50 protein-coding genes and 1 pseudogene (1 of these 51 only partly in view) are annotated in these 57,671 nt (G+C 64.8%); 14 read left to right on the top strand and 37 right to left on the bottom strand.

Annotation, left to right across the window (positions count from 1 at the left end; all coding sequences use genetic code 11):
• Positions 1-317: 317 nt before the first annotated feature.
• From M622_RS40720 to M622_RS0120325, 6 genes and pseudogenes are all read left to right on the top strand, one after another.
• A pseudogene (locus M622_RS40720) lies at positions 318-467 on the top strand (outer membrane porin, OprD family); the annotation flags it as partial.
• Between the two features lie 49 nt (positions 468-516).
• Positions 517-1,581 (top strand): OprD family outer membrane porin, encoded by a 1,065-nt coding sequence (locus M622_RS31595; protein ID WP_021249666.1) that lies wholly within the window; start codon positions 517-519, stop codon positions 1,579-1,581.
• 164 nt (positions 1,582-1,745) lie between these two features.
• Positions 1,746-1,994: a type II toxin-antitoxin system Phd/YefM family antitoxin gene (locus M622_RS31600; protein WP_021249667.1), complete on the top strand. Its 249-nt coding sequence runs from the start codon at positions 1,746-1,748 to the stop codon at positions 1,992-1,994.
• Positions 1,987-2,427, top strand: coding sequence for a putative toxin-antitoxin system toxin component, PIN family (locus M622_RS31605; protein ID WP_021249668.1), 441 nt, complete (start codon positions 1,987-1,989; stop codon positions 2,425-2,427). Before M622_RS31600 ends, M622_RS31605 begins: the two co-directional genes overlap by 8 nt.
• A 51-nt stretch (positions 2,428-2,478) precedes the next feature.
• A complete protein-coding gene (gene rpoH / locus M622_RS31610; RefSeq protein ID WP_021249669.1) occupies positions 2,479-3,330 on the top strand; it encodes an RNA polymerase sigma factor RpoH in 852 nt (283 codons plus the stop codon).
• Positions 3,331-3,414: 84 nt separating this feature from the next.
• The gene (locus M622_RS0120325) at positions 3,415-3,651 is read left to right on the top strand and encodes a DUF433 domain-containing protein (RefSeq protein WP_031346968.1); all 237 of its coding nucleotides are present in this window, start codon (positions 3,415-3,417) and stop codon (positions 3,649-3,651) included.
• 33 nt (positions 3,652-3,684) lie between these two features.
• Here M622_RS0120325 and M622_RS31615 read toward each other — a convergent pair whose 3' ends face one another.
• The 5 genes from M622_RS31615 to M622_RS31635 form a co-directional block, all read right to left on the bottom strand.
• Positions 3,685-4,305, bottom strand: a complete 621-nt coding sequence (locus M622_RS31615) for an SCO family protein (protein WP_084520740.1) — start codon at positions 4,303-4,305, stop codon at positions 3,685-3,687.
• A gap of 95 nt (positions 4,306-4,400) precedes the next feature.
• Positions 4,401-5,297, bottom strand: a complete 897-nt coding sequence (gene cyoE, locus M622_RS31620; protein WP_021249672.1) for a heme o synthase — start codon at positions 5,295-5,297, stop codon at positions 4,401-4,403.
• Positions 5,294-6,433 (bottom strand): COX15/CtaA family protein, encoded by a 1,140-nt coding sequence (locus M622_RS31625; RefSeq protein WP_021249673.1) that lies wholly within the window; start codon positions 6,431-6,433, stop codon positions 5,294-5,296. Before M622_RS31625 ends, cyoE begins: the two co-directional genes overlap by 4 nt.
• Complete coding sequence (locus M622_RS31630) at positions 6,430-7,089, bottom strand: redox-active disulfide-containing membrane protein (protein ID WP_052028716.1); 660 nt, start codon at positions 7,087-7,089, stop codon at positions 6,430-6,432. The genes M622_RS31625 and M622_RS31630 overlap by 4 nt, the downstream gene beginning before the upstream one ends.
• Positions 7,055-7,903: an SURF1 family protein gene (locus tag M622_RS31635; RefSeq protein WP_021249675.1), complete on the bottom strand. Its 849-nt coding sequence runs from the start codon at positions 7,901-7,903 to the stop codon at positions 7,055-7,057. Before M622_RS31635 ends, M622_RS31630 begins: the two co-directional genes overlap by 35 nt.
• Before the next feature lie 72 nt (positions 7,904-7,975).
• On the opposite strand from M622_RS31635, the gene M622_RS31640 reads away from it, so the two are divergent.
• On the top strand, positions 7,976-8,179 hold the full coding sequence (locus tag M622_RS31640) for a DUF2909 domain-containing protein (protein ID WP_021249676.1): 204 nt from the start codon (positions 7,976-7,978) through the stop codon (positions 8,177-8,179).
• Positions 8,180-8,250: 71 nt separating this feature from the next.
• Here the strand turns inward: M622_RS31640 and M622_RS31645 are convergent, their stop codons facing one another.
• The 13 genes from M622_RS31645 to M622_RS31700 all read right to left on the bottom strand — a co-directional run bounded on the left by M622_RS31645 (position 8,251) and on the right by M622_RS31700 (position 18,862).
• Positions 8,251-9,126, bottom strand: coding sequence for a cytochrome c oxidase subunit 3 (locus M622_RS31645; RefSeq protein WP_021249677.1), 876 nt, complete (start codon positions 9,124-9,126; stop codon positions 8,251-8,253).
• A gap of 34 nt (positions 9,127-9,160) precedes the next feature.
• A complete protein-coding gene (locus M622_RS31650; protein ID WP_031346973.1) occupies positions 9,161-9,373 on the bottom strand; it encodes a DUF2970 domain-containing protein in 213 nt (70 codons plus the stop codon).
• On the bottom strand, positions 9,370-10,002 hold the full coding sequence (locus tag M622_RS31655; protein ID WP_021249679.1) for a cytochrome c oxidase assembly protein: 633 nt from the start codon (positions 10,000-10,002) through the stop codon (positions 9,370-9,372). The genes M622_RS31650 and M622_RS31655 overlap by 4 nt, the downstream gene beginning before the upstream one ends.
• On the bottom strand, positions 9,999-10,115 hold the full coding sequence (locus M622_RS40425; RefSeq protein WP_021249680.1) for a cytochrome oxidase small assembly protein: 117 nt from the start codon (positions 10,113-10,115) through the stop codon (positions 9,999-10,001). The genes M622_RS31655 and M622_RS40425 overlap by 4 nt, the downstream gene beginning before the upstream one ends.
• A gap of 74 nt (positions 10,116-10,189) precedes the next feature.
• Positions 10,190-11,767 carry a cytochrome c oxidase subunit I gene (ctaD, locus tag M622_RS31660; RefSeq protein ID WP_021249681.1) on the bottom strand — a complete coding sequence of 526 codons (1,578 nt, stop codon included), beginning with the start codon at positions 11,765-11,767 and terminating at the stop codon, positions 10,190-10,192.
• A gap of 148 nt (positions 11,768-11,915) precedes the next feature.
• Positions 11,916-12,827 carry a cytochrome c oxidase subunit II gene (gene coxB / locus M622_RS31665; RefSeq protein WP_084520743.1) on the bottom strand — a complete coding sequence of 304 codons (912 nt, stop codon included), beginning with the start codon at positions 12,825-12,827 and terminating at the stop codon, positions 11,916-11,918.
• 260 nt (positions 12,828-13,087) lie between these two features.
• Positions 13,088-13,534 (bottom strand): nuclear transport factor 2 family protein, encoded by a 447-nt coding sequence (locus M622_RS31670; RefSeq protein WP_021249683.1) that lies wholly within the window; start codon positions 13,532-13,534, stop codon positions 13,088-13,090.
• A gap of 8 nt (positions 13,535-13,542) precedes the next feature.
• Positions 13,543-14,379, bottom strand: a complete 837-nt coding sequence (locus tag M622_RS31675; protein ID WP_021249684.1) for an SDR family NAD(P)-dependent oxidoreductase — start codon at positions 14,377-14,379, stop codon at positions 13,543-13,545.
• 63 nt (positions 14,380-14,442) lie between these two features.
• Positions 14,443-15,675, bottom strand: coding sequence for an SAM-dependent methyltransferase (locus M622_RS31680; protein WP_021249685.1), 1,233 nt, complete (start codon positions 15,673-15,675; stop codon positions 14,443-14,445).
• Positions 15,672-16,487 carry a DUF1365 domain-containing protein gene (locus M622_RS31685; RefSeq protein WP_021249686.1) on the bottom strand — a complete coding sequence of 272 codons (816 nt, stop codon included), beginning with the start codon at positions 16,485-16,487 and terminating at the stop codon, positions 15,672-15,674. The genes M622_RS31680 and M622_RS31685 overlap by 4 nt, the downstream gene beginning before the upstream one ends.
• Positions 16,484-17,824 (bottom strand): NAD(P)/FAD-dependent oxidoreductase, encoded by a 1,341-nt coding sequence (locus M622_RS31690; RefSeq protein ID WP_021249687.1) that lies wholly within the window; start codon positions 17,822-17,824, stop codon positions 16,484-16,486. The genes M622_RS31685 and M622_RS31690 overlap by 4 nt, the downstream gene beginning before the upstream one ends.
• A gap of 4 nt (positions 17,825-17,828) precedes the next feature.
• Complete coding sequence (folE2, locus tag M622_RS31695) at positions 17,829-18,635, bottom strand: GTP cyclohydrolase FolE2 (protein WP_021249688.1); 807 nt, start codon at positions 18,633-18,635, stop codon at positions 17,829-17,831.
• Complete coding sequence (locus M622_RS31700; RefSeq protein ID WP_021249689.1) at positions 18,632-18,862, bottom strand: hypothetical protein; 231 nt, start codon at positions 18,860-18,862, stop codon at positions 18,632-18,634. Before M622_RS31700 ends, folE2 begins: the two co-directional genes overlap by 4 nt.
• 225 nt (positions 18,863-19,087) lie before the next feature.
• Here M622_RS31700 and M622_RS31705 point away from each other — a divergent pair, with 225 nt between their 5' ends.
• Positions 19,088-20,716 (top strand): Na/Pi cotransporter family protein, encoded by a 1,629-nt coding sequence (locus M622_RS31705; protein ID WP_021249691.1) that lies wholly within the window; start codon positions 19,088-19,090, stop codon positions 20,714-20,716.
• A gap of 77 nt (positions 20,717-20,793) precedes the next feature.
• Here the strand turns inward: M622_RS31705 and M622_RS31710 are convergent, their stop codons facing one another.
• Both M622_RS31710 and M622_RS31715 read right to left on the bottom strand, forming a co-directional pair.
• The gene (locus M622_RS31710) at positions 20,794-21,723 is read right to left on the bottom strand and encodes a MerR family transcriptional regulator (protein WP_021249692.1); all 930 of its coding nucleotides are present in this window, start codon (positions 21,721-21,723) and stop codon (positions 20,794-20,796) included.
• A gap of 283 nt (positions 21,724-22,006) precedes the next feature.
• Positions 22,007-23,806, bottom strand: coding sequence for a monovalent cation:proton antiporter-2 (CPA2) family protein (locus tag M622_RS31715; RefSeq protein WP_021249694.1), 1,800 nt, complete (start codon positions 23,804-23,806; stop codon positions 22,007-22,009).
• A gap of 342 nt (positions 23,807-24,148) precedes the next feature.
• On the opposite strand from M622_RS31715, the gene recQ reads away from it, so the two are divergent.
• The 5 genes from recQ (at position 24,149) to M622_RS31740 (ending at position 33,286) form a co-directional block, all read left to right on the top strand.
• Positions 24,149-25,981 carry a DNA helicase RecQ gene (gene recQ, locus M622_RS31720; protein ID WP_021249696.1) on the top strand — a complete coding sequence of 611 codons (1,833 nt, stop codon included), beginning with the start codon at positions 24,149-24,151 and terminating at the stop codon, positions 25,979-25,981.
• 171 nt (positions 25,982-26,152) lie between these two features.
• On the top strand, positions 26,153-28,219 hold the full coding sequence (locus tag M622_RS31725; RefSeq protein ID WP_084520741.1) for a TonB-dependent receptor plug domain-containing protein: 2,067 nt from the start codon (positions 26,153-26,155) through the stop codon (positions 28,217-28,219).
• A gap of 6 nt (positions 28,220-28,225) precedes the next feature.
• Entirely contained in the window at positions 28,226-28,792 is a 567-nt protein-coding gene (locus M622_RS31730) for a YfiR family protein (RefSeq protein WP_021249698.1), read from the top strand.
• Positions 28,789-31,188 (top strand): ATP-binding protein, encoded by a 2,400-nt coding sequence (locus tag M622_RS31735; protein WP_021249699.1) that lies wholly within the window; start codon positions 28,789-28,791, stop codon positions 31,186-31,188. The genes M622_RS31730 and M622_RS31735 overlap by 4 nt, the downstream gene beginning before the upstream one ends.
• A complete protein-coding gene (locus M622_RS31740) occupies positions 31,181-33,286 on the top strand; it encodes a putative bifunctional diguanylate cyclase/phosphodiesterase (RefSeq protein WP_021249700.1) in 2,106 nt (701 codons plus the stop codon). Before M622_RS31735 ends, M622_RS31740 begins: the two co-directional genes overlap by 8 nt.
• 37 nt (positions 33,287-33,323) lie before the next feature.
• Here the strand turns inward: M622_RS31740 and M622_RS31745 are convergent, their stop codons facing one another.
• Entirely contained in the window at positions 33,324-34,373 is a 1,050-nt protein-coding gene (locus tag M622_RS31745) for a Glu/Leu/Phe/Val dehydrogenase dimerization domain-containing protein (RefSeq protein ID WP_021249701.1), read from the bottom strand.
• A 115-nt stretch (positions 34,374-34,488) separates the two neighbouring features.
• Positions 34,489-38,106 carry an indolepyruvate ferredoxin oxidoreductase family protein gene (locus M622_RS31750; RefSeq protein ID WP_021249702.1) on the bottom strand — a complete coding sequence of 1,206 codons (3,618 nt, stop codon included), beginning with the start codon at positions 38,104-38,106 and terminating at the stop codon, positions 34,489-34,491.
• Between the two features lie 457 nt (positions 38,107-38,563).
• Here M622_RS31750 and M622_RS31755 point away from each other — a divergent pair, with 457 nt between their 5' ends.
• Entirely contained in the window at positions 38,564-39,904 is a 1,341-nt protein-coding gene (locus M622_RS31755) for a sodium-dependent transporter (protein ID WP_031346986.1), read from the top strand.
• Between the two features lie 48 nt (positions 39,905-39,952).
• On the opposite strand, the gene M622_RS31760 is transcribed toward M622_RS31755, so the two are convergent.
• The 15 genes from M622_RS31760 to sucC form a co-directional block, all read right to left on the bottom strand.
• The gene (locus M622_RS31760; protein ID WP_021249704.1) at positions 39,953-40,411 is read right to left on the bottom strand and encodes an Lrp/AsnC family transcriptional regulator; all 459 of its coding nucleotides are present in this window, start codon (positions 40,409-40,411) and stop codon (positions 39,953-39,955) included.
• A 126-nt stretch (positions 40,412-40,537) separates the two neighbouring features.
• Complete coding sequence (locus M622_RS31765; RefSeq protein WP_021249705.1) at positions 40,538-40,882, bottom strand: FKBP-type peptidyl-prolyl cis-trans isomerase; 345 nt, start codon at positions 40,880-40,882, stop codon at positions 40,538-40,540.
• 50 nt (positions 40,883-40,932) lie between these two features.
• On the bottom strand, positions 40,933-41,499 hold the full coding sequence (gene msrA / locus M622_RS31770) for a peptide-methionine (S)-S-oxide reductase MsrA (protein ID WP_021249706.1): 567 nt from the start codon (positions 41,497-41,499) through the stop codon (positions 40,933-40,935).
• Positions 41,500-41,574: 75 nt separating this feature from the next.
• Positions 41,575-45,771 (bottom strand): translocation/assembly module TamB domain-containing protein, encoded by a 4,197-nt coding sequence (locus M622_RS31775; protein WP_245543070.1) that lies wholly within the window; start codon positions 45,769-45,771, stop codon positions 41,575-41,577.
• 162 nt (positions 45,772-45,933) lie between these two features.
• Complete coding sequence (gene trpC / locus M622_RS31780; RefSeq protein ID WP_021249708.1) at positions 45,934-46,731, bottom strand: indole-3-glycerol phosphate synthase TrpC; 798 nt, start codon at positions 46,729-46,731, stop codon at positions 45,934-45,936.
• Positions 46,728-47,774, bottom strand: a complete 1,047-nt coding sequence (gene trpD, locus M622_RS31785) for an anthranilate phosphoribosyltransferase (RefSeq protein ID WP_021249709.1) — start codon at positions 47,772-47,774, stop codon at positions 46,728-46,730. The genes trpC and trpD overlap by 4 nt, the downstream gene beginning before the upstream one ends.
• 14 nt (positions 47,775-47,788) lie before the next feature.
• The gene (locus M622_RS31790) at positions 47,789-48,376 is read right to left on the bottom strand and encodes an aminodeoxychorismate/anthranilate synthase component II (protein ID WP_021249710.1); all 588 of its coding nucleotides are present in this window, start codon (positions 48,374-48,376) and stop codon (positions 47,789-47,791) included.
• A gap of 10 nt (positions 48,377-48,386) precedes the next feature.
• Positions 48,387-49,862, bottom strand: coding sequence for an anthranilate synthase component I (gene trpE / locus M622_RS31795; protein WP_021249711.1), 1,476 nt, complete (start codon positions 49,860-49,862; stop codon positions 48,387-48,389).
• Between the two features lie 258 nt (positions 49,863-50,120).
• Positions 50,121-50,807 (bottom strand): phosphoglycolate phosphatase, encoded by a 687-nt coding sequence (locus tag M622_RS31800; protein ID WP_031346989.1) that lies wholly within the window; start codon positions 50,805-50,807, stop codon positions 50,121-50,123.
• A complete protein-coding gene (gene rpe, locus M622_RS31805) occupies positions 50,804-51,499 on the bottom strand; it encodes a ribulose-phosphate 3-epimerase (protein ID WP_021249713.1) in 696 nt (231 codons plus the stop codon). The genes M622_RS31800 and rpe overlap by 4 nt, the downstream gene beginning before the upstream one ends.
• Before the next feature lie 80 nt (positions 51,500-51,579).
• Positions 51,580-53,949, bottom strand: coding sequence for a GspE/PulE family protein (locus M622_RS31810; RefSeq protein WP_021249714.1), 2,370 nt, complete (start codon positions 53,947-53,949; stop codon positions 51,580-51,582).
• Positions 53,950-54,028: 79 nt separating this feature from the next.
• Positions 54,029-54,796 (bottom strand): 3',5'-cyclic-nucleotide phosphodiesterase, encoded by a 768-nt coding sequence (locus M622_RS31815; protein WP_021249715.1) that lies wholly within the window; start codon positions 54,794-54,796, stop codon positions 54,029-54,031.
• Positions 54,797-54,931: 135 nt separating this feature from the next.
• The gene (locus M622_RS31820) at positions 54,932-55,660 is read right to left on the bottom strand and encodes an FHA domain-containing protein (protein ID WP_031346992.1); all 729 of its coding nucleotides are present in this window, start codon (positions 55,658-55,660) and stop codon (positions 54,932-54,934) included.
• Positions 55,661-55,803: 143 nt separating this feature from the next.
• A complete protein-coding gene (gene sucD / locus M622_RS31825) occupies positions 55,804-56,697 on the bottom strand; it encodes a succinate--CoA ligase subunit alpha (protein WP_021249717.1) in 894 nt (297 codons plus the stop codon).
• Positions 56,698-56,708: 11 nt separating this feature from the next.
• Positions 56,709-57,671: the 3' portion of an ADP-forming succinate--CoA ligase subunit beta gene (gene sucC / locus M622_RS31830; protein ID WP_021249718.1), read on the bottom strand. The gene runs 198 nt beyond the window's last position; 963 of the gene's 1,161 nt are visible here — the last part of the coding sequence; the start codon falls outside the window, past its right edge; it ends in the stop codon at positions 56,709-56,711.

Raw genomic sequence — 57,671 nt, forward strand, 5'->3', positions numbered from 1 at the left:
CTGCAAACCTGGCGCCTTCCTTGCAAGCCTGGGGGCGCGAAAACACCACATTACGGGGATTGTTGTTGCGGACATGCAACAGATGCGAGCCCGAAGGCCTGGATAGGCCCGTTCCGCGGCAAGCCACAGGACGCGCCCGCGCCCTGCTGGAGTGACGCTCCACGCAGCCTGAGTGGCGGCGGTGCAAGGCAACGCAAAAACGCCGTCCAGTGGCTGCATTTGCCCGCGCGCAATGCGAGAATCCACGCCGACCGCCGTGGCCAATCCACGCGTCGCAATTGCAAACAGCTTATCAAGCACTTCAAGGACTACACACCATGTCAAAGCAATGGGCAAGTTTGATCGTTTTGGGACTGGTGAGCGCAACGCCAGCGCTGGCGGCGGGACAGGCCGACGCCAGGGGCTTCGTCGAGGACAGCACACTGGACCTGTTCTTGCGCAACGCCTATATCAGCCGTGACTACAAGCAGGGCAGGCAGGACAAGGCCGAGTGGGGCCAGGCAGGGGTGCTGAACTTTGCCCTGGGGCTTCACCCAGGGCACGGTGGGCGTCGGCGTCGATGCGTTCGGCATGTACGCCCTGCGCCTGGACAGCGGCAGGGGCCGCAGTGGCGCCGCTGGCATCGACTTCTTCCGCCAGGACAGCAGCGGCCGCCCGGAACGCGACGTGGCGAAGGCGGGCGCGGCGCTGAAGCTGCGTTTTTCCAACACGGTGATCGCCCATGGCGACCTGCGCCCGACGCTGCCGGTGCTGAACCATGACAACTCGCGCCTGCTGCCGGAGAGCTTCACCGGCACAATGCTGAGCTCGAACGAGATCGAAGGCCTGCAGGTGCATATGGGCCGCTTCCATGCCGAGTCGCGCAAGAGTGACGAAGGGCGCGACAGTGGCGGCCTGAAGGGCATCGACGTGATTGGCGGCAGCTACGCCTTCAGCCCCACCCTGAGTGCAGCGCTCTACGCCTCGGATGTCGAAGACGTGCTCAAGCGCCAGTACCTGAACCTGAACTACACCCTGCCGCTGGCCAGCGATGCGCTGAACTTCGACCTCAACGCCTATCGCACCCGCCAGGACAAGAAATTTGATCCGAACGAGGGCCGCAACAAGATCTGGAGTCTGGCCGCGACCTATTCCACCGGCCCGCACGCCTTCACCCTCGCGCATCAGCGCAGCAGCGGTGACGTGGGCTACAACTATGGCTTCTATCAGAGCGAAGGCTGGATTGGCGACGGCGGCAGCACGATCTTTCTCGCCAACTCCTACTGGTCAGACTTCAACGCCAAGGATGAGCACTCGTGGCAGCTGAGCTACGCGGTGGACTTCGCCGAATACGGCGTGCCCGGTCTGAGCTATCGCATCGCCTATGTGCGCGGCGACAACATCGACGCCGGCGCAGCCAACCGCGGTAAAGAGCAGGAGTGGTTCAACCAGCTCTCGTACACGGTGCAGAGCGGCGCGGCGAAGGATCTCAGCGTGCGCCTGCGCGCCTCGGCGCTGCGCGTGTCGGAAGATGCGCGTGCTTACAACAGTGAAGGCAACGAAGTGCGCGTGTTCATCGATTACCCGCTGAACCTGTTCTGAGCCTGCGCGGCCAGGCGTTCGCCTGGCTAGCACGCACGTCGCCGGGCTCCGCGATTCGCGTCCTCGCTTGCGGAGCCCGGCACCCGTTCATCGTCGAAGACAAGCATATTTTCAGTACAAAATGTACAATTCGTACTATTAATTGACTTAAGGAGGCCTTCACCATGCGCACCCTGTCTGCGACCGAAGCCAAGCAAGGCTTGGCGGGACTGCTCGACATGGCAGCACGCGAGCCTGTGATCATCCGCCGCCAGAAGCGCAACGTGGCGGTCGTGTTGTCGATGCAGGAGTACGAACGTCTCACCCGCCTCAATGTCAGCGAATTTCAACGCTTCTGCGACGCCATCGGCGACAAGGCGACCCAGGCGGGACTGACCGAGGACAAACTGGCCGAGTTGCTTGCCGATGACTGAAGCCGCGCATTGCGTGGTCGACACCAACGTGCTTGTCAGTCGCCTGCTAGCGCCACGCAGCACAGCCGCCCGAGCCGTCGATCTCGCACTTGCCGGAGGCAATCTGTTGGGCTCGGATGAGACCCTGACCGAACTCACCGCAGTGCTCACCCGACCCAAGTTCGACCCTTACGTTTCGCGCGCAGATCGCCGTGAATTCATCCGCTTGCTGGGGGGCGTCATGCGGATCGTGCCTATCACCCGTAAGGTTGTAGCCTGCCGTGACCCGCGCGACGACAAGTTCCTTGAACTCGCGCTCGCAGGCGAGGCAGCAGCCATCATCACCGGTGACAAGGATCTGCTCGTGCTGCATCCCTGGTGCGACATTCCCATCGTGACGCCGGCTGAGTTCATCGCAATGCAAGCATCAGCAAGGAACCCCGCCGCCCCTTAGCACTCTCACTCCGAGAGTGCTAATATTTGGGCAAAAGGAGGACACCAGCCTATGTCTTACGCCCTGTCATTTCCCGTTCCCGCCACCGGCAGCCTGGATCAGTACATCCACAGCGTCAATCGCATGCCGATGCTCAGCGAGCAGCAGGAAGTCGAACTGGCCACCCGTCTGCGCGACGAAGGCGATGTTGACGCCGCGCGCCAGATGGTCATGTCTCATCTGCGCGTGGTCGTGTCGATTGCACGCGGCTACTTGGGCTACGGCCTGCCGCATGCCGACCTGATCCAGGAAGGCAACATCGGCCTGATGAAAGCAGTGAAGCGCTTCGACCCCACACGCGGTGTGCGCCTGGTGTCGTTTGCGATGCACTGGATCAAGGCCGAAATCCACGAATACGTGCTCAAGAACTGGCGTCTGGTGAAGGTCGCCACCACCAAGGCGCAGCGCAAGCTGTTCTTCAACCTGCGCAGCATGAAGCTGGACAGCAGCACGCTGAACCCGACCGAAGTCGACGAGATCGCCGCCAAACTCGGGGTGAAACCCGAAGAAGTGGTGGAGATGGAAACCCGTCTCGGTGGTCGCGATGTGCCGCTCGAAGGCGGTAGCGACGATGACGACGAGCGCTTCGCGCCGATCGCCTATCTGCCCGACCCGCACGCCGAACCATCGACCGTGCTCGAACAGACCCAGCTTGCCCAATTGCAGGACAGCGGCCTGCGCGACGCGCTCGCCAACCTGGACGAGCGCAGCCGCATGATCGTCCAGCGCCGCTGGCTGAACGAAGGCGACAGCGCCACCCTGCACGAACTGGCGGCCGAATATGGCGTGTCGGCCGAGCGCATCCGCCAGATCGAGGCCAAGGCAATGCAGAAGATGCGCACCATGCTGGCTGAGGTGGCGTGATCGTCAGTTCCAGGCTCAGCTCGCCTCACTGCGGCAGACAAGTGGCTATACTCGACGAGCAAGGCAGATGACGGAGGTAAGACCATGCCCCATCACACCGAACTTCTGGATCGAATTACCGTTTCAGCGGGCCACTGTGGCGGTCGTCCCTGCATCCGCGGTCTACGCATTCGAGTGTCTGATGTGCTCGCCCTGTTGAGCGCGGGAGCCGACCTCGAAGAAATTCTTGAGGATTACCCCTATCTCGAGGAGGCGGATGTTCGCGCCTGCCTCAAGTACGCTTCACTCCAGGCCGATCACGCAATACTTGTTGCCGCGTGAAACTGCTGGTCGATAGCCAGCTGCCCGCAGCGCTCACTTGCCTGCCAGCAGCGCCTTGATGTCTGCCGCCATCAGCGCCGGGTCCTCGGCGTGCCTCATGTACAGGCGCAAGCGCCCCTCGGGGTCGAACACATAGGTGCCGGCCGAGTGGTCGATGGTGTAGTGGCCGGCGAGGTCGCCACTCTTGCGGTAGAACACGCGAAAATCCTTGGCGATCTCAGCGATCTTGTCGGGCGTCCCGTACAGGCCGAGGAAACGCTTGTCGAACACCGGCACATATTCGGCCAGCAACTCGGGCGTGTCGCGCTCGGGGTCGACGGTGACGAACAGGACCTGAAGCCTGTCGCCATCCGCGCCGAGCTGTTGCATGACCTCGCTCATGCCGGATAGCGCGGTGGGGCAGACATCCGGGCACTGGGTGTAGCCGAAGAAGATGGTGATGACCTTGCCCTTGAAGTCGGCCAGGGTGCGCGTCTGACCATGATGGTCGGTGAGCTGCAAGGTCTTGCCGTATTCGGCGCCAGTGATGTCGGTGCTACGAAACACGGGCTCAGAGGGCGCACACGCGGTGAGCAGGGCAAGGGCGAAAGCGGCGGCCGCCATGCGGGTGAAGGAAGACAGGCGGGCGGAAAAATGAGGAAGACGAGAGGACATCAGGCACCTTATGCAGCTTGATCAATCAGTGCCCGATGATAACGCCTGTACCGCTATTCGCCACCACCGGCGCTCAAACGCGCTCAAGCGCACCTTCACCACGGCAGGTAATGGTCGACCAGCAAGGCGGCGAACAGCGCGAACAAATACACGATGGAGAAGCGGAAGGTACGCCGCGCCAGCGCATCGCTGTACTCACGATAAAGCCGCCAGGCGTAACGAATGAACTGCAGCCCCAGCGCCACCGCTACCGCCAGGTAGAGCGCCCCGCTCATGCGCGTGGCAAAGGGCAGGAGCGTGACGCCAAAGAGGATGAAGGTGTACAGCAACACCGACAGGCGGGTGAACTCCGAGCCGTGGGTGACGGGCAACATGGGCAGGCCCGCACGCGCGTAATCTGCCGTGCGATACAAGGCCAGCGCCCAGAAGTGCGGTGGCGTCCACGCAAAGATGATGAGGAACAGCAGCAGCGCATCGCTGCTCACCTCACCCGACACCGCCGCCCAGCCCAGCACCGGTGGCATCGCCCCGGAGGCGCCGCCGATGACGATGTTTTGCGGCGTGCGCGGCTTGAGAAGCACGGTGTAGATCACCGCGTAGCCGACAAAGGTGGCGAACGTGAGCCACATCGTGAGCGGATTCACTGCCTGATGCAGCACCAGCAGGCCACAGCCGCCGAGGACGGTGGCAAACACCAGCGCCTCACCCGTGGACAGCGCCCCGCGAGGCAGAGGCCGGGCACGGGTACGCGTCATGCGGGCATCGATGTGCTGTTCGATGAGGCAGTTCATCGCCGCCGCCGCACCGGCTACGCAGGCAATGCCGACGGTCGCCGCGAACACCGTGAACGCATTGGGCAAGCCCTCGGGCACGGCGAGGAACATGCCGATCACCGCGCAGAACACGATCAAGGTGTTCACCCGCGGCTTGGTGAGCACGTAGAAGGCGCGCAGGCGGTTGCCGCGGGTGAGGTCGAAGGCGAAGGTTTTCATGATCGTAGCTCCTCAATTCCCATCCTCAGCGCCACCGCTGAGCGACCCACAGCCTGGGTAGGGTGGCGCACAGCGGCAGATTGCGACACTGGCGCAGCGCTCAGCCTGTAGTTGGCCCACACCATTACCCCCACCAGCAGCGCTGCACCGGCGTTGTGCGCCGCTGCCAGGGGCAGGGGCAGCGACAACAACACGTTGGCGATGCCCAGCCCCAGTTGCAGCATCAGCACGACCAGCACGGTGGCACCGATGGCAAAGCAGGCACGCTGTCGGCACAGCCTCCAGCCCAGCAGGAACAAAGCCACCGCCGTCACCAGCGCGCCGACACGATGCGACCAGTGAATGGCGGTGAGCGCGGCATTCGACAGCAGGTCTCCGGCGGCGGTCATGCCCAGCTCGCGCACGACGTGAAAGGCGTTTGCATAATCGGCGACCGGTGCGAAGCTGCCGTGACAGCGCGGAAAATCGGTACAGGCCAGCGCCGCGTAGTTGGTGCTGGTCCAACCGCCAAGGGCAATCTGGGCGACGAGCACGACGAAGGCGAGGCGAGCCCCAAGCTGCAGCGCCACGGGAGCCACGGCGCGCGATCCGCCCTCCAGCTGCACACCCTCTCCCCGCACAGCCCCCATCTGCATCGCGCCAAAGGCACGCAGCGTCAGCCAGGCAAGCAGGGCCAGCGTGGTGAGACCCCCGAGCAGGTGGGCGGTGACGATGGCGGGCTTGAGCAACAGCGTCACCGTCCATTTACCCAGCAAGCCCTGAAATATCACCACCCCTACCAGCGCCAGCGCCACCCGCGGCGACGCGCGTGCGCTGCTGCGCAGACGCCAGGCCAGCACCGCGATGGCGATGACCAGCACGCCCAGGCTGGCGGCCAGGTAGCGGTGAATCATCTCCTTCCAGGCCTTGTGCAGACTGACCGGGCCTTCCGGCGCAGCCACGTGCGCATCACGGATGAGATCGGCGGCATGCGCGGGGCTGAGCTGGCCATAGCAGCCCGGCCAGTCCGGGCAGCCCAGACCGGCATCGGCGAGCCGCACATAGGCGCCAAAGACGACGACCACAAAGGTGAGCAACAGCGCACCCAGCGCCAGGCGGCGATACAGCGCGAGGCTGCGGCCTGGCCCTGTGCTCACGACCGCCCTCCTCGCCCAAGCGCGGAATACTTCAGCAGACGCTGCAGATCCTTGGTCAGGGCACGGGCGGCAGCGGTGCTATCGGCGCGTTCATCGAAGCGCATCATCACATTGCCCAGCGGATCGACGAGATAGATTGCGCCCGGCGCCAGCCCGGGCAGGCTTGCCAGCCAGTCGGCATTGGCGTGAGCGATGCGCAGCTCGTCCGCAAGCGAGGTGGTGGACCCGGTGAGCTGCTCATCGCCCGGCTCGGCGCCGTCGGTGATCAGCCACACCCGACCGACGCGCTCCATTTCCTTCGCCTGTGCCAGGCGGGCCTGGCGCGACACGTAGAGCGCACCGGCACAGCTGGCGTCACAGGCTGCGGGCGCGGCCAGCAGCAGCGTCCACCGTCCTTCGAGCTCGCCACGCACCAGCTCGGGCTGAGCGCCGACGCCACTCAGTGCGGATTCGGGCAGCAGCACCGGCTGCAGCAGGCTGCCATTATTCACCCGCCCTTCGGGCTGCCATAGATAGAACATCGCATACGACGCAATCACCGGCAGCACGCACACGAGGGCGAGCAGCAACAAGGTACGCCGCCCGCGCCGGCGCGCGGCGGGGGGCAAGGCCTGGACAGGTTCAAGATCCGACGAGGCGAGGGTTCCGGTCGTCATGGTGTCTCCGCGAAAACAGGCGCCAGGCGTAGCGGGCAGTGAGGGCAGCGCCAAGCGCTGCCAGGCAATACCACTGAAAAGCATAGCCACGATGGCGGTCGATGCCCGCCGCCGGCAGTGGCCAGTCGCGCACCAGGCCGTCGGTCGTGTCCGAGGTCTGCAGCGCAAGCCAGGATGCGAGACAGGCCACCCCGGCGCCGCTCGTCGAGCACAAGGGCAGGCTCACATCCGCGCGCGCTGCGAGGCGGCTCAGATCGACCGCCTGCCACACCCGGCCGGCCTCGGTCTGTCCGGCCTTCGCCAGCGTGAACGCATCGGCCTCGGGGAGGTGCACGCGCGCCTCCAGCGTCACCTGCGCCGGTGCCAGCGCCACCTCGGGCAGCACCGTCCGGTCCGCGTCCGCAGCCACCCAGCCCCGATTGACCAGCACCACCCCCGAGCCATCCGCCAGGCGCAGCGGCGTGAGCACGTGATAGCCGGCCCGGCCTGCATGCGTGCGGTTGTCGAGGAAGGCCGTGGCCGACGCCAGCCATTCGCCTTTGAGCAACACGCGCTGGCCGCGCTCGACAGCCTGAGCCGGACTGAGATCACGCCCGGCGCCCTCCTTGTCAGCCGCCTCCCTGAGCGCAGCACTGGCCGCGACCGCCTCAGCCGGACGCTGGGCGGCAGCGTCGAGCACCGCCTGCAGCGCGGTCTTTTGCTGCGCGCGACGCACCTGCCAGTTGCCCAGCATGACGGTGACTGCAATCACCAGCAGCCCCGCCAGCAAGGGCGTCAGCATGCGCACTGCGGCGGGGAAGCGGGCGCGGCTCACGTCGACTCCGGACAGCGTTTGCCATGCGTTTGCGAGCGGCTAAACTGCAACGCAGGCCCGAGGAGACCCACCATGCGCGTCGTCGTCATCCTGTTTCTGTTGCTCATCATCACCAGCCTGGGCTCGGCGCTGCTCATGCTGCTGCGCGGCGGCAAGCGCGCCCAGCCCAGCACCCTCATGGCGCGCGCGCTCGCCATCCGTGTCGGCCTGTCGCTGACGCTGTTCGCGCTGCTGATGGCGGGCTTTGCCAGCGGACTCATAGACGGCAAGCTGTAAGCACAGCGCAGAAGAAGACGGAGACAAAGGCGTGGGCTGAGCATGGCGATTCGGGCTTTGTGCGCGCGCGCTCAGAGCCAATACACCACGACGAACAGGATCAGCCACACCACGTCCACGAAGTGCCAGTACCAGGCCGCCGCCTCGAAGCCGAAGTGATGCTGGGCGCTGAAGTGCCCGGCCAGCACGCGAAACAACATCACCGTCAGCATGATCGCGCCTATGGTGACGTGCAGGCCGTGAAAGCCGGTGAGCAGGAAGAAGGTGGAGCCGTAGATGCCGCTGTCGAGCCGCAGGTTGAGCTCCGCGTAGGCATGGACGTATTCGTAGGCCTGCAAGCCGATGAACACCCCCCCCAGCAAGATGGTGGCCGCCAGCCCCAAGGTAAGTCGACCGCGCTTGCCGGCCAGCAAACCGTAATGCGCAAAAGTCAGGGTGACGCCCGAGGTGAGCAGGATGAGCGTGTTGATCGCCGGGATGCCCCACGCCCCCATCGGTGTGAAAGGGTCCGCCCGGCTCGGAGTGTAGGGTCCGGAGCTTGGCCACGCACTGCTGAAGCCCTGCCACAGCAAGGCCTCGTTGTCGCCGGAGGCGAGCCAGGGCACGGACAGCACGCGGGCGTAGAACAAGGCGCCGAAGAAGGCGGCGAAGAACATCACCTCCGAGAAGATGAACCAGCCCATGGACCAGCGAAAGGAAGCGTCCACCCGCTGTCCGTACAGGCCGGATTCGGACTCACGCACCACCTGCCCGAACCAGCCAAAGAGCATGTAGATGAGAATGGCAAGGCCAGCGAAGAACATCCACGGCCCGGCCTCCACCTTGTTCAGCCACATCGCGGCGCCGGAACCGAAGAGCAGCAAGGCGACCGAACCGAAGATCGGATACTTCGACGGTTCGGGCACGAAGTAGTGGTCGAATGAACGGGTAGTTGTAGCCTGACTCATGACGTTTCCCCTGTCCGAACCTGCTTTGATGCCACTACGCCAGCACCACTTGCACGACGATGACGATGAAGACGACGAAAACCACCCCCACAAACACGCCTGCGAGCACCACCGCCAGCGGATTGAGCGAACCCGCATCATCGTGATAGGCCTGCCGCCGGCGCACGCCGACGAAGGACCACAGCACCGCCCGCAGCGTCGGCCACACCCCGGCGCGTTGATGCGGCCTGGGCGTCGGTGTACTCATGTCGCCCCCGCTCCGCGCGCTGGGGCGGGCGAGCGGGAGCCGGCTTGCTGCTTCGCTGGTCCGCCCGTCAGCACGGCGGTATTGCGCCCCGGCAGCTCGAAGAAGGTGTAGGACAAGGTGATGACGCTGACCTCGCGCGGCAAGCCTGGATCGAGCACGAACACCACCGGCATGATGCGGCGCTCACCCGGCGCCAGCGTTTGTTGCTCGAAGCAGAAGCACTCCATCTTGTTGAAATAGCGCGCGGCCACTTGCGGACCGTAGCTCGGCACTGCCTGGCCAGTGACAGGCACGTCGCGATTGTTCATGACCTCGTATTCAATCTGCACGAACTGCCCCGGATGCACCTCGATCGAGCGCTGCAGCGGCTGAAAGCGCCACGGCAGGTCGTGCAGGTTGGCATCGAACTGCACCAGCACGCTGCGGCTGCTGTCGACCTGTGTGTTTCCCACCGCGCGCGCACCCTGCTCGGCTTCCGGGCGCAGATAGTTGTTGATGCCGGTGGCCTCGCAGATCTGCTCATAGAAAGGCACGAGCAAAAAACCAAAGCCGAACATCACCACCGCCGACACAGCCAGACGCAGCAGCAGGCGGCGATTGTCATCAGCGCGCATGATCGACTTGTTCATTGGCCAAACACCTTGTACTTGAGGATGACGAAAACGAAGAACAGACAGGCCAGCGCAGCCAGCATCAGGCCGGTGCGGCGGTTGGCAGCCTTGCGTTCATCCTTGCGGGTCATGCTCCTCATCCCTCACGCTCGGGCGATGGCGCCCAAGGCCATAAAAAAACTCCGCACCCTGCGTCCGCGTGTGCTCATCTGAGCACCGGCGCTTCTTCGAAGGTGTGATGCGGGGCCGGCGACGGCACCGTCCATTCCAGCCCTTCCGCCCCTTCCCAGGAGCGCGCGGCGGCGCGCTCGCCGCCACGGATGCACTTGATCACCGCGACCAGGAAGATCAGCTGCGACAAGCCGAAGCCAAAGGCCCCGATCGAGATCAGCGCGTTGAAATCGGCGAACTGCAGCGCATAGTCGGGAATGCGGCGCGGCATGCCGGCAAGGCCGAGGAAGTGCATGGGGAAGAAGGTGATGTTGAAAAACACCAGCGAACACCAGAAGTGCAACTTGCCAAGAAACTCGCTCGGCATGTGGCCGGTCCATTTCGGCAGCCAGTAGTAGGCACCGGCAAACAGGGCGAACAGCGACCCGGCCACCAGCACATAGTGGAAGTGCGCCACCACGTAATAGGTGTCCTGCACCTGGATGTCGATTGGTGCGATGGCGCAGATGAGTCCGGTGAAGCCCCCGATCGTGAACACGAAGATGAAGCCGACCGCCCACAGCATCGGGGTTTCGAAACTCAGCGAACCCCGCCACATGGTCGCCACCCAGTTGAACACCTTCACCCCGGTGGGCACCGCGATCAGCATGGTGGCGTACATGAAGAAGAGCTGGCCTGCCGCCGGCATGCCGGTGGCGAACATGTGGTGCGCCCACACCGCGAAGGACAGGATGGCGATCGCGGCCACCGCGTACACCATCGACGCATAGCCGAACAGCGGCTTGCGTGCGAAGGCGGGAATGATCTGGCTGACGATGCCGAACGCCGGCAGGATCATGATGTAGACCTCGGGATGACCGAAGAACCAGAAGATGTGCTGGTACATCACCGGATCGCCACCGCCGGCGGCGTTGAAGAAGCTGGTGCCGAAGTGGCGATCGGTGAGGATCATCGTCACCGCCCCGGCCAGCACCGGCATCACCGCAATCAGCAAGTAGGCGGTGATCAGCCAGGTCCAGCAGAACATGGGCATCTTCATCATCGTCATGCCGGGCGCGCGCATGTTGAGCACGGTGACGACGATGTTGATCGCGCCCATGATCGAGCTGATGCCCATGATGTGGATGGCAAAGATGGCCAGATCCATGCCCATGCCCATCTGCACCGACAGCGGCGCATACATCGTCCACCCTGCGGCGGCGGCACCCCCCGGCACGAAAAAGGAGCCCAGGAGCAGGATCGCAGCCGGCGGCAACAGCCAGAAGCTCCAGTTGTTCATGCGCGCAAACGCCATGTCGCTGGCGCCGATCATGAGCGGGATCATCCAGTTCGCGAAGCCGACGAAGGCCGGCATGATGGCGCCGAACACCATCACCAGCCCGTGCATGGTGGTGAGCTGATTGAAGAACTCGGGCTGCACCACCTGCAGGCCGGGTTGAAAGAGTTCGGCCCTTATCGTCAGCGCCATCACCCCCCCGGACAGGAACATGAAGAAGCTGAAGAACATGTACAGCGTGCCGATGTCCTTGTGGTTGGTCGTCGTGATCCAGCGCATCAGGCCGCTCTGGCCATGTTGATGCCCCTGGAGCTGATCATGTGTGACGGCGGCCATGCGGGGTCCTCCTGTCGAACAGCGACAAAACAACTACGAGAGACAACTTTTCCAACACCAAGCTCGAGGCACGAGAGCAGTCACGGCACATCAATCCTGGCGCACCGCTCGGGGTGCACACCCCGCCATGCGCAAGCTGTCAATGGACTCAGGTCTTGCCGTCAGCCACGGCGGCCACATTGAGGCCAACGTCGAGCCCACGTGCTCCGACTCCAGCCGGCGCACCGTCCTCGGGCGTCACACTGACTGCAGCGGCTGTCCCGGCGGACATCCCAGCCTGCTGCTCGGCAACCCACTGCGCATACCTCTCGGCAGACACCACGTGCACCTCGATCGGCATGAAGCCATGGTCACGGCCGCACAGCTCGGCGCAGTTGCCACGAAACACCCCTTCCTTCTCGGCGAGGAACCAGGCGTCGCGGATGAAGCCGGGGATGGCGTCCTGCTTGACGCCGAAGGCGGGCACCCACCATGAATGGATGACGTCATTCGCGGTCAGCAGCATGCGCACCTTCTTGCCCACGGGGACGACCAGGGGCTTGTCCACTTCCAGCAGATAGGCCTCGCCCTTGGGCGCACCCCCTTCGATCTGATCGCGCGGCGTCGACATGCTGGAGAAGAAACGTACGCCTTCACCTTCGCCCTGCAGGTAGTCGTAGCCCCACTTCCACTGATAACCGGTCGCCTTGACGGTGATGTCGGGGTTGGAGGTGTCCTTCATGTCGATCACGGTGCGGGTGGCGGGCCAGGCCATGCCGAGCAGAATCAGGATGGGGATGATGGTCCACGCGATCTCCACCACCGTGTTCTCATGGAAATGCGCCGCAACCGCACCCTTGGATTTGCGGTGATTGAACACCGCCCAGAACATCACCCCGAATACGCCAATGAAGATGACCAGGCAGATCACCATCAACCAGGTGTGCATGTCGTTGATCTGCTGCGCGATGCTGGTGACCGGTGTCTGCAGGTTGTAGCGCGCTGGCGCGTCCTGGGCGAACGCTGGCGCGACAGCACCAAGGGCTGGCAGGAAACTCGCGATGCGACTGACATGTCCCATGAGCACCCTCTACGCGTTGTGGTTTTGGCAAGCCAGATTGATGGTGCCATAGCAAAAAACGCACTAGCAACACGGGATTTTGATAAATGTCAATATATTGCGGCGCAATACCTGATAAGTGCCGCATCAAACATGCGTTCGCTGGCCATGTTCGGGGTTTTCCCATGGGCTCGATTTCGGCAATGCAGCACAAAAATCGAAAATCAACGCGGCTCAAGCCACGCTCGCCCGCAACGCCCACCACCGTGGCGGGATTGCTCTCAGCTTGAGCCAGCGGACAACCTGCGTTGCAAGCCCCGCATCAGACTGCCAATCAAGGGCAGGTGGGCATACAGCTCTTCGGCCGGATCCCAGTAATCGCGGTGCAGCACCACCTTGCCGCCGGCATCGAAACGCAGATGACTCACGCCAGCTACGACAAGGTCGCGCCCGCGCAGCCTGAGGTGAAAGTTCCACCCCAGCATGGCCTGATCACCATCGACGATGCGCGTAGTGACAGCGAAGCGCGGTCCATCAACGCTTGCGAACATGTGTTCGAAAATGCCGCGAATGGCGACCACACCCAGGACTTCGTTGAACGGATCCTTGAAGCGCGCCTCGGCCGCATACAGTGCGTCGAGCTCATGCAGCGTGGCGGGGGACAGCGCCTCAAAGAAATCGGCGAGGCGATCCACGGCCTTCGCTGTGCTCACAGCGTGCAGGTTCATCGCTGCCTCTACAGCCCGGTCAGGCGCCGGATGAGCGGGAAATACCAGCGCCGCGGCAGCCATTGCAAGAGCTTGAGCACGCGCGTGAAGCGACGCGGAAAATGGATCTCGAAGTCGCCGCGGGCGAAGCCGGCGATGATCTCCTGCGCGGCCTCCTCGGCGCTGATCAGCGCCGGCATGTGAAAGTCGTTCCGTGCCGTGAGCGGAGTAAGCACGAAACCGGGGTCGATCAGGTACACACCCAAGCCCTTGGGCGAGAGGTCGAGATGCAAGGTCTCGGCAAAGTTGATCAGTGCCGCCTTGCTCGGTCCATACACGCTGGCCTTGGGCAGGCCGCCGTAGCCCGCGACACTGCCCACGAGCGCGATTGCGCCCTGTCCTCTTTGCATCAGGTGCGGAATCACCGCCGCCGCGCCGACCATGGCCCCGAACACATTGGTGTCCAGAGTTTCGCGGATCAGCGTGGACTCCAGCTCCCAGGCGCGCAGCGGGCGATAAGTGCCGGCGCACAACACCAGCAGGTCGATGCCGCCCCAGTGGGCAAGCAGCGTGTCACGCGCACGGGCAAAGTCTTCCGGCCGGGTGACGTCCATAGCCGCAAGCACGGTATCGATGCCGCAATCGAGTGCGACCGCCTCCAGCCCGCTACGACTGCGCGCCGACAAGCCCAGCCGCGCCCCCCGCGCCGCCAAGGCCCGCGCCAGCGCCGCGCCTATGCCCGACGAAGCCCCCACCACCCATACGCGCTTTCCCTGCCAGTCGCGGATAGGTGGATTGAGCGGCGCCAGCCAGGCCATCACCCGCCCCACCTGTAGAAGGACGGCGACAAGCCCAAGGCCTCGCATGCAAGGAAATCAGATGCGGGGCTGCGAGTCATGCTCATTCATGGTCATTACAGACGCCTGCGCTCATGACGCTGCTTCCAGATGGGCAAACACATAGTGATGCACGTCGATATCGCCACTCACGAAGCCGGCTTCGCAATACGACAGATAAAAGCGCCACGTGCGACGGAAGCGTTCGTCAAAGCCCTGCGCCTTCACCGCGGGCCACTGCGCCTCGAAGCGCTCATGCCAGTGCGCCAGGGTGCGTGCGTAATCTTTGCCGAAGGCGAAGTCGCCTACCACCTCAAAGCCGGCCTGACGTGCGCGCAGCTCCACAGCACCGGGGCTGGGCAACATGCCGCCGGGGAAGATGTGGCGCTGAATGAAGTCGGTGCCGCGGCGATAACGCGCGAACAAGGCATCGGCGACGGTGATCGACTGCACCACGCAGCGCCCCGAGGGCTTCAGGCGTGCTGACAGCTGGGCGAAATAGGTCGGCCAGAAGCGCTCACCGACGGCCTCGATCATCTCGATCGACACCACGTGGTCGTACTGCCCGCGCACATCACGGTAATCGCACAGCTCGAAATCCACCTGCTCGCCATAGCCGCCTTTTTCGGCGCGCGCGCGTGCAAAGGCGAGTTGCGACGGCGACAGCGTGATGCCCAGCACCCGACACCCAAACTCGGTCGCCGCCACCTCGGCAAAACCACCCCAGCCGCAGCCGATCTCAAGAATGGTCTGACCCGGTTTCACATCGAGCTGGCCGAGAATGCGGCGATATTTACGCAACTGCCCATCCCGCAAGGGCTCCCCGGCCGATGCGAACATTGCAGCCGAGTATGTCATCGACGGATCGAGCCAGAGCGCATAGAAGTCGTTGCCCAGATCGTAGTGGGCTTCGATGTTGCGGCGCGAGCCGCTGCGCGTGTTGGCGCGCAGCAGATGGGTGACGCGATGGCCGATCATGCTCAAAAGACGACCATGGATGGCTTGACCGATACGCTCACGATTGCGCGACAGCAGCGTGAGCAGCCCCGTGAGATCGTCGGTATCCCAGTGCTCATCCATGAAGCTTTCGCCAAATCCGATGTCACCGCGCGCCAGGGCTTCGTCGAACATCGCAAGCTCGCGCACACGCAGATGCGCGACCAAAGGCCCATGACCGGCGCGCAGGTGCTCGCCTCCCGGCAGTTCGATTGCCAACGCCCCACCCTCGAGCCCGTCGAGCAACTCCAGCACCATGCGGGTGGCGCGTGGCAGACGCGACCGCTTTATGCTGGCGACAGGCTGCAGAACGTGTTCCGGTGCATTCATCGGGAGGTCTCCTCTTGCGGCGGCAGGGGTTTGCGATGAAAGCGCACCCGCCGCATGGCCAGGCGTAAGGCCTGCCAATGGATACGGGCGATCACGCCCAGGGTCATGAAAGGTTGGCGCAGCAACCAGCGCCGCATCGCGTGCCCATCGAGCACCTCGGCACGCCCGCCGATCCGGGTGGAGAGCTGCAACACCCCCTCATCCCAGAGGTCGATCTGCACCGCGTGCACACGGCCACGGCGCTCGAAGCGAAAACGGTATTCACCGCTGAGCGGGAAGAAGGGTGAGACGTGAAAGACCTTGCGTGCGCGCAACGCATCGCCAGACTCGATGGCGCGCACATCAGCGTGATGCACCAGGTAATTGTGGCGCTCGCCAAAGGTGTTATTCACCTGCGCCAGCACCACGCGCAAAGCGCCGCTGGCGTCGTGACAGAACCAGAAACTCACCGGGTTGAACACATAGCCGAACACGCGTGGCATGGTCTGCAACACCACCTCACCGTCGCACACTGCGCGCAGCCCGTAGGTATCCAGGACGCGCTGCAGCCAGGGCAGGAGCGCCGAGCCATCACGCGCACCGTGGTCACGCCGCCGAAAGCTGAAAAAATTGGCGCGCTCGATGCCCAGCAGAGGCACCTTGAGATCATCGATGCGGGACAGCGGCAGGCGCAGGAAAGCGCAGGGATAGACAAAACGGTTGTTGGCGACGGTGTGGCGCTCATGCATCACCGCCCCGAAGCACACCGCAGGCTGCAGATGGGCTGCGCCTGCGGCCGCATCTGCACCGAGCGCGGCAGGCGTCTTGCTCACGCTGCCTGCTCCACGCGGGCGACACGGGGCTGCGCCTCACGCCAGGGGACTTTGACGCCCATCGACTCCACCACCGCAAGCGCCGAACGCAGCCCGTCCTCGTGGAAGCCAAAGCCGGTCCAGGCGCCGGCGAACCAGGTGTGGTTGAGCCCTTGCAGGCGCGGCAGATGCTCCTGCGCCTTGATCGCGGTTTCGTCAAACACCGGATGGGCGTAGTGGATGCGTTTGATCAGGTGCTCGGCAGCAGGCTCCCTGAACGGATTCAGTGACACCACCACCGGCACATCGAAAGGCAGTGGCTGCAGGCGATTGATCAGATAGCTCACCGCCACCGGGCGGGTGTCAGGCGCGCCCACACCCGCCATGTAATTCCACGCCGACCACACTTTGCGACGCGTCGGCAACAGGCTGGGGTCGGTGTGCAGCACTGCGGTGTTGTTCTGATAGCGCACCGCGCTCAGCAGCTTGTGCTCTGCGGCGGTGGCGCCATCACTGAGAATGCGTAGCGCCTGGTCGCTATGACAGGCAAGGACGATGCGGTCGAAATGCTCAAGCCCATGGCGCGTGCCCACCCACACCCCATCGACGTCCCGCCGCACCATCGTCACCGCTGAATCGAGGCGCAGATCTTCAAGTTTTTCCACCATCTTGCGCACATAGCTGCGCCCGCCGTTCTTCACCGTCATCCACTGCGGCCGATCGAAGATCTGCAACAAGCCGTGGTTGTGGCAGAAGCGCACGAAGGTGGCGAGCGGGTAATCGAGCATGGTCTGCGTCGGGCAGGACCAGATCGCGGCGGCCATCGGCAGCAGATACCAGTCACGGAAGGACGCGCTGTAATCCTCCAGCGCCAGATAGTCACCAAGCGACAGCGCCGGCATCTCATCGTCTCGGGACAGGCGTGTGGTGTCACGATTGAAGCGCATGATGTCGCTCAGCATGCGCAGAAAAGCCGGGCGCACAAGGTTGCGCGGCTGCGCGAACACGCTGGCAAGGTCAGTGCCGGACCACTCGATATCGTGTTCGGCGAGGCTGACGCCAAAGCTCATCTCACTGTCGACCGCTTCGACTCCGAGCTCTGCAAACAGCGCAATCAGGTTTGGGTAGGTGCGCCGGTTGAACACGAGAAAGCCGGTATCCACCGGATGCGTGACCCCCTCCAGCGAGACGTCGACCGTGTGGGTGTGCCCCCCTGCCGCAGTGCCCGCCTCGAACAAGGTGACCTGCGCATGCTCGGTGAGCAGCCATGCCGTGGACAAACCCGCTATGCCACCGCCGACCACAGCCACGCGCGGCTTGCCGGTGCCTGAGTTTCGGCCGATTTCACCTCTGTCCATGGTCTTACTGCGCAAGGTTCTCGCCTTCGATGAAGGCGTATGCGGAATGGTTGTGAATGGACTCGAAGTTCTCCGAGGCCACCGACCACGCCGCCACCCGCGGCTCCGCACCCAGACGCAGCGCGATGTCACGCACCAGGTCTTCGACGAACTTGGGATTGTCGTAGGCGCGCTCGGTCACCCACTTTTCGTCGGCGCGCTTGAGCAGGCCGAACACCTCACACGAGGCTTCTTCCTCGGCAATGCGCAGCAGCTCGTCGAGCTCCATGTCGGCGCGCAGGCGCACATCGAGCGTGATGTGTGAGCGCTGGTTGTGCGCACCGTAGGCGGAGATCTTCTTCGAACATGGGCACAAGCTGGTCACCGGCACCACCACCTGCAAGCGGGTATGCACGCTGCCGCCCTCGGTTTGCTCGACAATCACGGTGGCGTCCATGTCGAGCAGACTGGCGACGCCTGAAACCGGCGCCTGCTTGCGCACGAACCACGGAAAGCGCGCCTCGATGCGCCCACTGCTGGCCTCAAGGCGCTGCAGCATGTCGGCGAACAGGCCGCGCACACCGGCGAGATCAAGCGCTTCGTGTTGCGCCTCGAGCAACTCCACAAAGCGCGACATGTGCGTGCCCTTCTGATCCGCCGCCAGACCTACCGTCATCTCGATGGTCGCCACCGTGTGCTGCACCGTCCCACCCGCGGCAGCGATCGCCAAGGGGTAGCGCAGGCCACGGACGCCGACACGCTGGATGGGCAGCGCGCGGTGATCGGCACTGGCCTGAACGTCAGGAAGGAAGAACTTGTCGGGGGCGTTCATTTGCGCACCTCCTGCGCCGCCAGACGTGAGGCAGGAATCAGATCAGCGCGATGGACAAACAGCATCAGATCCAGCGCCGCGAGTTCCGCGCTTGCGGACGAGAGCGCAGGCGCAGCTTGCGTGCGCGGAGCAGAAAACGGTGCCGCCGCCAGGGCAAGGGGCGCGAGCACGGCGGCGAGGGCAAGCATGGCTGCCGGCAGCAGCAGGTAGCGGTCTTTGGTTTTCATTTTTTGTCCTGGACAAAACAAGGAAGTGATTGAACATTATGCTAACGATCACCACCTGTCAATTCTTTGTCCTGGACATTTTTACGAGCTTCCCGGAAGCCTCAAACGGCATTACGCTCTCCGGCTATTGACCCGCCTCGGAGCGCTGCCCTGGAACCGCTTGCCCCCACCACTTTCGAACTGATCTCGGCGCTCGCCGGGGGCATCGGCCTGTTCCTGATCGGCATGCACATGATGACCGAGGGCTTGAAACTGGCCGCCGGCCACGCCCTGGAAGGTCTGCTCGAACGCGGCACTGCCACCGCGCCCCGCGGTCTTGCCGCAGGCATGCTGATCACCGCGCTGATGCAGTCCTCCACCGCCATCACCGTCGCCAGCATCGGCTTCGTCAACACCGGCCTGCTGCCGATGAGCAATGCCTTGTGGGTGCTCTTCGGCTCCAACGTCGGCACGACGATGAACACCTGGCTGATTGCCACTCTGGGCCTGGGCCTGAAGATCGACATCTTCGCCATGCCCTTCGTCGGCCTCGGTGCCTTCCTGATGCTCGGTGGCCGCACCCTGCGTGCGCGCGCACTCGGACAGGCGCTGGCGGGCTTCGGCGTGTTCTTCCTCGGCATCGACGGCCTCAAGAACGGTTTTCCGGCCCTGAGCAGCCTGGGCACGCTGCAGGATTTCATCGCCCCCGGTCTCACCGGCTGGCTCATCCTGATCGGCATCGGCACCCTGCTCAGGGTGCTGATGCAGGCCTCGGGCGCGATCATCGCGATCGTCATCGCCGCCGCCCAGAGCGGCCTGATGACGGTGGAGGCGGCCTGCGCGGTGCTGATCGGCACCAATATCGGCTCCATCTCCACCGCCATCCTGTCGGCCATCGGCGCCACGCCCAATGCGCGCCGGCTCGCCGCAGCACATGTGATCTTCAACCTTGTGACCGGCGCGGTGGCGCTGCTGCTCCTGCCCGTGCTCATCGGCCTGCTCGGCTGGCTGGATGCCAACCTGAAAGAGCCACCGATACCGGCCTTGATGATTGCCCTCTTCCATACCGTGTTCAATCTGGTCGGCGTGATGCTGATGGTGCCGCTGGCGCCGGGCATGCTGCGCCTGCTCGAGAAGCGCTTTCTCAGCCGCAGCGAAGAGCTCGCCCGTCCGCACTACCTCGACGCCAACTCGCTCGCCATTCCCGACCTCGCGCTCCATGCCTTGCGCATGGAGCTCGGACGCACACAGGGCTTCGCACTCGCGGCACTCGCCGCACTCAGCCGCCTGCCCATGGACGGCGCCACGCTGGCGCGCGAGAGCGCGGCACTGCAGGCGCTGGCGCCTGCGATCGGCAACTACGCACGCCAGCTGAGCGCTGCCAGCCTGCCGCAAGCGCTGGTCGAAGCCCTCGCCCACAGCTTGCGCACGCTGCAGTACCAGGAGAGCGCCATCGTTGCCGTGCGCGAGGCAGCCGCGCTGACCGCCGCGCTGGGGCACAGCGCCGGCCCGGATTACGCCGCCGCCGTCGAGCGCTTCCGCCAGGCGGTGGCCGCCCTGGCCGTTGCAGCCAACCCCGACCTTGAGGGCTTCAGCCCACAAGCCGTGGAGCAACGCCTGGAAGAAGCCGAAGGCGAATACCAGGCGCTGAAGGAAGCGCTCCTGCTCGCCGGCGCACATGCACGCCTGGACATCCGCACCATGCAGAACTGGCTGCGTCTTGCCAGCCTGGAGCGCCGCGCGACCGAGCAGGCGGCCAAGGCCGCCCGCATGATCGCCGCCCTGGAAAGCAGGAGCTCAGCGCAGGAACTCGCCCGCGTGGTCAGGGACATCACTGAAGACCAGAGCGGCACAGACCGCGACGCCGACCACTGAAGCCCCTGAGGTGCGGCACGCGCGCCCTGCGCACCGGACCCGACCTCAGGCCGGCACACGCGTAGGCACACGCACGCTCAAGCAGACTGCGAGGGGTGCGCGTCGCGCCACTCCTGCAAGGCAAGGAGGCTGTCCTCCAGGCCCTCAACCACGCGCACGCCATCGAGGCGCTTGTGCCGGTTGTGTACGGCTCCACCACCGGCCCAGAGCGCGACATGCGCCGGCAGACTGGCCCTCAGCTCCAGCAGGTCGTCCACCACCTGACGCGCCGGATAGGCGCTGCTGAAGGACAGCGCGACCACATCGAACGCTCCCGCGAGCGCGGCAGCGCGTATGTCGGCGAGCGGGGTACGCGTGCCCAGTGAAGTGCAGGCTGCGCCCTCGGGCACCAGCATCGCCTCCGCCATCAGCAGTCCGAGCACATGCAACTCGTCCGGCAAGGTGGTGAGCAAGATCCGCGGCCGGCCGTCGCCGCCCGCCTGCGCGCCGATCGCCGCGCGAAGCAGGTTCTGCACTTGCTCGGTGAAAAGGTGCTCATCCGCAACGAGCAGTTCCCCCCGCATCCAGGCCTCGCCCACCTCAGCCGCCAGCGGCGCCAGGGTGTCCACCACAAAGCGTTGCAGGCCCTGCTTCATCAGCGCACGCCGCAAGCCCGCAGCCAGTTCTGCAGCGCGGTGCAGGCAAACGCACTGCAGCAGCGTCGCATCGTGCTCCGGCGCCTGGGGGTCCACACTCTCATTGCGCAAGGTCTCGACGAGATCCGCAAGCTCTTCGGCCGTGGCCGCAACAATGCGTGCCGGGCGGTGCCCAGCGTCGAGCAGACGCCGGATCAGGCGCAAGCGGTCGAGCTGGTCCTGCGGGTAGAGGCGCTCACCATTGGCGTTGCGTGCCGGAGCGGGAAAACCATAGCGGCGCTCCCACACCCGCAGCGTGTCCTTGGACAAACCGGTGTCGCGCTCGACAGCGGCGATGGAAAAGACAGCTTGTTCGTGGGAGAGGGTGTTCATCACGGGCGAAGAGCAGGTTGGAAAGGCAAATGCACAACAGCGGGAGATGCGCATACAAGCCGGGCATGCTAGGCCTCAGTGTATTTTTTGTCCACGACAAACGCGATCAAAATCGAAAAGCCACTCAGCCCTTCCTGCACCATGACAGCAAGCTCCAACCGCCCCCTTGAATGCCAGGGGCCAGACCGGCGACGATGACACGCCCAAGCAGATGGACGGCGGCGGCGAGCACGGCATCGCCAGCCCTCGCATCATCGCGCACCGGCTCGAGCTCATTGCTGCCTCAAGCCGGGCCCGGCGGCGGCGGTGCGATCTCAGTCTGCGCCGCGGTGGCCGACAACTCCTCTTCCAGCAGGGCCGCAAGCTCCTCGTGGGCCTCCTTGGCCGACTGGATGAGTTGGCTTTCGTCGTGATACAGGGCCTGCTCCCGTTTGAGCAGCTCGTGGTCATGGATTGCGAACCGGTCCACGATCTGGCGCGCCGAGGCCGGTGACTTGCCGAGCGCCTCGAAGATCATGCACGTCATGTCCAGGCTGGACTTGAAGGTCTCGCGCATCAACAACACCACGCCCAGGTCCATCAAGCGGTAAGCGTGGAAGCGGTCGCGCGCCCTGGCCACGACCTGCACCTGCGGGAAATGCTTGCGCACGAGTTCGGCGCAGCGCAAGGAGGTCTCGATGTCGTCGATCGCCAGCACGAAGATCTTCGCCTCGCCGACGCGGGCGGCGTCCAGCACCGCGAGGTGGGCTGCGTTGCCGTAATAGGCATTGATGCCGAAGCGGCGCATGGTATCGACCTCTTCCCGGTTCTTGTCCAGTGCGGTGAAGCGGACACCTCGCAGCCGCAACACCCGGCCGATGATCTGCCCGACGCGACCGAAACCGGCGATCACCACGGTGCTGGCCTCATGCGGCATCTCATCGGCCTGGGGCTCGGGCTGCGCCGCAGCCTCCTTCGCATTGATGCGGTCGCCCACAATGAGCAGCAGGGGGGCGATCGCCATCGACAAGGCCACCGCCAGCACCAGTTGCTCGATAACGTCGGTGGGCAGGATGGCGCTCTTGCGCGCAACGCCGAAAAGCACGAAGGCGAACTCGCCACATTGCGCCAGCGCCAGCGCCTGCATGCGCGACACCTTGGCACTGGCTCCCACCAGCCGGCGCAGAGCGTAGAGGCCGAAGCCCTTGATCGCAACCAGGCCGACGGTGAGCCCCATGACCTCGATCGGGTGCTCGAGGATCATGCCGAGATTGATCCCCATACCGACGGCGATGAAGAAAAAACCCATCAGCAGGCCCTGGAACGGGGCGATGGAGCCTTCGAGCTCGTGGCGGAAATCGGAGTCGGACAACAGCACGCCGGCAACGAAGGCCCCGAGCGACATCGACAGCCCGCTCGCCTCCAGCAGCAGTGCCAGGCCCAAGGCGGTGGCGAGCGCGGCGGCGGTGAACATCTCGCGGCTGTCGATGCGGCTGACATGGCGAAAGACGATGTCGAGCACCGGCCGGCCGATCACCACCACCACCGCCAGCACGGCCAGCCCGATCACCGGCGACACGCCTTCATCGGCGGATTTCGCCCCCAGCAGCGGCAACAGCGCCAGCAGCGGGATCACCATCAGGTCCTGGAAGAGCAGGATGGCAAAGGTCTCGCGCCCATAGCGGCTGTGCAGTTCGCGGCGCTCGGCCAGGGTCGGCAACACGAAGGCGGTGGACGACAGCGCCAGCGCCAGACCGGCGAGGATCGCCTCCGCCCAGCCCAGGCCGAGCAGGCGCGCGGCACCGATCAGCAGCGCACCGACACCGAAGAACTGCAGCCCGCCCAGGCCGATCACCGGCTTGCGCAGCGCCCACAGGCGCGAGGGCTGCAGCTCCAGGCCGATGATGAAGAGCAGCAACACCACCCCGAGCTCGGCGGTGTGGAGCAGGTTCGCGGGATCGTGGACCACGCGCAGGCCCCAGGGCCCGATCAGCACCCCGGCGGCGAGATAGCCGAGCACCGTGCCGAGGCCGGCACGCTTGAAGAACGGCACCAGAAAGACGGCCACGACGAGCAGCGCGGCGAAGGTTGCAACGGATTGCATTGGATGTGGATTCAGTCAATGAGCGCAGAGCGCGAGGCTGCCTCGAATGGTCCGAGGCCTTCAGTGAATTCTGCAGCGCCAGTATGAGCGCGATTGAGTTCGATTCAATTTCTCTGACGACCAGAGGCGCTCCCCGACGCCATCACCCCGAACCCGGCTCAAATCGCCCTCAGACACCCGCGACTTCAGCCCGACCGGCGTCAGAGCGCCTGAACCGCAGCATTCTTACGATACACCAGGCGCTGCAGCTTGTAGCAGGCCGCCATCATGGTGAGCGCGAGCTTCGCCCGCGCTTGACCGAGGCACCCCGAGGTCTTCGGCCAAGCGCCCTTAGCCGCTACAATGCGCGCCATGCATACTGCGTTCGCGCCCCCTGCCGCACTTCACACCCTCCAGCACGTGTTCGGCTATCCCGCGTTCCGCGGCGAGCAGCAGACCATCGTCGAGCACCTGACGAACGGCGGCGACGCCCTGGTGTTGATGCCTACCGGTGGCGGCAAGTCGCTGTGCTTCCAGATCCCGGCCCTGCTGCGCGAAGGCACGGCCATCGTGGTGTCGCCATTGATCGCGCTCATGCAGGATCAGGTCAGCGCCCTGGTCGAGGCTGGCGTCAAAGCTGCTTTCCTCAATTCCAGCCAGGGTGTGGACACCGCGCGTGCGGTCGAGCGCGCGCTCTACGCCGGCGAACTCGACCTGCTCTACGTGGCCCCCGAGCGCCTGATGACGCCGCGCTTTCTGGACCAGCTCGATCACCTGCGCGACACCAATCGGCTGAGCCTGTTCGCCATCGACGAGGCGCACTGCGTGTCGCAATGGGGTCACGACTTCCGTCCCGAATACCTGCAGCTGTCCATCCTGCCCGAGCGCTACCCCAACATCCCGCGCATCGCCCTCACCGCCACCGCCGACCGCCAGACCCGCGAGGAAATCGCCCAGCGCCTGAACCTGCAGCACGCGCGGCGTTTCGTGTCGAGCTTCGACCGCCCCAACATCCGCTACACCATCGTGGACAAGGACGACCCGCGCCGCCAGCTGCTGCACTTCATCCGTGAGGAATGCCCGGCCGAGGCCGGCATCGTGTACTGCCTGTCACGGCGCAAGGTCGAGGAAACCGCCGCCTGGCTGCAGGAACAAGGTCTCAACGCCCTGCCCTACCACGCCGGCATGACGCAGGAGATTCGCGCCGAGCACCAGACCCGCTTCCTGCGCGAAGACGGGCTGATCATGGTGGCAACGATCGCCTTCGGCATGGGCATCGACAAACCGGACGTGCGTTTCGTCGCCCACCTCGACCTGCCGCGCTCGATCGAGGGCTACTACCAGGAAACCGGCCGCGCCGGCCGTGACAGCCTGCCAGCGCAGGCCTGGATGGCCTGGGGTGCGCAGGACGTGGTGCAGCAGCGCCGCATGATCGACGAGTCCGAAGCCAGCGAAGAGTTCAAGCGCCTGGCCCGCAACCGCCTGGAGGTGCTGGTCGGCCTGGTCGAGGCCACCACCTGCCGGCGCCAGCACCTGCTCGCCTACTTTGGCGAGGCGTCGACGCCCTGCGGCAACTGCGACAACTGCCTCCACCCGCCCCAGACCTGGGACGCGACCGAGGCCGCGCGCAAGGCGCTGTCCTGCGTCTATCGCACCGGCCAACGCTATGGCGCGGGCCATCTGATCGACGTGCTGCGCGGCGAAGTCACCGCCAAGGTGATCGAGCGTGGCCACCAGGACATCACCACCTTCGGCATCGGCAACGAGCTCGACGAAAAGCGCTGGCGCACGGTGTTCCGCCAGCTGGTGGCGCGCGAGCTGGTCGCGGTGGACCACGAACGCTACAACGCCCTGCGCCTGACCGACGCCGCTCGCCCCGTGCTGCGCGGCGAAGCCGGGTTTCACCTGAGGGTGGAGCGCGAGCGCAGCCGCGCGAAACGACGCGGCACGCCCCAGCTCGAGATTCCAGCAGGCATCCCGACCACGCTCTTCGATCGCCTGCGCGCCTGGCGCTTCGCCACCGCCAAGGAACGCAACGTTCCCGCCTACGTGGTGTTCCAGGATGCCACCCTGCGCGAGATCGCCATCGCCCGCCCGCACACCCAGGCCGAACTCGGCAGCATCAGCGGCATCGGCGACCGCAAGCTCGAGGCCTACGGCGCAGCCATTCTTGCCATCGTCGCCGAAACACGCTGACCCTCTCCCCAGCCCCTTGCAGCGTCAGGCCAGAGCAGTCACTCGCCACGCCCCCAGGCAAGGCAATGAGAGCCTGAGCAGGCGCACTAAATCACAGGGGCAAAGCACGGGCAGCGGTGTAGTTCCGGCAACTCACGGCCAAGGCCCCGAATCACTGATTCGTCCGCATCGATGACAATGCCCCTGGTACGCACGCTTATTTCGATTGTCCTGACCATCGCCGCGCAGTCTGGAGCCATTGCGGCCAGGAACAGCGTCGACGGCGCAGCTGACCCGGACTTTTTCGACCTGAGTCTCGAACAACTCATGGACGTGGTCGTCACCTCGGTGTCCAAGCGCGAGCAATTGCTGTCGAACACTGCGGCCGCCGTGCATGTGATCACGGCCGAGGATATTCGCCGCAGCGGTGCGACCAACCTGCCCGAGGCCCTGCGCCTTGCGCCGGGCGTGCACGTCGCGCAATTCAGCAACAACCGCTGGAGCGTGTCGATTCGGGGTTTCGGCGGACGCTATGCGAACAAACTGCTGGTGCTGCAGGACGGGCGCAGCCTGTATACGCCGCTGTACTCGGGGGTGTTCTGGGAGTTTCAGGACATCCCGCTCGAGACCATCGAGCGCATCGAGATCGTACGCGGCCCGGGCGCATCGATCTGGGGCGCAAACGCCGTCAACGGTGTCATCAACATCATTACCCGCAGCGCCCGCGGAGCGCCGGATGGCCAGCTTGCCATGAGCGCCGGTGACAGCCTGCGCGGCAGCCTGTTCGCCAGTCGCAGCCTGGAAGTGGCCCCCGACACCCATCTCGAGGTGCACGCCAAGTCACAGTACGTCACCCCCTCGTCCGCACTCGGCAATGACAAGGCGCGCGACTTCTGGCGCACCCGCCAGGCCGGCTTCCGCCTGGACCGCAGCGCGGACGATGACACTTTCCGCCTGCAGGGCTCGGTACGCAACAGCGCGGCCGGCGACGAGCTGACTCAAGGGACACCCGGCGTCGATCCCGTTCCGCTCGGCTACACCTCTTCTGCCGACACCGCCTATGTCCTCGGGCGCTGGGAGCACCTGGATGCAAACGGCACAACGCACGCGCTGCAATCCTACTTCGAACACACCGAGCTCGACATCGGCATCGCCAGCGAACAACGCCACACCCTCGACATCGAATACCAGCAGCAACGCAGCCTCGGCAGCCAACACCAGGTGGTGTGGGGTGCGGGCTGGCGCTACAGCGAAGACCGTGTGCGTGGCGCCGCGCCCTACTCCCTGATCAAGGGCGAACGCGACCGGACCAATCTTTTCAGCCTGTTTGTACAGGACGAGATCACGCTCGTGCCCGAACGCTGGACCCTGACCCTGGGCAGCCGGCTCGAACATCACGACTACTCGGACCTCACGTTCCAGCCCAACGCGCGTCTGTTATTCACGCCTGACACACGGCACAGCCTGTGGGCCGCGGTGGCGCGGGCGGCGCGCACACCATCACGTGGCGAACGCTCGGTGACCGCGAGGCTGCCCGCACAGCAACAGGAAATTCAGTTTCCCGGGGCACCCGGACCGAGCCCGATCCATGTCATTCCCTACATCACCGGCAGCACTGACTTCAGAACCGAGGAACTCGACGCCCTGGACCTGGGCTGGCGTACAAGCTGGAACCGCAACTTCAGCACCGAGCTCGCCGCCTACCATTACCGTTACGACCACCTGCGCGCAACGATCCCCGGCACACAACTCATCCCCAGCGGCATACGCCCGGATGTGTTCTTGCTGCCGTCGATGCTGACCAACGCACTCAGCCCTCCCAACCGTGCACGATCCACCGGCCTGGAGCTGAGTGCGGACTGGCACGTGACACCGAACTGGCGCCTGCAGTCGTCCTACAGCGTGATGCACCTGCGGCTACCCGAGCCTTCGCGACCGTCCGAGTTCAGCGAAAACTCACCGGAACGGATGTTCTCCCTGCGCTCCGCCTTCAAACCCACAGCAAAGCTGCAGTGGGATGTGTGGCTGCGCCACACCAGCGCGACCAACACCTTCTTCATCGCTCCGCGGCAGCGCATCCCTGCTCACTGGGCTGTAGACATGCGGCTTGCGTGGCAGCCGAACAAGACGGTAGAGCTCGCGCTGGTCGGCCAGAACCTCTTCGACTCGCGCCACCTCGAGACCATCATGGAGCCGCTTGAATCACCCCTGACCGAGGTCGAGCGCAGCGTATACCTGCGCGCAGATTTCCGTTTCTGACGCGCCATGCCGCTGCCCCGCCTGCCCTCCCGCTACTTCGCGCGCGCCCGATTCGTCGTTGTCGTGTCGACCGGATTGACGCTGGCTACGCTGCCCGCGTCCGCCGTCGAGCCACCTGAGAGCGCTCAGGTAAAGGCCGCGTTCGTCTTCAACTTCTTCAAGTTTGTCGAATGGCCTGCGCAGGCAAAAAGCCAGACTCCCCGCGGCATCGGCCTGTGCGTCATCGGCAATCGCCCGCTGGATGGAAATCTGAGCCTGCTCGCGGGCCGCAAGGTGGGCACACGGGTGATCGACGTCATCCACAACCCTTCACCCGCCAGCGCCAGTCCTTGTGACCTAGCCTACATCGCGGATCTGGACTCAAGCTTTCTCAGGGACCTCCGGCGCGTGGCGCCGGGCACTCCCACCCTGACCGTCAGTGACCAGCGCGGCTTCATCGATGAAGGCGGCATGATCGAATTGCGCATCATCGACGGCAAGGTGCGTTTCGACATCAACTTGCTCGTAGCCCGTGCCGCAAACCTCCAGCTCAGCAGCCAATTGCTGAAACTGGCCAACCGGGTGGTGCAGTGAAGCTCGCCTTCCCCGACTTTCGCGACCAGCCCCTGGCTCGCAAGCTGACGCTGATCCTGGCGGGCACCTCCGCTGCAGTCATCCTGATCACCACGCTGATCTTCTCCACAAGCGGCCTGTACAGAGTCTACAACGACGCACACAACCGCCTGGCCACCCTGGTGCAGATGACCAGCCAGAACAGCCAGGCAGCACTGAGCTTTGGCGATGCGCGTGCGGCACAAGCCACCCTCGACGCGCTTGGCGCGGAACCCAGCGTGCACCGCGCCCTGCTCAGAACAGCCGACACTGCCCCCCTGGCCGAATACAGACGTCCCGACGAAGGCAGCGGCCGGTCGTTCGGGACGCTGGTCTACATCATCGAGCACACCCTGCCATCACGGCTCCTTCTGGCGCGGCCGGTCACGGTCGCGGGCGAGCACGTGGGCGAACTCGAGATCGAAGTGAGGCTCACCGAGACCTGGATCAAGTTCGGCTTCGAAATGCTGCTCATCAACCTGCTGGCCGTCTGTGCGGCATCGATCGCGGTGGTCCTCGGCCTGCGCATGAAGGATCAGATCACCTCTCCGCTCGCGGACCTTGCGCGTGCGGCGAGCGATGTGGTCACGCAACAGCGCTACGACGTCCGGGTAGCCAAGGCGGGCAACGACGAAGTCGGCGCACTGGTTGACGAGTTCAACCGCATGCTGGGCGAGATCGAGGCGCGCGACCTTGCACTGCAGAACCACCGTGACAATCTGGAGCGCGAGGTCGAAGAGCGCACTGCCGAGCTACGCCATGCCAAGGAGGCTGCCGAGGCCGCGAACCAGGCAAAGTCACACTTTCTCGCCACCATGAGCCACGAAATCCGCACGCCGATGAACGGCGTGCTGGGCATGACCGAGTTGCTGCTCGCCTCGGCGCTTGACGAAGACCAGACGCGCAAGGCCCATGCCGCCCTGGAATCGGGCAGAAACCTGATGACCATCCTCAACGACATGCTCGACTTCTCCAAGATCGAAGCCGGTCACATGGAGCTCGAGTCGATACCGCTCGAGCTCGCGCGCCTGGTGGATGAGGTCATCGCGCTAGCCTCACCCGCCGCACAGGGAAAGGGGCTCAAGCTCGTGTCCAGTCTGTCAGCCGAGCTTCCCAGGTGCGTACGCGGCGACCCCACGCGCTTGCGCCAGGTGCTCAACAACTTGATCAACAATGCCATCAAGTTTACTGACACGGGCACGGTCGGCATTGCCGTGTCCGCCCGCCCCAGCGCGACACGAAACAGCGTGCAGTTGTGCTTCGAGGTGCATGATACGGGCATCGGGTTCGACCCGAACACGCTGCCACGGCTGTTCGAGAGGTTCTCGCAGGCCGACAGCACCACGACGCGACGTTTTGGCGGAACAGGCCTGGGCCTGGCGATCGTCCGCCGCCTGATTGAGCTCATGGGCGGCAGCATCCAGGTTGAGAGCGCTCTGGGCGAGGGCTCGACGTTCCGCATCGAGTTGCCCACCACACTGGAAAGCATGAGCACACCCGACACTCCGCCGCCGCTTGCGAAGCTCGACCAGCCCCCCGAGGACTGGCGAGGCCTACGCATCCTGGTGGTCGAAGACAACCCGGTCAATCAGATTCTGGCGCTCGAACAACTGCAGCGACTCGGATGCAGCGTGCATCTTTGCGCTAACGGTGCCCAGGCGATCGAGACCTGTCGTGCAGCCCGCTTCGACCTGATCCTGATGGATTGCCAGATGCCGGTCATGGACGGCTTCGAAGCGACGCGCCGGATCATCGCCGAGCACGGCGGTGCCGCCCCGTGCCCGATCGTGGCGATGACGGCAAACGCGATGCGGGGTGACCGCGAGTCGTGCCTGGGTGCGGGCATGGTGGATTTTCTCGCCAAACCTTATCGCAGTACCGACCTCATCGCGATGCTGACACGCTGGCTGCGGTCGCCAATGACAAGCCAAGTCGCACCTGCGCCGCTCGATACGGCGTCCACGGTCGGGGCGATGGACGAGGCGACGCAAAGGAGCACCCTGCCCCCCATCCTCGACACCGAGGTTCTCGTCGCGCTGGCCAACCAGCACTCAGGTGGCAAGGCGCTGCTCACGCGCGTCGCATCGGTGTTCAAGAATGAAGCGGGCAAACAGCTGGAGTCGCTGCAGCGGGCCTGGACAACGGGCGACATCAACACTGCTGCGCGCGCGGCCCACACCCTCAAGTCAAGCAGCGCGACGCTGGGCGCAATGCGGCTCTCGGCACATTGCCACAAGATCGAGAGCGCCCTGCGCGCGGGCGAGCACACGCATGTCGAGCGCTGGACCAATGAGGCGAGCGCCACCTGCGAGGACACCCTGCGCGCCCTTGATGAGGCTCTGGCCCACATGAACGGAAAGACAGACCAACATGCGTGAGCAGACCCGAGTCCTGATCGTCGACGACGACGCCGTCACCCTGATGCTGGTGGCCAACGCGATGTCAGACGCCGGCCATGAAGCCCTGGAGGCCGACAGTGGCGAGGCGGCGATCGCGCTGCTGAAGGAATGCCTGCCTGACATCATCTTGCTCGACCTGCAGATGCCGGGCATGGGTGGGCTCGCCTTCTGCCGCTGGCTGCGCGCACAAGCCCTGCTGTCCACCCTGCCCGTGCTGGTGATGACAGGGCTGGACAACAGCGCAACGATAGAGAGCGCATTCGACGCGGGGGCCTCGGACTTCATCGCCAAGCCCTTCAATTTCAGCATCCTCTCCCACCGTGTCCGCTTCCTGCTGCGCGCACGCACAAATCTCCTCGCGCTGGAGCGCAGTCGCCGCAATCTGGCCGACGCCCAGGTCATCGCCCGCCTCGGCAGTTGGGAACTGGACCGTGCATCGGGTGAGGCGATATGCTCGGATCAGCTTTTCAAGGTGCTCGACCGCGATCCCGCCAACACCGAACCGACCATCGCAAACTTCATCGCCGGCGTCCATCCGGCCGAAAGGCCGGGTCTGAAGGCTGCGATCGAAGCGGCTGTCTCACAACAACAGCCACTCGAGCACATCTTCCGCTTCGTGGCCCGCAATGGCCAGCCGCGCTGGATTCACCTGCGCGTCAGGTTCGACTACGATGACTCGGGCCGGGCCGTGCGCTCGCATGGAACGGTGCAGGACATTACCGAACAGCGCGGCATTGAGGCACGCATCGACTATCTGACCCGGCACGACTCAAGCACCGGCCTGCCCAACCGCAGCAATTTCCTGCAGCGTCTTGGCGCCAGCCTTGCCCTGCCGCCAAGCCATGGCAACATCGCCACGCTGCACCTTGCCCTCGACCGCTACCACCTGATCAGTGACAGCCTCGGGCCTGAAGCGGTGGACATGATCCTGCGCCAGGCCTCGCAACGCCTGTTGCGCTGCGTCAGAGACAGCGAACCCACCGCCTTCGGACCACCCGAAAGACACGCAGGCACCGTGCTGGCACGCTGGGGCGGTGACGAGTTCATCCTGATGATGCCGGGCCAGTCCGGCCCTCAGGATGCCATACGTCTTGCCCGCGTCATGCTGGAGAAACTGCGTCGCCCGTTTCGCATTGGCGAACACGAGATCAAGCTCGACGCCCATATCGGTGTCGCCATGTCCCCCATCGACGGTAGCACCGCGTCAGCACTCACCCACGCCAGTAGCGTGGCGACAAACCACGCCCGCAACACCCGCATGGCAGAGCCGCAATTCTATTCAGCCGAACTCAACGCCGACGCCCGCCTGCGTCTCCGGCTTGAGCGCGACCTGCGCCAGGCACTCAGCGCCGAGGGTGGTGACGAACTCATCCTGCATTACCAGCCCCAGTTCGATCACCATGGCCGCATTCATGCCGCAGAAGCGCTCCTCCGCTGGCAACACCCCACCCTCGGACTGCTTCCGCCCGGTCAATTCATCCCTCTTGCGGAGGAAAGCGGACTCATCATCGTGCTCGGGATATGGGTGATTCGTACCGTCTGCCGTCAGCTACGCCAATGGTCCGAAGCCGGGCTGCAAAACGTCACCATCGCAATCAACCTCGCCAGCCCCCACTTTCTCGACCCCGGGCTGCTGCCCCTGCTCGACGAGGTAACGCAAGCCAACGGAATTGACCCCCGCCAGATCGAACTCGAGCTCACCGAAAGCATGGTGATGGAAGACTCCGACCTGGTGCGCAACACCCTCGCCCGCATCCACGAACGAGGTTTTCTGCTCTCTATCGATGACTTCGGCACAGGCTTTTCGTCCCTGCGCCACCTCAGCTTCCTGCCACTCGATACGCTGAAGATCGATCGCAGCTTCATCCAGAACATGCTGGAGGGGCCGCGTCAGGCGGCGGTGGTGCGCGGCATCATCGCGCTCGCCAAGAGTCTCGGCCTGCAGGTCGTGGCCGAAGGCGTGGAAACACAGGAGCAGGCAAGCGCGGTAAGGCATGAGGGCTGCGACCTGATGCAGGGCTTTCTCCATGCCCGGCCCATGCCGGCAGAGACCTTCGCGCTACGGCTGAAGGACTGAGCCCTGGGCACAGCGCGCTGCGCTCGGGAGCTGTCGCTCAGCGCATGAAGCGCTCCTCGGCGATGGCATCGGCCACCTCGCCGGTCGGACGCGCCTCCTTGCGTGCGCGCGCGAAGATCTCCAGCAGATTGTCGTGGATGCCTTCGATGTGCGCGATCAATGCGGCGCGCTCGAAGCCGATGCGTTCATGATAGACATCGATGATGCCACCCGCGTTGATCACGTAGTCGGGCGCATACAGGATGTCGCGCTTCATCAAGGCCACGCCGTGACGTGGCTCGGCAAGCTGATTGTTGGCCGCGCCGGCGACGATGGCGGCCTTGAGCTGGGGGATGGTCGTGTCATTGAGGACGGCGCCCAGCGCGCAGGGCGCAAAGACGTCGACATCGAGGCCGAAGATCTCATCCGGCGCGACCACGGTGGCGCCCAGCTCCTTGCCGGCCTGAAGCAAGGGTTCGCGGTGGATGTCGGTGATCCACAGCTGGGCTCCGGCCGCCTTCAGCTGGCGAGCCAGGTCAAGGCCGACATTGCCCACGCCCTGTACGGCGACGCGCAGACCCGCGAGCGAGTCGCGCCCGAGCTTCTCCTGCACCGCAGCCTTGATGCCGACGAAAACGCCATAAGCGGTGGCAGGCGACGGGTCACCGCTGCGCGTGCCCTGATCCGACGGCTTGTCCACGATGCCTGCAACATGAGAGGTGAGCTGCGCCATGATCTTCATGTCGGCGACGCTGGTGCCGGAATCCTCGGCGGCGATGTAGCGCCCGTTCAACTGCTCGAGCGCGCGTGCAAAGGCGGCGAGCAGTTCGGGCGTCTTGTGCGTACGCGGGTTGCCGATGATGACGGACTTGCCGCCGCCGAGCTTCAGCCTGGCCATCGCCGACTTGTAGGTCATGCCGCGCGACAGGCGGAGCACGTCGCGGATTGCTTCGTCCTCGCTGGCGTAGGGCCACATGCGGCAGCCCCCGAGCGCGGGGCCCAGATTGGAGTTGTGGATGGCGATGATCGCCTTCAGTCCGCTCTTGTCATCGCTGACGAAGACGACCTGCTCGTGGTCGGCGAAGTCGCTCAGGGAAAATACGGCCATGCTGTGTCTCCTTCCTTGTGGGAACGTGGGGGTTTGTCGCCTTCCGGCGCCGCTCCTGGCAGCGCTGGAAGGGCAACGGGGATGATGCGCAATGGGGTAAGCAAGGGCATGAGGCTCAGCCCGGGATGATCGCGATCGTCGTGCGCGCCTTGGTCGCCAGCGCCGCACTCGGCGCACGGCGCTGGCGGAGATCCTCGAGCAGGCTCGCCTGGCGCTTGCGAGCGCTGGCAAGATAGCGCTCGCGGACGTGGCCGAAGCCGCGGATCTGCTCGGGAATCGCAGCCAGTTCGATCGCTGCCTCGTGGCTGGCCGGGTCGAGATGGGCCAGGATCTCGTCGACGATGCGCTCGTAGTCGGCGATCAGCTCGCGGTCGAGCTTGCGATCATGGCTGCGGGCAAAGGGATCAAGTACCGAGCCGCGCAGGTGGCGGAACTTCGTCAGCACGCGCATCGCCTTCAGCATCCACGGGCCGTATTCCTTCTTCTGCAACTCGCCGCTGTGCACATCCCTGTCAGCCAGGGCCGGTGGCGCGAGGTGGAAGACGAGCTTGTAGGCGCCCTCGAACTGCTCCTCGACGCGCTTCAGGAAGTCGCTGTCGGTATACAGCCGTGCCACCTCGTACTCGTCCTTGTAGGCGAGCAGCTTATGGTAGCCGCGTGCCACCGCCTCGGTGAGCAGGGTGATTCCAGGAGCGAGCTTCGCTTCAGCCGCCCGCACGCGCTCGACCAGCCTGGCGTAGCGCTCGGCGTAGGCTGCGTCCTGGTAGTCGGTGAGTTGGGCCTTGCGGCGCGCGATGAGCTCATCGACGCTGGTCGACAACTTGTGGTGTTCCGGCGTGCCGAACTGGGGCCTGGCCGCCTCGACGACCCCTTTCAGGTCCACTGCGGCACGGCGGCCCCACAGCAAGGCGGCCTTGTTGGCCTCGATCGCAGTGCCATTGATCTCGATCGCACGCTCGATGGCCTGCCGCGACAGTGGCACCAGGCCGCGCTGCCAGGCGTAGCCGAGCATGAACAGGTTGGTGGCGATCGAGTCGCCGAGCAGCTCGGTGGCGAGCTCGGTGGCGTCGAGGAACTCGGCACACTCAGCGCCCACCGCGTCCACGATCTGCGCCTCCATCGCCCGCGCCGGGAACTGCGGATCCGGGCTGGCACCCACGTCGCCGCTGCGCGCCTGGGCGGCGAAGCCGCGCACGAACTCGCTGGTGTTGCTCTGGGCGCGATTGATGACGACGCGGGTGAGACCTTTCTGCATCTTGGCCAGCGACTCGTCGCTGGCGGCCACCACCAGGTCGCAGCCGATCACCGCATTGGCTTCACCGGCGGCAACCCGGGCGGCGTGGAGCTGCTCGGGGCGGTCGGCGATGCGCACGTGCGACCACACTGCGCCCCCCTTCTGCGCCAGACCGGCCATGTCCAGCACCGAGATGCCCTTGCCTTCCAGGTGTGCTGCCATGCCCAGCAGGGCGCCGATGGTGACCACACCGGTACCGCCGACGCCAGTGATGAGGATGCCCCAGGGCGCAGCGGTGTCGGGCAGCTGTGGCTCGGGCAGTGCAGCAGCAAGCTGGTCAGGTGCGCTCGCTCCGCTGGCCTTGCCCTTCCTCAGCTTGCCGCCCTCGACGGTGACGAAACTCGGGCAGAAGCCGTTCACGCAGGAGTAATCCTTGTTGCATGAGGACTGGTCGATGAAGCGCTTGCGACCGAACTCGGTGTCGACCGACGCCACCGACATGCAGTTCGATTTTTCGCTGCAGTCGCCACAGCCTTCGCACACCAGGTCGTTGATGACGACGCGCTTGGCAGGGTCGGGAAACTTGCCGCGCTTGCGGCGGCGGCGCTTCTCCGCGGCGCAGGTCTGGTCGTAAATGATCGCAGTCACCGACGGCGTCGTGCGCAGCTCGCGCTGCACCGCGTCGAGCTCGTCACGGTGGCGCACCGGCACACCGTGCGGTAGATCGGCCGGACCGTAGGCGCGCGACGTGCCGTCGTTGACCACGACCACGGTGCCAACGCCTTCGGCGAGCAATTGACGGGCGATGATAGGCACCGACAGGGCGCCGTCGTGCGGCTGGCCTCCGGTCATGGCCACCGCGTCGTTGTAGAGGATCTTGTAGGTGATGTTCACCTTGGCCGCCACCGCCGCGCGGATGGCGAGGATGCCCGAGTGCATGTAGGTGCCGTCGCCGAGATTGGCGAACACATGGGGCGTGCGGGTGAAGGGGGCCTGGCCCACCCAGGGCACGCCCTCGCCGCCCATCTGACAGAAAGTCTGGGTGTGCTCGGGCGACAACCAGGTCGCCATGTAGTGGCAACCGATACCGGCGATGGCGCGCGAACCTTCCGGCACCTTGGTCGACGTATTGTGCGGACAGCCCGAGCAGTAGTGCGGCACGCGCTCGATCGACAGCCGTGGTCTGGCGAGCGCGGCTTCCTTGGCCTCGATGAAGGCAAGCCGCGCCTTGATGCGCTCGGAGGTGTGGAAGCGCGCGATGCGGCCGGCGATCGCACGCGCAATCATCGCCGGAGTGAGCTCGCCGGCCGCAGGCAGCAGCCATTCGCCATGCGGCATCCTGGACCCGTTTTCAGCGGGTAAGGCCCACTCGCCCTTCTCATCGAACTTGCCGATGACGCGCGGACGTACCGCCTCCTTCCAGTTGTAGAGCTCTTCCTTCAGCTGATACTCGAGGAACTGACGCTTCTCCTCGATGACCAGAACCTCCTCCAGCCCGTCGGCGAACTGCCGCACGCCTTCGGCCTCGAGCGGCCACACCATGCCGACCTTGTACACACGCAGGCCGATCGCCGAGGCGGTGGCTTCATCGATGCCGAGGTCGTCGAGCGCCTGGCGCACGTCGAGATAGCTCTTGCCGCTGGTGATGATGCCAAGCCGGGCAGTGGAGCTGTCGATCACCGTGCGGTTGAGCCTGTTCACACGGCAATAGGCGAGTGCGGCGTACAGCTTGTGGTGCAGCAGGCGCTTTTCCTGCACCAGCGGCGGATCGGGCCAGCGCAGGTTGAGGCCATCGGCCGGTAGCGGGAAGTCCTCCGCCGACGGGATCACGGTCTCCACCCGGAACGGATCGACCTCCACCGAGGAGGAGGTCTCCACCGTATCGGTCAGCGCCTTGAACGCCACCCAGCAGCCCGAATAGCGCGACAGCGCGAAGCCGTGCACACCATATTCCAGGTACTCCTGGATGCCGGCAGGCGCCAGTACCGGCATCATCAGGGCCTTGAAGACGTGCTCGGTCTGGTGCGGCAAGGTCGAGGACTTGGCTGCATGGTCATCGCCGGCGATCACCAGCACACCTCCATGCTTCGAGGTGCCGGCGGCATTGGCATGACGCAGCACGTCGCCGCTGCGGTCCACACCCGGCCCCTTGCCATACCAGATCGAGAACACGCCGTCGTAGTTGGCCTTGGGGTCGAGCTCGAGTTGCTGCGTGCCCCACACCGCGGTTGCGGCAAGGTCTTCGTTGAGGCCGGGCTGAAAGCGGATCTGCATGGGCTCGAGGAATTTCTTCGCCTTCCAGAACTCCTGGTCGACGTTGCCCAGCGGCGAGCCGCGATAGCCGGTGACGAAGCCGGCCGTATTCAGGCCGGCCGCTTCGTCTCGCAGCTTCTGGATCATGGGCAGGCGCACCAGGGCCTGGATGCCGGTCATCCAGGCGCGACCCGTCTTGAGGGTGTATTTGTCGTCGAGGCTGACGTTGTGCAAGGTGTTCGACATGGTGGTGTGAACTGCCACCTGCCACCCCGTTGTCGCGGTTGGCGCCAAGGGGTCGCAAGCCGGCGTTGTCTCCTTCAGTGATGGGTTTGCTTGGGCGTCCGGGGCGGCGGACAACGGTTCGCATGCTACGGAGCACGAGGGGAAAATTTTTCCTTTTTGACGGCCTCCACGACCAACATAAGAAAAACTATTTCGCACATCACGATTACTATTCACCGCGTCCGACGGAAGCCATCCGCTACCCGGCACCATAAGAACAGGGGCGATCAAGCCCGCAGTCGAAACCATGCCCGAGCCGCACAAACGCCGAGGGCACAGCTAAACTGCCCGCTTTTTTGTTCCGCCGCGCCACGAGCGCAGATACAGAACGAGGAGACTACCGTGATCCAAACCGCCACCTCCGGCCTGCCGCGACACCCGGCCTGCGCCTTCCCTACCCCATGCAAGGGGCGATGACATGAGCGCCACCACGCATGCCCAATGGTCTTCGCGGATGGGCTTCGTCCTTGCCGCGACCGGCTCGGCCGTCGGCCTTGGCAACATCTGGAAGTTCCCCTACATGGTGGGCCAGAGCGGCGGCGCCGCCTTCGTGCTGGTATACCTTGTGTGCATCGCCCTGATCGGGGTGCCCATCCTGGTGGCTGAATGGATGATAGGCCGGCGCGGCCAGAAGAACCCGATCAACACCATGGCGCAGCTGGCACGTGAGCACGGCCATCATCGCAGTTGGGCCTTGGTGGGGGGCATCGGCGTGCTCGCCGCCTTTCTCATCCTGTCCTTCTATTCGGTGATCGGCGGCTGGTCACTGGCCTATGTGCGAGACGCACTGACAGGCTCATTCACCGGGCTTGACAAGGGCGCCATCGGTGCCGCCTTCGAGGGCTTCCTCGCCCGGCCGCTGGAACTGTTCGGCTGGCACTCGCTGTTCATGGCATTGACGATCGCGATCGTGGCGATGGGGGTCTCGAAGGGGCTGGAGCGGGGCTCCAAGCTGCTGATGCCGGCGCTGGGCCTGATCCTGATCGTGCTCGTCGGCTATGGTGCGACCACCGGCAGCTTCGGTGCGGCTGCGAGCTATCTGTTCAATCCCGACTGGAGCAAGCTCGACGGCACCGTGCTGCTCGCCGCACTCGGCCATGCCTTCTTCACCCTGTCACTGGGCATGGGGATCATGATGGCCTACGGTTCTTATCTGGGCGAAGAGGTGAACCTGCTGCGCGCCGCGCGCACCGTGGTCCTGATGGATACGATCTTTGCCCTGTGTGCCGGCATGGCCATCTTCCCTATCGTGTTCGCCAACGGTCTGGACCCCGCCGCCGGCCCGGGCCTGGTGTTCGTGACCTTGCCGCTCGCCTTCGGCAACATCAGCGGCGGACTGGTGCTGGGCACCCTGTTCTTCCTGCTGCTGAGCTTCGCTGCACTGACCTCGTCGATCTCGCTGCTGGAGCCGGTGGTGGAGTTGCTGGAGGAGCGCACGGCGCTCACCCGCGTCGGCGCGACCCTGGTCGCAGGCGTGACGATCTGGGCGCTGGGCATCTCCGCGCTGCTGTCCTTCAACCTGTGGAGTGAGGTCAAGCTAGCGGGGCTGAACATCTTCGACCTGCTCGACTACCTCACCAGCAAGTTCATGCTACCGCTGGCCGGCCTGGGTGCAATCGTGTTTGCCGCCTGGAAGCTGGAGCAGACGAGCGTGAAGCGGGAGCTGCGCCTGGGCGACACCGGCTTTGCGATCTGGACCCTGCTGTCACGCTATATCGCCCCCATCGGGGTGCTGTACGTGTTCTGGAACAACCTGTAGGCGGGCCGTCGGCCCTCGTCGGCCAGTGTGCCGGACGGCCCTGTCCGCTCACAGCGGCAGAGCCGTTTCGTTCTTTATCTCACGCAACGCCACCGCGGAATGGGTGACGTCGATCTCGGGAATCTTGAGCAGAAAGTCGTGCATGAACACCGACAGCGCCTCGAGGTTCGGCAGGTAGAGCTTGAGCAGGCAATCGGTCTCGCCCAACACCTCGTAGCACTCCACGACCTGCTCACAGCCCTTGACCTCGCGTTCGAAGCGCTCGAGCACGTCGGCGCCGTGCCGCTTCAGCTTCACCCGCACCCATACACAGGTGCCGAGCCCGACCTTATGCCGATCGACGAGTGCCACGTAGCCGCGGATGACGCCCGCCTCCTCCATTTCGCGTACACGTCGCCAGCACGGCGTCGCGGACATGCCGACCCTCTCGGACAGGACCTGAGTGCTGAGCGTCGAGTCCTTCTGCAGCAAGTTCAGGATGGTGCGCTGGACCGGGTCGAGTTTCATGTCTCCCGCCTTCTGTGGCTACGGCGTGATGTCTTGTCATTGCCAGGGCCAGCTCCTTGCGGGAGCCTCCCCGGCGACCACCACCCTGGCGGTCACCGCCCGCAAGGCGGCGGCCGCGAGGCAGGCTTACAGCACCTTCAGCAGTTCGACTTCAAAGGTCAGGGTGGCATTGGGCGGGATCACGCCACCGGCACCACGGGCACCATAGCCGAGCTCGGGCGGGATGGTCAGCTTGCGCTTGCCGCCTTCCTGCATGCCTTGCACGCCTTCATCCCAGCCACGGATGACATGACCCGCACCCAGAGGGAAGTTGAAGGGGTCATTGCGGTCCTTTGAGGAGTCGAACTTCGTGCCATCGGTCAGCCAGCCGGTGTAATGCACCGACACCATCCTGCCCTTGACGGCGATTTCGCCGCTGCCAACTTCGATTTCGTCGATCACGAGGCCGTTGGCCGGGGTGCTCTGGGTCATGCGTTTCTCCTGCGAGGGGTAAGGAAGCGAAAAAGGTAAGGCAGTGGATTCTACCTGTCGTCGCGGCGGCGAAGCTCGCCAAAGCGGGCGTGGAACTTCGCCACCTTGGGTGCGACCACATACTGGCAGTAGGGCTGATTACTGTTGTGCGTGTAATAGTCGTGGTGCTCGGCCTCGGCTGGCCAGAAGGTGGGAGCAGGCTCGACCTGGGTAACGATGGGCGCGGGAAAGACCCCCGACGCACCCATCTCCTTGATCAGCGCCCGTGCGCTCTCCAGTTGGGCCGCGCTGGTGGCAAAGATCACCGAGCGATACTGTGAGCCGACATCATTGCCCTGGCGGTCAGGCGTGGTCGGATCGTGAATGGTGAAGAAGATCTCCAGCAGGGCACGATAGCTCACCACTGCCGGATCGAAGTCGATCTTCACCACCTCGGCATGGCCGCTGGCGCCCGAGCACACCTGGCGGTAGCTCGGGAACTCGAGCGCGCCGCCACAATAACCGGACTTGACGGCGTGCACGCCCTCGACGCGCAGGAAAACAGCCTCCAGGCACCAGAAGCAGCCGCCGCCCAGAATGGCGCTTTCAAGTGCAGGGCTCAGCTTTGTGTCAGTCATCACGATGGCGCTCCGTTTTTGTCTGTCCGAACCTGATGACCCCGGCACCCCACATTCATTCCCCACTATCCGCACTCAGCGCCAGGAAAAGCTGTACTGGAGATCGAGCGCGTTGTCGGTGCCGCCACGCGCAATCAGCGACAGCCGACGCGACAACTGGTAGCTGAGCTTGACCAGGGTCTCTGCGCCACCGAGGCTTTGCTCGAAGGACAGAAACAGGTCGGTGTCCAGACGCTTGCCCACGCTCAGCACCTGGCTGCTTACCGACGGGCCATTGGAGATCGTCGAACCCCCGCCGACCACACGACTGGAGGCGCTGCGCGAGCTGCTGTTGAGCTCACCCTGACCGATCGAGAAGCTGTCAAAGCCCAGGCTGCGCGACAGTTCATCGGTCATACCCCCACCTGGACCGCCCAGCAAGGCCTGGGCCGCGGGCAACAACAGACCAAGGTCAGCGCCCGCGCCTGCGTCCGGGGCGCGGCCAAGCACGATCCAGGACAGCTTTTCTGGGTCAGGAACCTTGGGTTCGGAAACCAATCGCACTTGCGGTCTCTTTGCGCTGCCGCTGACGCTGACGCCGGCCTCCACCGGCAAGCCCTTGCGCAAGGCGACGATATTGAGCCCGGGGGCATCGAGCGAGCCCTGGAAATTCACCACCCCGCGCTCGATGCTCAGGCTCTGTCCATAGCCACGGTAGCTGCCGCCGACAGTGGCTATCGTTCCCACCGCCGACAAGGGGTGTTCAGGGCGCAGCCGCAGCTTCAACTCACCGGCCAGCCGGGTCTCTAGACCCATCGCCGACAGATAGAGCGCGTCACCCAGGCTCACGCTCACATCGGCGGAGACGGCAAACGCGCCGCCTGGCGCCTGTTCACGGCCCAGCACGACGACATCGTCCGACAGGCTGGGGGCCAGCGTTTCGGCAAACTCGATATAACCGGCGTCGGCACGAAAATCGGCATTGAGCGCCAGCGAGCTCCAGGTGCTGCGCGCGGAGCCTTCGCCCGACAGGATCATCCAGCGGTCTTCGCGCTGCAGCAGCGGCAGGCGCTCGGCGCGGAAGCTGAAGTCCCCCGCGCCACTATCGAGCCAGACTTCACCGCTGGCCGTGAGCTGGCCGGGCGTGGCGGTCAGGCTGTCGAAAGGAATGCGAGCTTCGCGCGGACGTACACGATTGGGCGACACGAAGGCCAGGCGTTCGAGGCGTACACGATCGTGATCGAAGCTGACACGAAACTCGCCCCCCGACAGGATCAGACCCTGGTCCACGAGCGCCACCTGCAGCGCCTCCCCGGTAAGCTGACCGGAGGCAAGTGGCGCTTCCAGGGTGCCGCCAAGGCTGACGCGACCGTGCAGGCTGCCAGCGGTTTCGACGTTCTCGCGCAGCAGGCGGCCGAGCCAGGTGATGGAAGGCATGTCGAGCGTCGCCGCACCCAGCAGCGCGCTATCGGCAGGCAATGACCACATGCCGCCAACCCCTCGCCGTGCACGCACACTGGCGTTGGCGTGCACCCTGCCAAACTCGCTGCCGCGCGCATCTACAGTGAGCGTGAGCCGATCACCGCGTGCATTCACCACCGCCTCCAGCGCCTCGAGGCCGAGCCGGGTGCGGATTTCGCCCTCCAGCGTGAGATCACCCGACTCGCGAAACACACGCAACTGCCCGTCCAGGGTTTCACCCACGCTGATATCCCACTCGGCCCCCAGCATCAATTGATCTGGCGCGCGCCGAGCCTGTGCATTGGCGGGGCGTTCGCGACCACTGCCCGCAGCAAGGCCCAGACCGGTCAGGGATCCACGCACGACGCTGCGCTGCGGCGACCAGGTGGTTTCCTGCAGCTGCACCCGGCCCTGCTCCTCCACCACGATTTCGGCCACGCCCAGACTGACGGCGGACGGCGACAACGCAAGCCGCGCCGGCGCCTGCAGGCGTGCGCCCACACGCCCCGCCGTTTCCAGCGCCAGCACCTCGCCCAGCCAGCGCGGGCCGGTGTTGCGCGCACTGACCTGCGCGCTACCGTCCAGCAGCCCGCCCTGCAGACGCAGGCTCAGGCTGTCGGCAAGTTCGTCGCGCGCCGGGGTGAGGAGATCAAGCACAACCTCATGACGCGCGCGAGTGCCGGACGCCGATACGCGTGCACTCACAAGCCAGTCGGGCAGCGCGACGCCATCGGCGTCCTTGCCCATGGGTCCCAGTCCGGACAGACCGACGGCGAGCTGGAATGGACCATCGGCACCAGCGTCGAGGCGCGCGACACCGTTGAGCCCGAGCACACGCACGCTGCCCGGCAGGCGCAGCGCCTCGCCAAAAAACTGCAACTCACCGGTCGGCGCGTCCAAGGTCCCGCTCAGCTGACCACTGGCCCCGGCGCGGCCGCCCAGCTCATGTCCGAGCGCGGCAAGATGCGGCGCATCGAGCGCCAGGTGCAAGACATCGCCTCTTGCCCCCCATGCGCCCTCGGCGCTGAGGGTGTTGCCGGCGAGCTGCAGGGCAAGCTTCAGCGCGGGCAGGCGTTCGCCCTCTAGCCGCACGCGGCCCTCGCCAGCGAGCGCGAGACCTTCGATGCGGCTGTCGGGAATGCGAAAGTCGAGCTCCAAAGCGGAGGGCAAACCGGTCGCGGGGAGCTCACCGCTCGCGTCCACATCGAGGTTCAGGCTGGCCTGCGGTGCGGCGGGCAGCAAGGCGCGCGGATCGACGTTGCGCAGCCTGGCATGCACGGACAGGCGCCGCGTAGCCGCGCCCCCGGGCTCGCCAGCAATCGGCGCCTGCGCGGCCTCGGCGCCCTTGCTGGCAACGGCATCCGGGCCGGGCTCGGTGCCGACTGCAGTGCCGGGCTGAGCCGGGCCATCCGTCATCAGCTCCACGCGCGCATCGACCCGTGCCGCACCGAGCTTGAGTGCAAGCACGGCCTGCTGACGCTGCGCGTCGGCCTCGGCGTCGATGCGACCGCCAAGGCTCTGGCGCGGCAGACGCTTGTCGAGGGCATGGGTGTCGATGCCGACGAGCTCGAGCGCAGCGACAAGCTGGCCGATGTCGCTACCGGCCACCGCCTCCGCCCCCTTCGCCTCTACCGCAGCGTCGATCGCGCCTTCTGCAGCAGGCAGCGGCGGGCGCCAGGCGAGCTGGCCGCCAATGCGACCGTCGCCGGGCAGGCGGATGTCGAGTTCGTGCACGCCGATCGAATCCGTGCGCCAGTCGAGCCGGCCAGAGAAGGCGAGGACCGGAAGGCCGCCCTCGTCGACCGCCGCCGGTTTCTGGTTGAGGATACGAAACGGCCCTGCCAGCACATTGCTGCCATCCGCCGCAGCGGCAAGCTCGGCCTCAATCGACAGCGCCGCAGTCGGCAGGCCCTCGACGAAAGCCGCCGGGTCGACTTCGCCGGCCTCGAGCTTGAGCGCACGCAGCGGCTGATCAGCAAAGGGGGCGACATCGAGCACAGCGTGCGCTTCAAGCCCATCAGAGAAGGCGTGGGCGTCAATATGCGGATTGAGCACGGTTTCCGAGGCGGTGAAGCGCGCTTCCAAAGGCCGCCCCTCCAGCTCGCCATCGAAACGGCCGCTGGCGGCAAGGGCGAAGGGGGTGATGCCTTCAACGCGCGCCTCCACGCTGGCGCGACCCTGGGCCACGCTCAAGCCCAGTTCGCGCAGACTATGACTGCGGCCGTCGCTGTCAAAGGCAGCACGCAGATCGGAGAACCAGAACACTTCTGCGGCGGCGCGCTCGACCATCTGCTCGGCGGCATCAGCGCTGCCCTCCGCCACGCCTGCTGCCTCATCGGGCCTGGCTGCGATGTCGGCAATCACCGCCGCGCCCGCGGACGCATCCGCAAGCGCTGCCGACCCGGATTCTGCGGCCGATGGCAGCAGCGGCTCAGGAGCCCAGGGGTGGAGCGTGAAGCGCCCCACTTCGAGCTCACTGACTTCGAGCGCAAGCGGCAGCTCGAGGCGATCGGGCAGCACCAGCGGCGCGGCAGGCTCGTCGGTGGGGCGCTGGGCGAAGTCGATACGGGCGACGGCGAGACGTTCGATGAGCAGGCGCGGTTCGAGCAGCGCCTCGGGCTGCCATAGCAGCTCCACCGCCTCGAGCTCGAGGCGCAGCTCGGCATCGTGATAGCGCACCCGGTCTGCCCGTAGCGGCCCGAGCAAACGCCCCTGCGCACCCTCCACCTGCAGCGCGCCGTCAGTCGCGCGTGTGCCCAGCGCAATCGCGGCCTCCAGCCCTGAGCGTGTCCCCAGCAGCCAGGCGAGGCTGCCGAGCACGAGGCAGAGCATCAGCACCAGCGCGAGCAGGAGCCTGAGCCCCAGGCCCCGGCCGCGCCTGGCCAAAGACGACTGAGGGCGGGGTGCAGGCCCAGAGGGTGGCGGGCTCGAGGCCTGTTGCGCGCTCATTGAGGGCTCAACCGCGCGCGCTCAGGCGCGAGCTCTTGCGCGCCTTCAGCCGAACAGCGCACGCAGGCCTTCACCAGGTTCATCCACACGCATGAAGGCTTCGCCAACGAGGAAGGTCTGCACCCCATGCTCACGCATCAAGGCCACATCCTGCGCCCCGAGGATGCCTGACTCGGTGACGACGATGCGCCCCGCCCCGGCGCTGGCGAGGCGCGGCAGCAGGTCGAGCGTGGTCTGCAGCGAGACCTCGAAAGTACGCAGATTGCGGTTGTTGATGCCGATCAGCGGCGTGTGCAGCTGCAGCGCGCGCTCGAGTTCGTCAGCGTCATGGACCTCGACCAGCACCGCCATGCCGAGCGCGAAGGCGGTCTGTTCCATGTCACGCATCTGCGCGCTGTCAAGGCAGGCGGCGATGAGCAAAATGGCATCCGCGCCCATCGCGCGCGCTTCGAACACCTGATAGCTGTCGACCAGAAAGTCCTTGCGCAGCACCGGCAGGCTGCAGGCGCCGCGGGCGGCCTGCAGGTATTCGGGCGCGCCCTGGAAGAACTGGCGGTCGGTCAGCACCGACAGGCAGGCCGCGCCCGCACGCTCGTAGGAGCGGGCGATATCGGCTGGATGAAAATCGGCCCGGATCACGCCCTTGGACGGGCTGGCCTTCTTGATCTCGGCGATCACCGCCGGCCGCCCTGCGCCATGGCAGGCGCGGATCGCGGCGACGAAATCACGTGCGCCAGGCTGGGCTTCGGCTTCGCGACGGACGCTGGCCAGTGATTGCTCCGCCCGCGCGGCGGCGACCTCCTCGACCTTGACCGCACAGATCCTGTTGAGGATATCGCTCATTGCGCGCTCCGGAACTGCTGCGTGAAACGCACGAACTCGTCCAGCCGGGCGCGGGCCGCACCACTGGCGACGACTTCGCGTGCGCGCGCGATGCCGTCGCCGATCGAATCGACCAGATTGGCGGCGTACAGCGCCACGCCCGCGTTGAACACGACGATGTCGCGCGGCGGACCAGGCTGATTGTCGAGCACCCCGAGCAGCATCGTGCGCGACTCGATGGCGTCTTCCACACGCAGGTTGCGGCTGCTGGCCATCGGGATGTCGAAGTCTTCAGGATGAATCTCGTACTCGCTGACCTGACCGTTCTTGAGCTCACCGACCAGGGTGGCACCCCCCAGGCTGACCTCGTCCATGCCATCCAGCCCATGCACGACGAGCACGTGATTGGCGCCAAGACGCTGCATGACGCGCGCCTGGATGCCGACCAGGTCGGGGTGGAACACACCCATCAGGGTATTGGGGGCACTGGCCGGATTGGTGAGCGGGCCGAGGATGTTGAACAGGGTACGCACCCCCATCTCGCGGCGCACGGCGGCGACATTTTTCATCGCGCTGTGGTGCGCCGGGGCATACATGAAACCGATGCCGGTAGCCTCGATGCACTCGGCCACCTGCGCTGGCGTCAGATCGAGATTGACGCCAAGCGCCTCGATCACATCGGCAGCACCCGACCTGGACGACACCCCGCGCCCGCCGTGCTTGGCTACCCGCGCACCGGCTGCAGCGGCAACGAAGATGGTGGTGGTGGAAATGTTGAAGGTGTTGGCGCCATCGCCGCCGGTGCCGACGACATCGAGGAAGTGCTCGTGCGGCGGCGCGACCTCAACCTTGGTCGACATCTCGCGCATCACGGTGGCCGCGGCGGTGATCTCGCTGATGGTCTCCTTCTTCACGCGCAGGCCGGTGAGGATGGCGGCGCTCATGACCGGCGACACCTCGCCCGCCATGATCTGGCGCATCAGCGACAGCATCTCGTCAAAGAAGATCTCGCGGTGCTCGATCGTGCGTTGCAGGGCTTGCTGGGGAGTGATCGTGGTATGCATCATGTTTTCATGCCTCAGGTGGCGGCGGGCAGGTGCGCACCACGGTCGAGAAAGTTGCGCAGCAGGTCATGGCCATGTTCGGTGAGGATCGATTCGGGGTGAAACTGCACGCCCTCGATGTCCAGCGTCTTGTGGCGCACGCCCATGATCTCGCCGTCCTCGGTCCAGGCGGTGATCTGCAGACAGTCAGGCAGGCTGGCACGTTCAATCGCCAGCGAGTGGTAGCGCGTGCACGTGAGCGGATTGGGCAGACCGCGGAAGACGCCGACGTCGATGTGCTGCACCGGCGAGGTCTTGCCGTGCATGAGCTTTTGCGCATGCACGATGCGCCCGCCAAAGGCCGCAGCGATACTCTGGTGGCCGAGGCAGACGCCGAGAATGGGAAGCTTGCCGGCGAAGGCCTTGATCGCCGCCACCGACACCCCCGCCTCGGCCGGCGAGCACGGCCCGGGGGAGATGACGAGCTGCGCGGGGTGCAGGGCCTCGATCTGCTCGAGGGTGATTTCATCATTGCGAAACACCTTCACCTGCGCACCCAGCTCGCCGAAATATTGCACGAGGTTGTAGGTGAAGCTGTCGTAGTTGTCGATCATCAGCAGCATGTCGCGCCCCTCATTGCTCCACGGTGTCCAGGCCGCCTTCGGCCATCTCGGCGGCACGCAGCATTGCACGCGCCTTGCTCTGGGTTTCCTGCCATTCAGCATCGGGGTCGGAGTCGGCGACGATGCCGGCGCCGGCCTGGACGTGGATCTGTCCATCCTTGATGACCGCAGTGCGGATGGCGATGGCGAGGTCCATGTCGCCATGGAAGCCGAGATAGCCCACCGCGCCGGCATAGATGCCACGCTTGACCGGCTCGAGCTCGTCGATGATTTCCATCGCCCTCACCTTGGGCGCACCCGACACGGTGCCTGCAGGAAAGGTGGCGCGCAGCACGGCGAGCGCATTGAGGCCTTCCTTGAGCTTGCCTTCGACGTTGGAGACGATGTGCATCACGTGCGAGTAGCGCTCGATGTTGAAGCGCTCGGTGACCTTGACGGTGCCGGTCTGCGACACCCGGCCGGCGTCGTTGCGACCAAGATCGAGCAGCTGCACGTGCTCGGCGATCTCCTTGGCGTCGGCCAGCAATTCGTGTTCGAGCGCGACATCCTCGGCCACGGTGGCGCCGCGCTTGCGCGTGCCGGCGATCGGGCGCACGGTGACGAGCTCATCCTCGAGCCGGGTGAGGATCTCGGGCGAGGCACCGACGACGTGGAAGTCCTCGAGGTTGAAGTAGAACATGTAGGGCGAGGGGTTGAGCGAGCGGATCGCGCGGTAGAGCGCGAGCGGGCTGGCCGCGAAAGGCTTGCTCATGCGCTGCGACAGCACCACCTGCATGACGTCGCCATCGACGATGTACTGCTTGGCGCGGCGCACCGCATCCTTGAAGGCATCCTCGCCGAAGCTCGACACCGCGGGTGCGGACGCGCCACTGCACTCCGCGGGCACCTGCACCGGCGCGCGCAGGCGTGCGAGCAAGTCGCGCAGACGGCGCTGGGCGCGCTTGAACGCGCCCGGCACCTCGGGTTCGGCATACACGACCAGAGTGAGCTTGCCGCTGAGATTGTCGACGATGGCGACCTCCTCCGAGAGCAGCAGCAGGATGTCGGGCGTGCCGATGGGGTCGGCCTTTTCCGTCTTCGCCAGCCGCGGTTCAACGTAGCGCACGGTGTCGTAGGCGAAGCAGCCCACCAGGCCACCGGCAAAGCGTGGCAGGTGCTCGCGCGGCGGCACCTTGATGCGGTTCATGAACTCGGCGACGAAGTTGAGCGGGTCGCCGTAGTCGCGGCGTTCGACCAGGCGATTGCCGGTGAGCAGCAGCGCCGAGCGCCCATAGACTTCAATGCGCGTCGGCGAAGCCAGGCCAATGAAGGAATAACGCCCGAAGCGCTCACCTCCCTGCACCGATTCGAGCAGATAGGTGTAGGGCTCGTTGGCGAGCTTCAGGTAGATGGAGAGCGGTGTGTCGAGATCGGCAAAGGTCTCGAGCGTGACCGGGATGCGGTTGTAGCCCTCGGCGGCGAGGGCATTGAATTCTTGTTCGAGCATGAGAGCTCCACGTGGAACGATACGAGCGGGGGGTGCTGCAGCGGGCGAGCGAGGTGTGCGCCTGAGCGTACACCGAGCCTGCCGGGGGAGGTCGCGTTCAGTGGCCCAAAGGCCAGCGCCAACCGCCCAGCGAGGCTGGCTGGACGGCAGAGGCGGCGGCGAGGAAGCGATCCCGAGGTGCGAGCATCACGATGTCGATCTGTAGTGGAGTGTGTGGCCTGGTCTGTGTCGCGTGGAGCGTCCGGGCCAGGCCCGCAGCTATGCGGGAGCAATGTAATCCAGCACCTGAAGCGCTTCGGATAGTAGCCCATCGCATTCAATGGTGTCCACCGCCGCCCCTTCGCTATAACCGTAGCTCACCAGCAGCACCGCCATGCCTGCGCCCTGGGCGGAGAGCGCGTCATTGGCGGAGTCGCCGACCATGAACGCCTCGCCGGGGGTGACACCCAGACGCTCGCACGCCAGCAAGACCATCGCCGGATCCGGCTTCCTCACCGGCAGCGTATCGCCACTGACCACGGTGTCGAAATACACCGCAAGCCCGGTGCGCTCGAGCAGCGGCAAGGTGAAGGCCTCGGGCTTGTTGGTGACGACGGCGAGCCCGATGTTGCGCCCACGCAAGGCCTGCAAGGTGTCCACAACACCCGGGTAAATCGTGGTGCGCAGGCCGTTGACGCGCTCGTAGTGGCGCCTGAACACACTGATCGCGGCTTCAACCACAGCCTCGGCCGGCACCTCCTGCGCGCGCTCGGTCAGGCAGCGCTCAACGAGCTTGGGCAAGCCCTTGCCGACGAAGCTATGGATCTCGTGCTGAGACCGCAGCGGTCGGCCAAGCTCGGCCAGCATCAGGTTGGCGGCGTCGGCGAGATCGGCGATGGTGTCGAGCAAGGTGCCGTCGAGATCGAACAGCACCGCACGGGGGGAGAAGCGCGGGGCTGTGCTCATGCGGCCACCGTGGCGAGCTCGGCACGCAGGGCGGCGATGATGGAATCGTAGCGGTTCGCGTCCTCGGCCCTGCCTGCGCCAAACACGGCCGAGCCCGCAACAAAGGTGTCCGCCCCGGCGCGGGCAATCTCGGCGATGTTGTCGGTCTTCACCCCACCGTCGATCTCGAGCAGGATGCGACGCCCGCTGCGGGCCGCGTACGCGTCGAGTTTCGCACGTGCGGCGCGCAGCTTGTTGAGCGTCTCCGGGATGAACTTCTGCCCGCCAAAACCGGGGTTCACACTCATCAGCAAGACCACGTCGAGCTTGTCCATGACGTGGTCCAGGTGATGCAGCGGCGTGGCCGGATTGAACACCAGGCCGGCCTGGCAGCCCGCGTCGCGAATCAGGCCCAGACTGCGGTCGACGTGCTCGGAGGCCTCGGGGTGAAAGGTGATGACATTGGCGCCAGCCTTGGCGAAATCAGGGATGATGCGATCGACCGGCTTCACCATCAGATGCACGTCGATGGGCGCCGTCGTGTGCGGGCGGATCGCATCACACACCAAAGGGCCGATGGTGAGATTGGGCACGTAATGGTTGTCCATCACGTCGAAATGAATCCAGTCGGCGCCGGCGGCGATCACGTTGCGTACTTCTTCGCCGAGACGGGCGAAATCGGCAGACAGCAGACTGGGGGCGATGCGGTACATGAGGCTCTCCGGCAAGGGTTTCAGGCCGGATTCTAACCGCGCGCCGCGCCTTCGCGGACGCAGCACGTCCTCACTGCCGCTCAGCGCACGCAGACCTTGCGCACCTGCTTCATGTCGGTGATGCCCATGAGCACCTTTTCCATCCCGTCCTGACGCAAGGTGCGCATGCCTTCGGACAGGGCTTGTCCGAACACCTGGCTAACGCGTCCGCGCTCCTGAACCAGGCGCTTGATCGCATCCGAACCCAGCATCAATTCATGCAAGCCCACCCGACCACGATAACCCTGGGTGCAGTCCTTGCAGCCGACTGCGCGCTTCAGGCTGAAGCGGCCATCGTCGCCGGCGAAGCTCTGGCGCCAGCGCGTGAGGATCTCAGCACGTGCAGCGACCGGGTCAGCCTGAAACTGCGGGGTCAGGTGGAGGTCTTCACAATACTCGTCAAGCATCCTGCCGATCTCGTCATCGTCGGGCTCATAGGCCTCGCAACACTTGCTGCACAGACGCTTGGCCAGACGCTGGGCGAGCACGCCAATCAAGGCATCGGCAAAGTTGAATGGGTCCATGCCCATGTCGAGCAGGCGCACGACTGATTCAGGTGCGCTGTTGGTGTGCAAAGTGGAAAAGACCAGGTGACCGGTCAGGGACGCCTCGATGCTCACCGCCACCGTTTCCTGGTCGCGCATCTCACCCACCATGATGACGTCCGGGTCGGCACGGAGGAAGGCGCGCATCATGGTGGCGAAATCGATCCCGGCCTTGCGATTGACCTGCACTTGGCGCAGACCCTTCTGGGTGATTTCAACCGGGTCCTCGACCGTCCAGATCTTGGTCTCCGGCGTGTTGATGTAGTTCAGGATGGAGTGCAGCGTAGTGGTCTTGCCCGCGCCCGTCGGGCCGCACACGAAGAAGATGCCGTAAGGCTTGGTGACGGCCTGCTGGAGACGCTCGAGGTTGAAGGGCAGCAGGCCAAGTTCAGTGATCGGCAGCGGCTCGTTGTTGGGGAGCAGACGCATCACGACGTCTTCGAGCCCGCCCTGTGTGGGCAGGGTGGCGACGCGCAGCTCGACATCGAGCGGGGCGAACTTGCGGAACTTGATCTTGCCGTCCTGCGGCTTGCGGCGCTCGGAGATGTCAAGGTCACACATGACCTTGATGCGCGTGACCAGCGGGCTGCGGTAGCTTGCCGGCACCTCGATGTAGGGCACCAGCGAGCCGTCCTTGCGAAAGCGGACCAGCGTCTTCTCCCGTCCTGGCCGGGGTTCGATGTGGATGTCGGACGCGCCTTGGCGATAAGCGTCCACAATGATCTTGTTGACCAGCTTCACCAGCTCATTGTCGGCGGCCGCGGTGACGTCGTCCTTCAGCCCCCCACCCTCGTCCTCGTCCTCACCCAGGCCAAACAGCAGGTCACCCACCGAGGCGTCATCCAGTGAGCTGTCGAAGAATTTTTCGACCGTGAGTTCGAACTCACGTGCCGAGGTCACACGATAGCTCAGTCGCTTTTTCTGCAACACGTTCTGCACCGTGCCGGCGCTGCGAACCTGCTCGGGGTCGATGCACAGCACCACCACACCCTCGGCGGTTTCCTCGTAGGGCAGCCATTTGGATTGCTCAACATAGTCGCGCTTGATGTTGCGCAGCAGATCCATCGGCCTGATGTGGTTGTCGCGGAAGGGCTGATAGGGGACGCCAAAGTAGCGTGCCGCCGCTTCGCCCAGTTCGACCGCGGTGAGGCCCAGCCCATCCACGAGAATGGACTCGGTACTGAGGTCGCCGCTGCGTGCTTCACGAATGGCCTGACGCAACTCTTCTGCAGTGATGCGACCATCGGCCACCAGCGCGTCAAAACGTGAGCGCAAGCGTGCGGGTTGGCGGCTGTGACGTGCAAGGGCAACGCCGAGCGTCTGCGTAAGCCCGAGCAGGCCCTCTTCGGCGACCTTCGAGAACGCTTCGCCATTGACGGTGTTGATCAACTGGATGACGCCGATGATGCGCCCGCCATCCGGATCGCGAATCGGCGCCACCAGCATCTGCCGCGAACGAAAGCCGCTGTTGAGGTCCACTTCGCGCTGAAAATGAAGCGTCGGCGAGATCGCGCGCAACTCCGCCTCGTCATAGACGTCGCGGACATTGACCGGCGCGCCGGTCTTGGCGACATACCCGGCAATGCTGCTGTCCGACACCGGCAAGCGGATGCTCTGCACCGTGTTGAGTCCGGTCTTGACGCGGGTGACGATGGCCCCATCCTTTTCGGCCAGCGTGTAGATCGTCAGGCGCTCGGCCTCGAACAGGGCGCACAGCTCAGCCGACAGTTCAAGAATGATCTCGTCGGCATCATTGCTTGAATGGATGCGGTTGGTGGCAAGCTGCAAACCCTTGAAGAAAGCCAGGCGGCGCGCCACCGGACTGAGCTGCTGTGTTTTCTCGAGCGTCATGTTGGGCGTTGTCATCTCGGTGTCTTCAGCCCTTGCCGAAGGGCTGACGTGGGTCGTTTCACGCTGCGGCCGGCCATGAGCCCCGCTCTTGCGCTCAAAAATTCAACACATCACCCTGCATGAGGCGACGTGGGCTGAGCGGCGACAAAGCCGCCTCGATCTGCGCCATGATACGCTGCTCGATACCGGGCTTGAGATGGGTGACATGTACTGCTGGGTGCACGCTGAGCGCCCCCAGAAACTCGAGCAGCATGCCTGAACACATGTGCCGCGAGGCCAGCGCAAGGCCTTGATGCTCGTCTGCAAAAGCTGACTCGACGATCAGATGGCGCAAGTCCGGCAACGCGTTGATGGCCGCGATCAGTTCTGAACAATAGGCGGTGTCGCCGGAGAAAACCAGCTTTCCCTCACCGCTGTCCAGACAGTAGGCCACGCTCGGCACCGTATGCTGAGCCGGCAACGCCGTGATGCTGCGCGTGCCCAGGCACGTCGTTTCGTTCACTTTCATGGGCTGAAAGCGCATGAAGGGATGGTGCCGGTCAGGGATGGACGAAAAGTCCGGCCAGACAAGCCAGTTGAAGACGTGCGAATGCAGGATTCGAATCGTCTCCGGCGTGGCGTGCACGGTGAGCGGCACGGTGCGCAGATTGCACACTGCGTCGATGAGCAGCGGCAGCGAAGCAATATGATCAAGATGGGCGTGGGTGAGAAAGACATGATCAATCTTGAGCAGAGCGTCCAGGGGCAGATCCCCAACCCCGGTCCCGCAGTCGATGAGCACATCATCGTCCACGAGAAAAGAGGTGGTGCGCGTCTGCACCCCTCCAATGCCTCCACTGCAACCCAGCACCGTCAGCTTCATGACCGATCGCGGCAAGGCCCCTCGTGAGCCCTGAGCCGCTACGCTTCCCCGTTTTGTGTGTGCGAGGACCTTAGCACCGTGCCCGCAACGCGGGTAGGCAAAAAGTCACAGGCCGCATGCTGCCCGCGCCAAGCGTCAAGACCTGAGGAAAAACTCCATCTTCACGCCGGCCAGGTCAATGATGTCGTGATCTTTCAGCAGATGCGCCTGGGCGCCGATGGCGACACCATTGACGAGCGGAAACGATGCGCCCTCAACGTGGGTAATGAAGTAGCCGTGCGGACGACGCGTGATCACCGCGACCTGCCGGCCTGGCTTGCCAAGGGTGGTGAGCGATTTTGTGAGCTCGAGTTCGCGCCCGCTGTTGGTGCCGCTCAGGACCTGGATGATGCCGACGCGGCCAGCCTTGGCTGCTCCTGCCTGCTGCGAGCGCTCCAGTGCACCCGCAGCAAGAATCTGCGTTGCAGTGGGCGCATTTGCAGGACCGTCATCGGCGTCGGAGGTGGTCGGCGACAGGGCGAAAGGCTTGATCGAGACGGTATCGATCATGTCGGACGCCGCCTTCCCGGGCTGCACCGCTTCCACGATGTACTTGATGCGATACTTGCCCAGCTCGATTGCGTCGTTGTGCTGCAACACGTGCTTCTTCACGGGCTGACCATTCACATAGGTACCGTTGGTGCTGTTCTGGTCCTCGAGAAACGCGTCATTGAGAATGCAGGTGATCACCGCATGCTGGCCGCTGATCGCGAGGTTGTCGATCTGTATGTCGTTGTTCGGCTTGCGCCCTATGGAGGTGCGCTCCTTGTTGAGCTCGATCTCCTTGAGGACGAGCCCATCCATACTGAGGATCAACTTCGGCATTGCCTGTACCCGTTGTGATGTTTGCGTCCACAGCCCTGCGGACTTCGTGGATCATTCTAACGCGCGCCAAAGCCGTAGGGCACATACGAAAAAAGCGCCGGGCAAGCCGGCGCTTTTCGGATGTCGCGAGCGACGCGCGAATTTCAGAGCATGGCCTTGAGCAGCTTGGCCATTTCCGACGGGTTACGCGTCACGGTGAAGCCGCATTCTTCCATGATGGCGAGCTTGGCGTCAGCCGTATCGGCACCACCGGAGATGAGCGCACCCGCATGGCCCATGCGCTTGCCAGCGGGCGCAGTCACGCCTGCGATGAAGCCAACGATCGGCTTCTTCATGTTGGCCTTGCACCACTGCGCGGCTTCAGCCTCATCCGGACCGCCGATCTCGCCGATCATGATCACCGCGTCGGTGTCAGGATCGTCGTTGAACATGCGCATGATGTCGATGTGCTTGAGACCGTTGATCGGGTCGCCGCCGATGCCGACCGCGGAAGACTGGCCCAGACCGATTTCGGTCAGTTGCGCCACCGCCTCATAGGTCAGCGTGCCGGAACGCGACACCACACCGATGCGACCCTTCCTGTGGATGTGGCCAGGCATGATGCCGATCTTGATCTCGTCGGGCGTGATCAGGCCGGGGCAGTTGGGGCCGAGCAGCAGGGTTTCCTTGCCGCCGTTGGCAACCTTCTGCTTCATCTTGTTGCGCACGATCAGCATGTCGCGGACGGGAATGCCCTCGGTGATGCAGATCGCCAGATCGAGGTCGGCTTCGCAGGCTTCCCAGATCGCGGCGGCCGCGCCGGCGGGCGGCACATAGATGACCGACACGGTGGCACCGGTTTCAGCCGCAGCGTCCTTCACCGAGCCGAAGATGGGGATGCCGAAAATCTGTTCACCGGCTTTCTTCGGATTCACGCCGGCGACGAAGCAATTCTTGCCGTTGGCGTATTCCTGGCACTTCTCGGTGTGGAACTGACCGGTCTTGCCGGTGATGCCCTGGGTGATGACCTTGGTATCTTTGTTGATCAGGATGGACATTCAGACTCTCCTTACTTGACCGCAGCGACGATCTTGGTCGCGGCATCCGCCATGGTGTCGGCGGTGATGATCGGCAGACCCGACTCGGCAAGGATCTTCTTGCCAAGGTCTTCGTTGGTGCCCTTCATGCGCACCACGAGCGGGACGGAGAGATGCACTTCCTTGGCGGCCGCAACCACGCCTTCGGCGATGGTGTCGCAGCGCATGATGCCGCCGAAGATATTGACCAGGATGCCCTTGACCTTGGAGTTCTTGAGCATGATCTTGAAGGCTTCGGTGACCTTCTCGGTGGTCGCGCCGCCGCCAACGTCGAGGAAGTTGGCCGGCTCTGCGCCGAACAGCTTGATCGTGTCCATGGTGGCCATCGCCAGACCGGCGCCATTGACCAGGCAGCCGATGTTGCCATCAAGGCTGATGTAGGCCAGATCGAACTTGGAGGCCTCGATCTCGTCCGCATCCTCCTCGTCGAGGTCGCGGAACTCGACGATCTCAGGGTGACGGTAGAGTGCGTTGGCGTCGAAGTTGAACTTGGCGTCCAGCGCCTTGATGTTGCCGTTGCCTTCGAGGATGAGCGGGTTGATTTCCGCCAGCGAAGCATCGGTCTCCATGTAGCAGGTGTACAGCCGCTTGAGCGCGTCGATCGCCATGGCGACCGAGGCCTCAGGCACGCCAATGCCACGCGCCAGGTTCTCGGCCTGAGCGTCGGTCAGGCCGACCAGCGGGTCAACGAATTCCTTGAGGATCTTCTCGGGCGTGCTGTGCGCAACTTCCTCGATGTCCATGCCACCTTCGGAAGAGGCCATCATGGCGACCGACTGCGTACCCCGGTCGGTCAGCGCAGCGACGTAGTATTCCTTCTGGATGTCGGCACCTTCCTCGATCAGCAGCCGGCGCACCTTCTGGCCTTCGGGCCCGGTCTGGTGCGTGACAAGCTGCATGCCGAGGATGTCGCTGGCGTACTGGCGCACTTCGTC

Origin of the sequence: Thauera terpenica 58Eu (genome assembly GCF_000443165.1) — a bacterium.
Taxonomy (GTDB): Bacteria; Pseudomonadota; Gammaproteobacteria; order Burkholderiales; family Rhodocyclaceae; genus Thauera; species Thauera terpenica.

Excerpts from the sequence above, each read along its gene's own strand:
- M622_RS31600 (WP_021249667.1), top strand. The coding sequence starts at position 1,746 with ATGCGCACCCTGTCTGCGACCGAAGCCAAGCAAGGCTTGGCGGGACTG.
- M622_RS31605 (WP_021249668.1), top strand. The coding sequence starts at position 1,987 with ATGACTGAAGCCGCGCATTGCGTGGTCGACACCAACGTGCTTGTCAGT.
- rpoH (WP_021249669.1), top strand. The coding sequence starts at position 2,479 with ATGTCTTACGCCCTGTCATTTCCCGTTCCCGCCACCGGCAGCCTGGAT.
- M622_RS0120325 (WP_031346968.1), top strand. The coding sequence starts at position 3,415 with ATGCCCCATCACACCGAACTTCTGGATCGAATTACCGTTTCAGCGGGC.
- M622_RS31615 (WP_084520740.1), bottom strand. The coding sequence starts at position 4,305 with ATGTCCTCTCGTCTTCCTCATTTTTCCGCCCGCCTGTCTTCCTTCACC.
- cyoE (WP_021249672.1), bottom strand. The coding sequence starts at position 5,297 with ATGAAAACCTTCGCCTTCGACCTCACCCGCGGCAACCGCCTGCGCGCC.
- M622_RS31630 (WP_052028716.1), bottom strand. The coding sequence starts at position 7,089 with ATGACGACCGGAACCCTCGCCTCGTCGGATCTTGAACCTGTCCAGGCC.
- M622_RS31640 (WP_021249676.1), top strand. The coding sequence starts at position 7,976 with ATGCGCGTCGTCGTCATCCTGTTTCTGTTGCTCATCATCACCAGCCTG.
- M622_RS31645 (WP_021249677.1), bottom strand. The coding sequence starts at position 9,126 with ATGAGTCAGGCTACAACTACCCGTTCATTCGACCACTACTTCGTGCCC.
- M622_RS31650 (WP_031346973.1), bottom strand. The coding sequence starts at position 9,373 with ATGAGTACACCGACGCCCAGGCCGCATCAACGCGCCGGGGTGTGGCCG.
- M622_RS31655 (WP_021249679.1), bottom strand. The coding sequence starts at position 10,002 with ATGAACAAGTCGATCATGCGCGCTGATGACAATCGCCGCCTGCTGCTG.
- M622_RS40425 (WP_021249680.1), bottom strand. The coding sequence starts at position 10,115 with ATGACCCGCAAGGATGAACGCAAGGCTGCCAACCGCCGCACCGGCCTG.
- ctaD (WP_021249681.1), bottom strand. The coding sequence starts at position 11,767 with ATGGCCGCCGTCACACATGATCAGCTCCAGGGGCATCAACATGGCCAG.
- coxB (WP_084520743.1), bottom strand. The coding sequence starts at position 12,827 with ATGGGACATGTCAGTCGCATCGCGAGTTTCCTGCCAGCCCTTGGTGCT.
- M622_RS31670 (WP_021249683.1), bottom strand. The coding sequence starts at position 13,534 with ATGAACCTGCACGCTGTGAGCACAGCGAAGGCCGTGGATCGCCTCGCC.
- M622_RS31675 (WP_021249684.1), bottom strand. The coding sequence starts at position 14,379 with ATGCGAGGCCTTGGGCTTGTCGCCGTCCTTCTACAGGTGGGGCGGGTG.
- M622_RS31680 (WP_021249685.1), bottom strand. The coding sequence starts at position 15,675 with ATGAATGCACCGGAACACGTTCTGCAGCCTGTCGCCAGCATAAAGCGG.
- M622_RS31690 (WP_021249687.1), bottom strand. The coding sequence starts at position 17,824 with ATGGACAGAGGTGAAATCGGCCGAAACTCAGGCACCGGCAAGCCGCGC.
- folE2 (WP_021249688.1), bottom strand. The coding sequence starts at position 18,635 with ATGAACGCCCCCGACAAGTTCTTCCTTCCTGACGTTCAGGCCAGTGCC.
- M622_RS31700 (WP_021249689.1), bottom strand. The coding sequence starts at position 18,862 with ATGAAAACCAAAGACCGCTACCTGCTGCTGCCGGCAGCCATGCTTGCC.
- M622_RS31705 (WP_021249691.1), top strand. The coding sequence starts at position 19,088 with ATGCACATGATGACCGAGGGCTTGAAACTGGCCGCCGGCCACGCCCTG.
- M622_RS31710 (WP_021249692.1), bottom strand. The coding sequence starts at position 21,723 with ATGAACACCCTCTCCCACGAACAAGCTGTCTTTTCCATCGCCGCTGTC.
- M622_RS31715 (WP_021249694.1), bottom strand. The coding sequence starts at position 23,806 with ATGCAATCCGTTGCAACCTTCGCCGCGCTGCTCGTCGTGGCCGTCTTT.
- recQ (WP_021249696.1), top strand. The coding sequence starts at position 24,149 with ATGCGCGCCATGCATACTGCGTTCGCGCCCCCTGCCGCACTTCACACC.
- M622_RS31725 (WP_084520741.1), top strand. The coding sequence starts at position 26,153 with ATGACAATGCCCCTGGTACGCACGCTTATTTCGATTGTCCTGACCATC.
- M622_RS31730 (WP_021249698.1), top strand. The coding sequence starts at position 28,226 with ATGCCGCTGCCCCGCCTGCCCTCCCGCTACTTCGCGCGCGCCCGATTC.
- M622_RS31740 (WP_021249700.1), top strand. The coding sequence starts at position 31,181 with ATGCGTGAGCAGACCCGAGTCCTGATCGTCGACGACGACGCCGTCACC.
- M622_RS31745 (WP_021249701.1), bottom strand. The coding sequence starts at position 34,373 with ATGGCCGTATTTTCCCTGAGCGACTTCGCCGACCACGAGCAGGTCGTC.
- M622_RS31750 (WP_021249702.1), bottom strand. The coding sequence starts at position 38,106 with ATGTCGAACACCTTGCACAACGTCAGCCTCGACGACAAATACACCCTC.
- M622_RS31755 (WP_031346986.1), top strand. The coding sequence starts at position 38,564 with ATGAGCGCCACCACGCATGCCCAATGGTCTTCGCGGATGGGCTTCGTC.
- M622_RS31760 (WP_021249704.1), bottom strand. The coding sequence starts at position 40,411 with ATGAAACTCGACCCGGTCCAGCGCACCATCCTGAACTTGCTGCAGAAG.
- M622_RS31765 (WP_021249705.1), bottom strand. The coding sequence starts at position 40,882 with ATGACCCAGAGCACCCCGGCCAACGGCCTCGTGATCGACGAAATCGAA.
- msrA (WP_021249706.1), bottom strand. The coding sequence starts at position 41,499 with ATGACTGACACAAAGCTGAGCCCTGCACTTGAAAGCGCCATTCTGGGC.
- M622_RS31775 (WP_245543070.1), bottom strand. The coding sequence starts at position 45,771 with ATGCTCTGCCTCGTGCTCGGCAGCCTCGCCTGGCTGCTGGGGACACGC.
- trpC (WP_021249708.1), bottom strand. The coding sequence starts at position 46,731 with ATGAGCGATATCCTCAACAGGATCTGTGCGGTCAAGGTCGAGGAGGTC.
- trpD (WP_021249709.1), bottom strand. The coding sequence starts at position 47,774 with ATGCATACCACGATCACTCCCCAGCAAGCCCTGCAACGCACGATCGAG.
- M622_RS31790 (WP_021249710.1), bottom strand. The coding sequence starts at position 48,376 with ATGCTGCTGATGATCGACAACTACGACAGCTTCACCTACAACCTCGTG.
- trpE (WP_021249711.1), bottom strand. The coding sequence starts at position 49,862 with ATGCTCGAACAAGAATTCAATGCCCTCGCCGCCGAGGGCTACAACCGC.
- M622_RS31800 (WP_031346989.1), bottom strand. The coding sequence starts at position 50,807 with ATGAGCACAGCCCCGCGCTTCTCCCCCCGTGCGGTGCTGTTCGATCTC.
- rpe (WP_021249713.1), bottom strand. The coding sequence starts at position 51,499 with ATGTACCGCATCGCCCCCAGTCTGCTGTCTGCCGATTTCGCCCGTCTC.
- M622_RS31810 (WP_021249714.1), bottom strand. The coding sequence starts at position 53,949 with ATGACAACGCCCAACATGACGCTCGAGAAAACACAGCAGCTCAGTCCG.
- M622_RS31815 (WP_021249715.1), bottom strand. The coding sequence starts at position 54,796 with ATGAAGCTGACGGTGCTGGGTTGCAGTGGAGGCATTGGAGGGGTGCAG.
- M622_RS31820 (WP_031346992.1), bottom strand. The coding sequence starts at position 55,660 with ATGCCGAAGTTGATCCTCAGTATGGATGGGCTCGTCCTCAAGGAGATC.
- sucD (WP_021249717.1), bottom strand. The coding sequence starts at position 56,697 with ATGTCCATCCTGATCAACAAAGATACCAAGGTCATCACCCAGGGCATC.